The organism is Kitasatospora sp. NPDC040550 (assembly GCF_055594965.1).
Genome location: NZ_JBVIWC010000016.1, coordinates 54,818 through 112,488, shown reverse-complemented (window position 1 = coordinate 112,488; position 57,671 = coordinate 54,818). Strand labels below are relative to the sequence as shown.

Sequence of the window (57,671 nt, the reverse complement as noted above, 5' to 3'; positions counted from 1 at the left end):
CGGCATCGAGTCCCGGTGCCGGCTGGCCCTCATGCACTACCGGCCGCTCATCGGCACGCCCGGCGTCGAGATCCGCACGCACGGAACCACGCTCTACAACAGCCTCTACCAGGCTGACGACCAGTTGCTGGTGAACGCCCACGTATGGGGCGTGAACGCCTTCGGAGCGCCCGTTTGGCACCTTCGACGGGCAGGTGCAGGAACGCTGTTCGACACCTACGCTTCGAGCTTCGATGCGGTATGGAACACCGCCCGACCGGTAGAGGAGAGCTGATCCGTGGCACGGACCGAGTACTACGACGATCCCGACGCCCCCGAGCCGAACCGGCTGGTCGTGGCGGCATCCGCGGTGGTGACGGATCCCGAAGGGCGCATCCTGCTCCAGCGGCGCACCGACAACGGCCTGTACGCACTGCCGGGCGGAACCATGGATCTCGGCGAATCGCTGCCGGGTACGGCCGTCCGGGAGGTTCGCGAGGAGACCGGCCTCGACGTCGAGATCACCGGGCTCGTCGGCACGTACACCGACCCCCGGCACGTGATCGCGTACTCGGACGGCGAGGTCCGGCAGCAGTTCAACGTCTGCTTCACCGCGCGCATCACGGGTGGTGAGCTGCGGATCTCGGACGAGTCCACCGACCTTCGGTTCGTCGCCCCGAGCGACCTCGAGGGGTTGCCGATGCACCACACCCAGCGCCTCCGGCTTCAACACTTCCTGGAGCACAGGGCGATCCCCCACCTCGGCTGACAGCAGCACCCGCGAGGCCCTCGCCCCATCCCTGGGGGCGAGGGCCTTCGCGCGTTCAGTGCTGCTCGTCGCCGTCCTCGGGGGGTCGCATCCGGAGGGTGGCGAGGACACCGAGGGCGACGGTGGTGATGGCGAGGGCGAGGAGGGTGAGGAGGGTCGCGGCGACGAAGTACTTCACCGGTGCCAGGCCTGGTCGCGCTCCAGGTCGCGGAGGAGGTGGAGGAGGTTGAGGAGGGTGCTGACGGGGGCGTTGCCGAAGTCGATCAGGATGCGGCCGTCGAGGGTGGTGTCGCCGGGGGCGGCGGAGCCCCAGAGGAGGCCGTGTGGGAGGCCGCGGCGGTGCAACTCGCCGAGGAGGGTGGTGATCTGGGGTTCGGTGTAGTCGCGCATCCGGGGGTCGTCGGGGGCGACGGGGTCGCGGGTCACGAGGCGGCGTCCAGCTCGTACCAGGTGCTCTTGCCGTACTTCTGGGGGTCGACGCCCCAGCGGTGGGTGAGGCCCTCGACGAGCTGGAGGCCCCGGCCGGTCTCGGCGAGGCCGGTGGGGGTGCGGGGCTGGGGGAGGGCGTCGCTCTCGTCGGCGACGGAGACGTGGAGGGTGCGGCCGAGGAGGGAGAACCAGACGACGGGCGCGGCGGTGCCGCCGTGCCGCGAGGCGTTGGAGATGAGCTCGGCGAGGGCGAGTTCGGCGTCGTGGATGGCGTCGGCGTCCCAGCCGCTACGGGCCAGGGCGTCCCGCAGGGCCTGCCGGGCGAGCGCGAGCGAGGGGGTGTTACGGGTGCACACGGGAACCTCCGTGAGGCTGTGGTGTGGGGAGAGGAGGGGAGGGGACGACGGTCGTCGCCGTGAGCCAGGCCGGGGCGGCGGCTGCTCTGCGGCGCGCGGAGGGCAGCAGGCGCCTACTGCCCTGGATGCAGGCATTACTGACGATCAGTCGGATCGAGCTGTGAACGACGATAGCCCATCTACTCTTAAAGTTAAGCCGATCGCGAGAGCGTTCCCTCGATCGTGTACCGGCCCCGGTGGCAACCCGCCCGTGCCGCGCGGCAGACTGGCGCCTGCACCCACAGAGAGGACGCCATGGCCAACCGAACCCCGACCCTTCGTCAGCGTCGGCTCGGTGCCGAGCTGCGACGCATGCGCGAGCAGGCCGGCTTCGGCGGCAGCCACCTCGCCCACCTGCTCGGGGTGACGCCCGCTTTGGTGACACAGATGGAGAACGGTAAGTCGGCCGTCAGCGTGGCTCGCCTGCACGAGATCGCGGAAGCCTGCATGTGCGCCAACGCACCGCTGGTCGAAGCGCTCGCCGAGATGGCCAGGGAGCGGGACTCGGCCTGGTGGGATGAGTATCGAGCGGCACTCGCAGCGGCTCCGATCGATGTGGCGGAGATCGAAGGACGCGCGAAGAGGCTCAAGAGCTTCACCATCGGCATCATCCCGGGACTGCTCCAGACGAACTCGTACGCGACTGCGGTGTTCGCGACAGGGTTCACCCCTCTCCCCGAGCGGGAGGTCGATCGCAGAGTGAAGTTCCGGCTACGGAGGCAGCAGGTCATCCGGTCGGGCGAGACTCCGTACACGGCACTCGTCCACGAAGCGGCGTTGCGCATCCAGTACGGCGGGCCCGCGGTACTCAGGGAGCAGCTCGAATGCCTCATCCGGGACTCCGAACGGCCGGGCGTCTCACTGCGCGTCGTGCCCTTCGCGACGGCCGACTTCCCCGGCCCCAGTGAGAACCTGCTCTATGCGGAGGGGCCGGTGCCAGAGCTCGACACGGTCCAGGCCGACTCGTCGCACGGCTCCCACATCTTCGACTCACCAGCCCAGCTGGCGGGCTACCGCGCACTCCTGGAGCGCCTCGAAGCCGTCGCGCTCCCGGAGAGCGGGTCACGGGATCACATTCGCTCGATCATGAAGGAAATGAACGACAGGCATGAATAGCACCGAGTGGCAGAAGTCCAGTTTCAGTGAAGCGAACAACAACTGCGTGGAAGTGCGGGCGCTTGAAGAGGTGGTCGAACTCCGCGAGTCCGACGAGGGCAAGGTCATAGTCCGCACCACCCGCCTCGGATTCGCCGACTTCCTCCAGGGCGCCAAGGCCGGCGAGTTCGACCACCTCGCCACCCAGCCCTGAGCGAATCGTTCCGGCGGGCACCTGGGGTGGGTCCAGCCCCACCCCAGGTGTGGGGCCAGACCCGTGTCGCGTCTTCCGCCGTCTCCGTAGATTCGTTCTCACCACGACACGGAGGACAGAACAATGGCGACCACGGCGACCGCGAACCTCGGCAACTCCGGTACCGACGAGGCCTTTTCGACCGCGAAGAAGTGCCTCACGCTCTTCGGTGCGATCGGTGTGATCACCCTCGCGACCGTCGCCGTGATGGCGGCCACCGGGCACGCGAGCACCCCGTTCATGTGGATCCGCGGGATCATCTTCCCCGCCCTCGCCCCGGTGCTCCTGCGGATCACCGCCCGCGCGGCCGGCGGCGACTACAAGGCCTTCGACCGGATCCGGACCATCTCCACCGTGATGCCGATCGCCGTCATCGCCGTCGACCTCATCCCCGGCATCTGCCCGCCCTGGTACGCCGTCCTCCAGGGCCTCTCCGCCCTGGCGGTCCTGCCCATCGCCTTCCTCACCCGCACCAAGGCCATGGCCACCGCCTTCCCCAAGCCGTGACCCCCGAGCCCCGCGCGGGGACCTCACCACCCTGGGGCTGCCCTTCCTGCGCTGCTTCGGCTTCACCGCCGCCGGCCGCCTCACCGCCGGCGGCGACAAGTACGGCCGCTGGATCGACGCCGTCCTGATGCAACGCCCCGTCGGCTGACCCGCACCCGGGGCGTCAGAGCTCCGATCAGTGGTCAGCCATGCAGGGGCTCCGGTGGTCTCGCGACGCCACCCGCCGCCTTGCACTGGAAGTCGGCCCGGCCGAATTCCTGTGTCGACTCTTCGCTCGATGCTCGAACGCTTCGACCGCTGGGAAAGATCCTCAATTCCAGGTCGGGAATATCTGCGGTGCGGCGTGGACAGGGGTCGGCGGGCCGCCCTAGCGTCGTCGGCAGCAGATGGGGAAGTGCCCGACCTGAGAGGGGTCAGTATGGCCGAGCAACCGCAACTGACGAGGCTCACCGGCAAGTTCGACGGCCCGACCTGTGATGACGATGACTGCCCCAATGTGTACGCCACCGACCGTGAGACCTTCGTGGTCCAGGGCGACCACTTCGCGGGCCTGAAGGTTCCGGTCGGGGAGTCTGCCGTCGAGATCCCGCGGCAGGTCCTGGAGGAGGCCGTCCGTGCTCTTGGATGGTGAGCAGTGGCGGGCGCACTTCGACCGGTACCGGCGTGAAGCGTTCCGCCTCGAAGTACAGCCCACCTACACGATGCCCAAGGAGGCCGAGAGCCTCTCCCGCTTCCTCCGCGGGGAGCCGAAGCCGGTCGATCACAACACCGCGTGGCACCGACGCGTGCGCGGCTTCGTCTCTTCGGGGCGTGCGATCGGGCGGGTCCGGGTGGTCCGTCATCCCCTGACGGATTACCAGCGGTACCAGTTCGCTTGGGGGATCCCCGGGAACATCGAGGCGGGTGAGGACATTCGAATCCTGGATGCGACGGACCGGGATTTCGGGCTGCCGGACCGCGACTGGTGGCTGTTCGACGAATCCTCGGTGGTCCACCTCAATTTCCGTCCGGACGGGACCCAGATCAATCGGGAGCTGGTCACCGGCGACATGCGACCGTACCAGGCGTGGAAGGAAAACGCCCTCGAGCATTCCGTGTCCTTCGCCGAGTACCTGAGAGAGCATGGGTGATCCTCGAACCCGACCAGCTCGGCAGATCGAAGTCTGATCTGGCCGAAACCCTGAGAAGGCTCCGGCTGGAGGCCGGTCTCACCGGAGACCGGCTTTCGGTGCGTTGTGGCATGTCCCAGAGCAAGGTCAGCAAGATCGAGACCGGAAAGGTGACTCCGAGCCTGGTCGACGTGGAGCTCATCCTCAGGGCGCTCGACGTGCCTGCCGCCGTCCTCCAGGAGGTTTCCGCGCTGGCGCGTACCGCGAACACCGAGTGGCAGGGCAAGCGTGCTTCCTGGCGACGGGGCGTCGAGAAGCGTCAGTCCGAGCTGCTGTCGCTGGAGAGAGACGCGACGGAGCTGCGGTACTTCCTGCCGACGATGATCACCGGCTTGCTGGCGACGCCCGAGTACATCCGGGCGAGCCTGAGTCATTCTCCGGGCGACAAGGCGGTCGTCACGAGTCGGAAGCTGGAGCGCCAAATGACGCTCCATGACGAATCGAAGTCGTTCACTTTCCTGCTGACGGAACAGGCGGTGAACTGGGCTCTGATTCCACCCCTGGCAATGGCTGTTCAAATGGACCGTCTGGTGTCGCTTTCCCGTCTTCGGGCGGTTCGGATCGGCGTGATCCCGTCCGGAACACCCCTCGCCCGTGGCCCGATGAACACGTTCACGATGTACGACGACCGCCTCGTCACCATGGAGTCGTTCACTGGGCGGATGGTGTTCCGGGATTCGCGAGACCTACTGCACTATCGTGAGATCTTCGCGGCGTTCGAGGCCTGTGCGCTGTTCGGTGACCCCGCCCGGGTCCAGCTGCGCGAATGGGCGGGGCGTTGTCGGGGGGAATCCCGAGATCTTTAGTCAGTATCGGGAATATCGGTGAACGGCTGCCCGGAAGTCTCGTAACCTGCTCCTTGCCGGTCGGAGAGTTCATCCGCAGGAGGGAATGCAGATGGGAAAGCACGGCGGAGGATCGGGCGGGGACGGCCCGGGTAAGGCCGGTGGGGGCAGCGGCGGCGGGCACTCCGGCAAGCCGGACACCGCGCCGCACGACGGACAGCGGGACGCCCCGCCCAAGAATCTGCCCAAGCCGGCGAAGCCGTAGGGGGCGTCATGACGTGGGACGAACTGACCGACGCGCTCCGGGAGTCCGGAGCGCTGTCGGCGGCCTGGGAGAAGACGTTCCGCACCACCCCGCGTGAGCTGTTCACGCCGGACCGGGTGCTGCACGGGGGAGGGTGGGTCGATCGCGCGGAACAGCCCGATCAATGGGTTGAGTTGGTCGCCTCGGATCTGGCTCTCGTGACGCAGGTCTACGACGGGACGGACACTCCGTCGTCGTCCAGTTCCATGCCCACGGTGGTCGCGCAGATGCTCCGGCACCTGGACGTGGGCGAGGGCATGCGGGTCCTGGAGGTGGGCACCGGCACCGGCTGGACAGCGGGCCTGCTGTCCCGCCAGGTCGGCGCGGAGAACGTGACCAGCGTCGAGCTGGATCCGGACCTCGCACGCCGGGCCCGGCACCGGCTGCATGCCGCCGGCCTGCGGCTCACGGTGATCGCCGGTGACGGCACACTCGGCCATCCCGAGGGCGCCCCGTTCGACCGGGTGCACTTCACTGCGGCCGTCCAGCGGCTTCCGTCGGCGATCATCGACCAGACGGCCCCCGGCGGGGTCATCCTGGTGCCGTACGGCACGCCGTTCTGCAACGGCGCGTTGCTGCGGCTCACGGTGGCGGAGGACGGGCGGTCGGCCAGCGGCCGGTTCGTCGAGGACGTCTCGTTCATGTGGGTGCGCGACCAGCGCCCCGACAGCGGCGAGTTCGACATCGGGGACATCCGGCGCGGTGCATCCGGGATCGACCCGGCGGCCGTGGCCGAGCACACCCATGCCGCGTTCGCGATCGGGCTGCTGATGCCGGACCTGTTCCGCCAGGACGTATGGGCCGGCTACGACCGGTTCGGCACCGGCCGGGCAGAGGTCTGGGACGGCACCTCCTATGCCCACTGCCGCTTCGCCGACTGGGCCGGCCCGCACGCCGTGTCGCAGTCCGGCCCGCGGAGTATCTGGGACGAGGTCACGGCGGCGCACGGCTGGTGGGTCCGTCACGGCAAGCCCGACCTCACCCGGCTGGGCATGACCGTGACCGTGTCCGGCGAACACCACCCGTGGTTGGACGAGCCGGGCAACGTCCTGCACTGATCCCGATCGGGCGGGCCGACTGCTCACGAAGGGGTTCACGGGCCGGCCGCGCGCGCTGCGGCCGGCCCGCTGGATGAAGGGCGCGTGTGTGCAGAAGATCGCATCGAGGCTCTGTCGGGCCATCAGGGGCCGATGCCGTGGCGGATGCCCTGGTTCTGGCGCTCGAGTTCACGGTCGGCACGACCGGCATCGTCCGTCACGAGGACGGGCGGGCATGACGGACGACCGGGGTGCGGCCGCCTCCCCTGGCAGGGGGAGGGGGCCGGGCCGCCGGGACGATGCGGCGGCGGCCCGCGTGCCGGGACCGTGGGGGCATGAAGACGACCGTCCTCCGCCCCGCCGCCTACGCCGCCGCCGGCTGGGCCGCCGCGTTCTCCCTCGTCCACCTCTACTGGCTGTTCGGGGGTCGGATCGGCCTGCCGTCCGGGCTGTCGGTCACCGGGAACACCCCGTTGCTGGTCATCGACATCCTCGCGATCCCGGGGTGTGCCGTCGCGGCGGTGCCGGCGCTGGCGATCGTCCGGCCGTGGGGCGGGCGGCTGTCGGCCCGACTGCTCGGGGTCGCGCTGTGGGGCATCACGGCCGTCCTGCTGGTGCACTCGCTGCCGTCCGTGCCGGACTGGCTGGCGCTCGCCACCGGCTCCCGGACGACGGCCGACTTCGACGCGATGGGCCGGTTCGCGACGCTACTCTACGAGCCCTTCTTCCTGGCCGGCGGGCTGCTGTTCGGCCTCGCCGCGTTCGCCCGTCGCCGGGGCTGAGGGGTTGCGCCGGGTGCTCCGGGCCGATGGCGCGCAGGACCTCGGCGAGCCACACCAGGTGGTGGCCGACGGCGCGGTCCGGGTCGGCCAGCAGGGCCTGGAGCCGTTCCCAGGAGTCCGACACCTTTCCGATCGTCAGCTCGCCGGGCTCCGGGGCCATGTCGTCCCGGGTCCGCCGGCCGGGTGCCGCCGCCGGGGGACCACTCTTGGCCCCTTGGTTTCTGACGTAGGAAAAGCTACGTTGCGTTCATCCTTCTGCTCATGGTCTCGTAGCACGAGAATCCTATTTTCGCAGCTAGATTGCCGCAGGCCATCGCCATAGACCCGCCGGTGATGCAACGGGCCGGGCCGCCTTTCGTTGCAATGGATTGACGGTGGACGCTATCTTGGGCGGAGAGAGCGCAGAGACCACCGATCCCCCGAGGAGACCGCGATGCCGGGCGGCAGGCTCACCCAGCAGGAACGCCAGCAGATCGCGCTGGGACTGGCCGACGGCCTCGCCTACGCGGAGATCGCCAGGCGGCTCGACCGGCCGACCTCGACCGTCACCCGCGAGGTGATGCGCAACGGCGGCCCCGCCACCTACCGCGCCGACCTCGCCCACCGCGCCACCGGACACCGCGCCCAGCGCCGGCGGCAGCCCGCGCCCCAGGGGCCGAGCACCACCCCGCAGCCGCACGGCCGGGACGCCGAGGCCGTGCACGCGTACGAGGAGGTGTTCACCGCCGTCCTGATGCAGTCCGGCATGCCCCGGATGACGTCCCGGGTGCTGGCCTGCCTCTACATCACCGACGCGGGCAGCCTCACCGCCGCCGAGCTGGTCGAGCGCCTCCAGGTCAGCCCGGCGACCATCTCCAAGTCGATCGCCTTCCTGGAGAGCCAGGGCATGGTCACCCGGGAGCGCGACGAACGGCGCCGCGAGCGCTACTTCGTGGACGACGACATCTGGTACCGCTCGATGATGGTCAGCGCCCAGGCCACCGCCCAGCTCGTCGACACCGCCCGGGAGGGCGTCGGCATCCTCGGCGGCGGGACCCCGGCGGGCAACCGGCTGGAGAACATCGCCCGCTTCCTGGACTTCGTCTCCGAGTCGATCGCCCGCGCCGCCGAGCAGGGCCGGGAGGTGCTGCACGCGAAGCCGCTGGGCGGGGAAGCAGCAGAGGCCGCCGAGGCTGCGGAGGCCGCGGAGCACGCCGGGGAACGACAGGCGTGACGCGGGTCACTCCCCGGGGTGTCACACGGCGCCCGGCCGTCCGGTCCTAGAGGGCGACAACGGCACGAAGCACCGAACCCGAGGGAGCACACCGTGGAAGCCCGACTGAACGCCTTCGCCAACCCGGTCATGACCAAGGTCTACAAGCACCTGATCGCCGCGAACCAGCCGATCGCCGACTCGACGCTGCCGTACGCGACCCAGGAGCTGGTGCGGCTGCGGGCCAGCCAGATCAACGGCTGCGGGTTCTGCGTCGACATGCACTTCAAGGACGCCGTGCACGCGGGCGAGGAGGCGACCAGGCTGAACCTGGTGGCGGCCTGGCGCGAGGCCACCGTCTTCACCGACGCCGAGCGGGCCGCCCTGGAGCTGGCGGAGCAGGGCAGCCGGCTGGCCGACGGGGGCGGGGTGACGGACGAGGCGTGGGCGAACGCGGCGAAGCACTACGACGAGGAGCAGCTCGCGGCGCTGGTCTGCGTCATCGCGCTGATCAACGCCTTCAACCGGGGCAACGTCATGATCCGCCAGCCCGCCGGCGACTACCGGCCGGGCCAGTTCGCCCAGCACTGAGCGGGGACGGCGGCGGGCGGTCGGACGGCACTCCGTCCGGCCGCCCGCCGTCCTCCGGGGCCGCTGCGGGCGGGCGGGGGCGTGACCGGCCCGTACGCACACCACCGAGCCCCGCCCCGGGGGGCTTGTCGCCGTAAAACCGACCGTTAAGGTGTTAATCCAACATTCATCCATGCCGCGTAGCCTCCGGGGGCTAGCCTCATGCTGAACGTCATCGTCCGACCGGGAGGCGAAACCCCCGTGCAAGGCACTGTCACCACACCGGGCGGCCCCGCCGTGGCCGGGGGCCAGGGCGAGGCCTTCCTCCTCGTCGTGGACGACGAGCCGAACATCCGAGAACTGCTCGCGGCCTCGCTGCGCTTCTCCGGATTCCGGGTCGCCTCCGCCGCGAGCGGGACGGAAGCGCTGGAACTGATCGCCGTCGAACGTCCGGACCTGGTGGTCCTCGACGTGATGCTGCCCGACCTCGACGGCTTCACCGTCGTCGAGAAGCTGCGCGAGCGCACCAACCGGGGCCAGATAGCCGGGCCCGCGCACGGGCACCCCGGCGACCACCTGCCGGTGCTGTTCCTCACCGCCAAGGACGGCGTCGGCGACAAGGTGCAGGGCCTGGCCGCGGGCGCGGACGACTACGTCACCAAGCCGTTCAGCCTGGAGGAGCTGATCGCCCGGATCCGGGCGATCCTGCGCCGGGCCGGCGGCCCCGCCGAGGACGGGCGCCTGCTGGTGGCCGACCTCAGCCTCGACCCGGTCGCCCACGAGGTGACCAGGGCCGGCACCCCGGTCGCGCTCTCCCCGACCGAGTTCAAGCTGCTGCACTACCTGATGGCCAACGTCGGCCGGGTGGTGTCCAAGGCGCAGATCCTCGACCACGTCTGGGCCTACGACTTCGGCGGCGACCTCTCCATCGTCGAGTCGTACATCTCCTACCTGCGCCGCAAGCTCGACTCCGGCCCGGCGCACGGCCCCAAGCTGATCCACACCGTGCGCGGCATCGGCTACGCGCTGCGCCGCCCCCCGCAGGGCTGACCGGTCCCGCCCGTGTTCACCCGCTTCACCTCCCGGTTGTCGCTGCGCGCCCGGCTCCTGGTCCTCGCCCTCGTGCTGGTGACCACCGGGCTCGTGGTCAGCGACACCTTCGTGCTGGGCGCCGTCCGGGCCCAGCTGGTGGAGCAGCTGGACGAGCAACTCCAGCGCTACGGCGTGCCGTTGTCCCGCAAGGCGCCGATGCAGGTGAGCACCCCGGGCAGCAGCAAGCCGGTCGTCTCGGGGCGCCGGATCAGCCTGCCCAGCCAGTACCTGGTGCAGTGGCTGTCCCCGGACGGCAAGGTCCAGAACTCGCTCCGCCAGCCCGTCTCGGACAGCGACCCGGCTCCCCAACTCGGCGGCCTGGACCCGACCCAGACCGCCCCGGACTCCCCCTTCGACCTGCCCGACCAGCGCGGCCACCACAGCTGGCGGGTCCTGGTGCTGCCGATCCAGGCCCCGCGCACGCCGACCCCCGGGCCCGGCGTGTTCGCCTCCCCGGTCAGCACCCCGACCTACGTCATGGTCGCCGTCTCCCGCGAGGACGTCGACGCCACCACCGCCCGCCTCGGCACCTCCTTCCTGGCCATCGGCGGCGGCGTCCTGCTGCTCATCGCCGGGCTCGGCTTCTTCGCCGTCCGGGCCGGACTGCGGCCGCTGCGGCGGATCGAGGAGGGCGCCGCGCGGATCGCGGCCGGCGAACTCTCGCACCGGATGCCGGAACTCTCCCCCGGCACCGAGGTCGGACGGCTGTCCGTCGCGCTCAACGGCATGCTCACCCAGATCGAGGCGGCCTTCGCGGCCCGTGCCGAGTCCGAGGCCCGGATGCGGCGCTTCGTCGCCGACGCCTCGCACGAACTGCGCACCCCGCTGGCCGGCATCCGCGGCTTCGCCGAGCTGTACCGGATGGGCGCGCTGCCCACCGGGGCGGACGTCACCCGGACGATGAGCCGGATCGAGAGCGAGGCCGTCCGGATGGGGACCCTGGTCGAGGACCTGCTGGTGCTCGCCCGGCTCGACGAGGAACGCCCGCTCGACCTGGCCCCGATGGACCTGCGCACCCTCGCCGCCGACGCCCTGCACGACCTCACCGCGCTCGACCCCAGCCGCCCCGTCGCCCTCACCGGCCCGGCCGGCACCGGCGCGCCCGGCGCGGCCCCCGTCCTCGGCGACGAGGCGCGGCTGCGGCAGGTGGTCACCAACCTGGTCGGCAACGCCGTCAAGCACACCCCGCCCGGCACCCCGGTGCGGATCGGGGTCGGCGGCGGCGCCGACGGGGTCTGCCTGCTGGAGGTCGCCGACGCCGGGCCGGGCCTCACCGAGGAGCAGGCCCAGCGGGTCTTCGACCGCTTCTACCGGGTCGACGCCTCCCGCAGCCGCGACAACGGCGGCGGCGGCGGACTCGGCCTCGCCATCGCCACCGCCCTCACCCGCGCCCACGGCGGCACCCTCACCCTGGACACCGCCCCGGGCGCCGGCGCCACCTTCCGGGTCGAACTGCCCACCAACGGCGACCGCGTCTCCTGAGTCCTCGTCGACTCGTCGAGACCGGCTCCGACCCGGCCACCCCGTACCTCGCCCTCGGCGCGGCCACCGCCATCGGCCTCGGCGCCGCCGCCCTCCACGTCTCGCGCCGCAAGGGCACCCGCCCCACCTCCTGACCCACCCGGTTCGCGCCCGCTCGGGAGGAGGCCGCGAATCCGCCGCACCCCGAACCGCAGGGCAGGCCCCCTCCTCGGCCCGCCCTGCGGTTTCGCGTTTCCACACCCCAAACGCCCCGTTCGGGTGAACCGGAAGGCGTTCACCCGCTCGGCCCCCCGGTCGTGTGCGACCGTGCAGCCGTCGCTTGTGCGGGCTCGCACGGGCTGATCACACTGGACGGGAAAAGAGGTGTCTCGTGAGCGCGTCAGTTACCGAGGTGGCCGTCGTGAACCTGGACCAGGTGCTGTGGCAAGCGTGGAAGTCCATGGATGTGCCCGAGGGCTTCCGCGCGGAGGTCATCGAGGGGACGATCACCTTGTCACCCACTGGCGGAGCTCGTCATTTCACTGTCAACAGGCGGCTGGGCAGGGCTCTCCACGACTTTCTGAGCGGCACCGGCTACGGGCCGGCGCAGGACGGCAACGTGATTGCCGATCTGAAGGTGTTCATCCCGGACGTCTTCGTGGCGCCCGAGGACGTCGACGAGATCGAGCATCCGGAGGGCTTGGGGGTGCTGGCTTCGGGTGTGCCGATGGTGGTCGAGACCGTTTCGCCGGGCGCCGAGGCACGCAAGCGCGACCACGTCCTCAAACGTCGCGCGTACGCCCGTGCCGGTATTCCGGTGTACGTGATCATCGACGACTACGACGAGGGCGGCGTCGTGACCGTCCTGACCAGCCCTGACCCCGGCCGCCGGGAGTACGCCTCGTCGGTCCGTGTCCCGTACAGCAAGGAGGCCGTGATCCCGGAGGGCCCCGCCAAGGGCTTCGTGATCGGCCCCGACATCACCGGAGAGCCCCGTGGTTGACCAGACGTCCGTCTCCTTCAAGCGGGACCTCTCCGAGTGGCGGATCGCCCTCGTCGCCTGGCGGTTGCTGATCCTCCAGGCGGCGGACCCGGTGGTGGGGGCGGGGATGCACGAGCACTCGACCTACCGGGCGCACCCGTGGCGGCGGATCGAGCACACCCTGGGGAGCGGGCGGCGGCTGTTCTACCAGGACGCGGAGGCGCTGCGCCGGGAGGTCGCCCGGCTGAACCGGGCGCACAAGCGGATCCGCGGCGAGATGCCGGACGGCCGGGCGTACGACGCCCGGGACGCGGCGACCAGGGTGTGGGTGCTGCTGACGCTGTTCGAGTGCGTGGCCGCCATGCGGCGGCTCGGCGGCGACCCGTACGACGCCGACCAACTGGAGCTGGCCTATCGGGAGTTCGGGGAGGCGATCGCGGCCTTCGAGCTGCCGGCGGAGGAACTCCCGAAGACCGCGGCCGACTTGCCCGGCTACTTCGCCCGGTACGCCGCCGAGAAGCTGGAGTTCACCGAGGCGGCCCGCTACCTCCTGGAGGACGTCCTGCGCGAGGCGCCCCGCCCGCGCCGGCTGTGGTTCCTCGGGGACGCCGGGTGGCGGGTGCTGCGGGTCGTCGTCGCCGCGGCGATCCGCGAGCTCACGGTGGCCGACCTGCCGCCGGTCGTACGGGAGCGGCTCGGCCTGGTCCGGACCCGGCGGGGCGCCCTGCTGTCGGTGCTGCTGCACCGTGGCGCCGGGGCCGTCGTGCCGCGCCTCCCGGAGCGGATGCGCTACCGCTCCGCGGAGGAGCAGGCGGCCCCGCCGCGCCGGCTGCGGCCGCAGCGCCGGGACGCGCGGGGCTCCCGGGTGGACCGGTTCTTCCGCGAGGTGCTCGACCAGACCGGGGACGGCGTGATCACCGTGCACGACCTGCGGGCGATGGCCCACAACGTGTGCTGGCAGCTGGAGTTGGACGAGGCCGCGGAGGCCCGGGTGTACGCGGCCTTCGACGGGTGGTGGGAGCAGCTGCGGGCGGCGATGGACGCCGACGGGAACGGCGAGGTGAGCCGCGAGGAGTTCGTGGCGGCGACCCTGGCGGGCTGCGACCGGGATGACGCGTACCTGGAGCAGGGGCTGCTGCCCGCGCTGCGGGCGGTGTTCACGGCGGCCGACACCGACGGCAGCGGCTTCCTGGAGTTCGACGAGTACCGCGCGGTGTTCGGCGGCCCGCGGGTGCACCCGGCCGAGCTGTCGCACGGTTTCCGCCAGTTGGACACGGACGGGGACGGGCGGATCACGGTGGAGGAGTTCGTGGGGGGCTTCACCGAGTTCTTCACCGCCCGGGCCGACTCGACCTCGGGCGCCCAGCTCCTCGGCCGTCCGTAGCCGAGGGCCGGCCGTGACCGAGGGCCGGCCGTGACCGAGCAAGCGCTCAGCGCTTAGCACGCCCCGCTCGCCACCGCGAGCGGGGCGTGCGGCTGTCAAGCGCCGGTTCGGCCAAGAGCGACGCGCCGTCCGCCCGCTCGTTCGTTGCCCCGGCCCCGGTCGGTCCGCAGACTGTGCGCACCGTCTTCGCAAACCGTGACGCACCGCACACGGGTGTCAACCCCACCCCACCTGCGGTTCCCCCGTAAGGATGGTGGATACTGTGCTTGTGAACGTGTTCACGTTCACAAGCGGACAAGCTTGCACGGTTGTGCGACGGTCTACGGCTATAGATGAAGTTTGTCCGGAACACGCCCTGAAAAAGGGCCGGTTGGGAGAGAGGGCGACGTGGAACTGGCAATCGCTCACGAGACGATCGCGCGATGGCAATTCGGAGTCACCACCGTCTACCACTTCCTCTTCGTACCGCTCACCATCAGCCTGGCCGCGATCGTGGCCGGGCTGGAGACCGCCTGGGTGCGTACGAACAAGGAGAAGTACTTCCACGCGACCAAGTTCTGGGGAAAGCTCTTCCTCATCAACATCGCGATGGGCGTCGTCACCGGAATCGTCCAGGAATTCCAGTTCGGCATGAACTGGTCCGACTACTCCCGCTTCGTCGGTGACGTCTTCGGCGCCCCGCTCGCGATGGAGGCGCTGATCGCCTTCTTCTTCGAGTCCACCTTCATCGGCCTGTGGATCTTCGGCTGGGACAAGCTGCCGAAGAAGATCCACTGCGCCTGCATGTGGATGGTGGCCCTGGGCACCGTGCTCTCCGCCTACTTCATCCTGGCCGCCAACTCCTGGATGCAGCACCCGGTCGGCTACGCGATCGACCCGGCCACCGGCAAGGCGCAGCTCACCGACATCGCGGCGGTGCTGTTCCAGAACACCACCCTCACCGTCGTCTTCCACACCCTGACCGCCGCCTTCCTCACCGGCGCCGCGTTCATGGTCGGCATCTCCTCCTTCCACCTCTGGAAGGCCAAGCGGCTGCTCGCCAAGAGCGGAGGGGCCGAGGGCGTCGACCCCAAGAAGACCGCCGTGATGCGCACCTCGCTGCGGCTCGGCCTGGTCCTCGCCGTGGTCTTCGGCGCCGGCACCGCGCTCAGCGGCGACACCCTCGGCAAGGTCATGTTCGAGCAGCAGCCGATGAAGATGGCCGCCGCCGAGGCGCTCTGGGACACCCAGTCGCCCGCGCCGTTCTCGATCTTCGCGGTCGGCGACGTCAGCAAGGGCCACAACTCGGTCGAGCTGGAGATCCCCGGGATACTCTCCTTCCTCGCCCACAGCGATTTCAGCTCCTCGGTGCCCGGCATCAACGACACCGCGGCCGCCGAGGCCGCCGCGCACGGCGGCGACCCCAAGGACTACATCCCGAGCGTCTTCGTGACGTACTGGGGCTTCCGGTTCATGATCGGCTTCGGGATGACCTCCTTCGTCGCCGCCCTGATCGGCCTCTGGACCACCCGCCGGAGGTTCCTGCTGCGCCCCGAGTTCCGCACCGGCGACACCGAGGTGCCCCGGCTGATGCTCACCCCGTCCCGGGAGATGGGCCCGCTGCTCACCAAGTGGAGCTGGCGGATCGGCATCCTGACCATGGGCTTCCCGCTGATCGCCAACAGCTTCGGCTGGATCTTCACCGAGATGGGCCGCCAGCCCTGGGCCGTCTTCGGCCTGATGACCACCGCGAGCGCCGTCTCCCCGAACGTGGGCGTCGGCACCCAGATCGGCGCCCTGGCCACCTTCACCACGCTGTACGCGATCCTCGCCGTCGTCGAGGTCCGGCTGCTGGTCAAGTACGCCAAGGCCGGCCCGGTGGTGACCGAGCAGCCCCCGGCCAAGGACCCGACGCTGCGCGGCCCGTCCGCGGACGAGGACGCCGACAAGCCGCTCGCCTTCGCGTACTGACGCGCACCACAGGGGATTTGAGGATCTGACATGCAACTCCACGACGTCTGGTTCGTGCTGATCGCGGTCCTGTGGATCGGCTACTTCTTCCTGGAGGGCTTCGACTTCGGGATCGGCATCCTCACCAAGCCGCTCGCCCGCGACACCGCCGAGCGGCGGGTGCTGATCAACACCATCGGCCCGGTCTGGGACGGCAACGAGGTCTGGCTGCTGACCGCCGGCGGCGCCACCTTCGCCGCCTTTCCGGACTGGTACGCGACCCTGTTCAGCGGCTTCTACATCCCGCTGCTGGCCATCCTGGTCTGCCTGATCGTGCGCGGCGTGGCCTTCGAGTACCGGGCCAAGCGGGACGGCGCCCGGTGGCAGCGCAACTGGGAGGAGGCCATCTTCTGGACCTCCCTCCTCCCCGCCTTCCTGTGGGGCGTGGCCTTCGCCAACATCGTCCGCGGCGTGGACATCGACGCGCAGAAGAACTACGTCGGCGGCCTCGCCGACCTGCTCAACCCGTACGCGCTGCTCGGCGGGCTGGTGACGCTCACCCTGTTCACCTTCCACGGCGCGGTGTTCGCGGCGCTCAAGACCGTCGGCGAGATCCGCGAGCGGGCCCGCCGGGCCGCCCTGTTCGCGGGCCTGGCCGCCGCCGTCCTCGCCCTCGCCTTCCTGGTCTGGACCCAGGCGGACAGCGGCAACGGGCGCAGCCTGGTCGCCCTGGCCGTCGCCGCGGCGGCCCTGGTCGGCGCCCTGGCGGCCAACCAACTCGGCCGCGAGGGATGGGCGTTCGTCCTCTCCGGGGCGACCATCGTGGCCGCCGTGGCGATGCTCTTCCTGGCGCTCTTCCCGAACGTCATGCCGTCCACGCTCAACCCGGACTGGAGCCTGACCGTCAGCAACGCGGCCTCCTCGCCGTACACGCTCAAGCTGATGACCATCGTGGCCGCCGTGTTCACCCCGCTGGTGCTGCTCTACCAGGGCTGGACCTACTGGGTGTTCCGCAAGCGCATCGGGGTCCAGCACATCCCCGGCCACCAGGCCGGTCAGCAGCCCGCCGCCCCGGCCGACCGGGCCTGACGCCGTGCAGCCGGTCGACCCGCGCCTGCTCGCGCACGCCCGCACCACCCGTGCCTTCCTCGCCGGATCCGTGCTCCTCGGCGCGGCCGGCGCGGCCCTGGTGGTCGCCCAGGCGAGCCTGATCGCCGAGATCGTGGTCCGCGCCTTCCAGCGCGGGGCCGGACTCGGCGAACTGACCACCCCGCTGGTCCTGCTCGCCCTGACCGCCGTCGGCCGCGGGCTGGTCGGCTGGCTCACCGAACTCACCGCCCACCGGTCCGTCGCCCGGGTGAAGTCCACCCTGCGGCGCCGGCTGCTCGACCACGCCACCGCGCTCGGCCCGTCCTACCTGGCGGGCCGGCGCACCGGCGAACTCACCACCCTCGCCACCCGCGGCATCGACGCCCTCGACGACTACTTCGCCCGCTACCTGCCGCAGCTCGCGCTCGCCGTGGTCGTACCGGTGATCGTGCTGCTGCGGATCGTCGGCGCCGACCTCACCTCCGCCGCGATCATCGCCGGGACGCTGCCGCTCATCCCGCTGTTCATGGTGCTCATCGGGATGGCCACCCAGTCCCGGATGGACCGGCAGTGGAACACCCTGGCCCGGCTCTCCCACCACTTCCTGGACGTGGTCGCCGGCCTGCCCACCCTCAAGGTGTTCAACCGGGCCCGCGCCCAGGCCGCCACCATCGCCCGGATCACCGCCGACTACCGCAAGGCCACCCTGCGCACCCTGCGGATCGCCTTCATCTCCTCCTTCGCCCTGGAACTGCTCTCCACCCTGTCCGTCGCCCTGGTCGCGGTCACCGTCGGCTTCCGGCTGGTCGACGGCACCATGGACCTGGAGACCGGGCTGCTGATCCTGGTCCTCGCCCCCGAGGTGTACGTCCCGATCCGCCAGGTCGGCGCGCTCTACCACTCCAGCGTCGAGGGGCTCACCGCCGCCGACGAGATCTTCCGGGTGCTGGAGACCCCGCTGCCCGCCGCCGGCACCCGCCCCGCCCCCGACCTCACCGGCGCCGTGATCACCGCCGAGGGCCTGACCGTACGCCACCCCGGCCGCGCCCGGCCCGCCCTGGACGGCGCCGGACTCACCCTGCGCCCCGGCTCCAGCACCGCCCTCACCGGGCCCAGCGGGGCCGGCAAGTCCACCCTGCTGGCCGTCCTGCTCGGCCTCACCGCCCCCGAGGCCGGCCGGGTCCGGATCACCGCCGCCGACGGCAGCACCCACGACCTCGCCGAACTGGAACCGGACAGCTGGCGGCGGCAGATCGCCTGGGTGCCCCAGCGCCCCCACCTGTTCGCCGGGACGATCGCCGACAACCTGCGGCTGCACCGGCCCGAGGCCCCCGACGAGCAGCTGTGGACGGCGCTGCGGGCCGCCCACGCGCTCGACTTCGTCACCGACCTGGACGCCCGACTGGGGGAGGACGGCGCCGGGCTCTCGGCCGGCCAGCGCCAGCGCCTCGCCCTCGCCCGGGTGCTGCTCGCCGACGACCGGCCGCTGGTGCTCCTCGACGAGCCCACCGCCCACCTGGACGGCGACTCCGAGGCGGCCGTCGTGGCCGCCGTCCGGACCCTCGCCGAGGACCCGGCGCGCACCGTGCTGGTGGTCGCCCACCGGCCGGCGCTGCTGGCGGTCGCCGAGCAGCGGATCCGGCTGGCCGGGCCCGCCGCCGTCGAGGCCGAGCTCCCGGGCCCGGTCGTGCCGCTCACCCACACCGGCCGGCCCACCCCCGCCCCCGCCGCGCCCGAGGAGCCCGAGGCCGAGCCCGCCGCCCCCCGGCTGGCCCTGTCCGTGCTGCTCGGCGCGCTCGCCCTGGGCAGCGCCGTCGCCCTGATGGCCACCTCCGGCTACCTCATCTCCCGGGCCTCCCAGCTGCCCCCGGTGCTCTACCTGATGATGGCCGTCACCTCCGTCCGCGCCTTCGGCATCGGCCGCAGCGTCTTCCGCTACGCCGAACGGCTGGTCTCCCACGACGCGGTGCTGCGCACCCTCGGCACCCTGCGGGCCGCCGTCTACCGCCGGCTGACCGTGCTCGCCCCCGCCGGACTGCCCGCCTTCCGGCGCGGCGACCTGCTCTCCCGGCTGGTCGCCGACGTCGACGCGATCCAGGACCACCACCTGCGCTGGCGGCTGCCCGCCGCCGTCGCGGCCGTGGTCGCGCTCGCCTCGGCCGTCGCGATGGGCGCCTTCCTGCCCGCCGCCGGACTGGTGCTCGGCCTCGGACTGCTGCTCGCCGGGGTGCTGGTGCCCGCGCTGACCGCCCGCTGGTCGGCCGGCGCCGAGCGGCGCCAGGCCCCCGCCCGCGGCCGCCTGGCCACCGCCGTGGTGGACGGGCTCACCGGCACCGCCGAACTCACCGTGGCCGGCGCGCTGCCCGCCCGGCTGGCCGCCGTGCGCAGCGCCGACGCCGCCCTGACCGGCCTCGCCGCCCGCTCCGCCGCCACCACCGCGCTCGGCACCGGGCTGATCACCCTGCTCACCGGGCTGACCGTGGTCGCCGCGGCCGCCGTCGGCATCCAGGGGGTGCGCGACGGCGCGCTCGCCCCGGTCTGCCTGGCCGTCGTGGTGCTCACCCCGCTGGCCGCCTTCGAGGCCGTCACCGGGATGCCGCTCGCCGTCCAGGCGCGCCAGCGCAGCCGCGCCGCCCGGGCCCGGCTGGACGAGGTGCTCACCGCGCCGCCGGTGGTCGCGGAACCCGCCGACCCGGCCGCGCTGCCCGAGCGGCCGCTGCCCGTCGCGGTGCGCGGGCTGACCGTACGGCACCCCGGGCGGGCCGTGGACGCGCTCACCGGCGTCGACCTCGACCTCGCGCCCGGCCGCCGGATCGCCGTGGTCGGCCCCTCCGGCTCCGGCAAGACCACCCTCGCCCAGGCGCTGCTGCGCTTCCTGGAGCCCGACGCCGGGTCCGTCACCTTCGCCGCCGGTCGTCCACAGGCTGTGGACAGCCGCGCGCTCGCGGGCGAGGACGTCCGCCGGGTGATCGGCCTCTGCGCCCAGGACGCCCACGTCTTCGACAGCTCGCTGCGCGAGAACCTGCGGCTCGCCCGCCCCGACGCGGACGAGGCGGAGCTGCGCGCCGCCCTCGCCGCCGCCCGCCTGCTGGACTGGACCGAGGGCCTGCCGGACGGCCTGGACACCATGGTCGGCGAGCACGGCGCCCGCCTCTCCGGCGGCCAGCGCCAGCGCCTCGCGCTCGCCCGGGCGCTGCTCGCCGACTTCCCCGTGCTGGTCCTGGACGAGCCCGCCGAGCACCTCGACCTGCCCACCGCCGACGCCCTCACCGCCGACCTGCTGGCCGCCACCGCGGGCCGCACCACCGTGCTGATCACCCACCGGCTGGCCGGACTGGACGACACCACCGTGGACGAGGTGCTGGTGCTGGAGGCCGGCCGGGTGGCCGAACGCGGCCGCTGGTCCGAGCTGGTCGGCGATCCGGACGGGCGGCTGCACGCGCTGTGGCGCCGGGAGCGGGAGGCGGACGGGCTGCTGGAGGCGGTGGCGGCGCTGGAGCCGCTGGAGCCGGTGGGGCACTGATGGCCGCATCGTCCCTAAGCTGAAAACCGTACAAAAGTAGGCTTTCTTCATGGACCCCACGCCGGACCTCCCCGAGGCCGCCCCCGAGCCCACCCCCCACCGGGTGCCCGAGATCGCCTCGCTCGGGCTGGACACCCTGGTCACCGAGGTCGCGGAACGGCTGCAGTCCGCCGCCGCCGTCACCGACCGGATGCAGCGCCTGCTGGAGGCGGTGGTCTCCATCGGGGCCGGACTCGACCTGCACGCCACCCTGCACCGGATCGCCACCGGCGCCGCCGAACTCGTCGACGCCCGGTACGCGGCCCTCGGCGTGATCGCCCCCGGCGGGCACGGCCTGGCCGACTTCATCCACGTCGGCATCGACGACGGCACCGCCGCCGGGATCGGCGAACTGCCCGCCGGCCGCGGCATCCTCGGCGCGCTCATCGACCGCCCCGAACCGCTGCGGCTCGCCGACCTCGGCGCCGACCCGCGCTCCTCCGGCTTCCCGCCGCACCACCCGCAGATGAAGACCTTCCTGGGCGTGCCGATCCGGGTCCGCGAGGAGGTCTTCGGCAACCTCTACCTCACCGAGAAGAAGGGCGGCGGCGCCTTCACCCCCGAGGACGAACAGGTCGTGCACGCGCTCGCCGCGGCCGCCGGCGTCGCCATCGAGAACTCCCGGCTGTACGAGGAGGGCCGCCGCCGGGAACGCTGGATCGCCGGTGCCGCGGCCGTCACCACCGCGCTGCTCTCCACCGAGCAGGCCGAGGGCGCGCTCACCGTCGCCGCCGAGCAGGTACGGGAGTTGGCGGGCGCCGCGCTCGGCATGATCCTGCTGCCCACCGGTCCGGCCGGCCCGCCCGGAGGGTCCGGCTCGTCCGGCTCCTCGGCGGCGGGGGACGGGCAGATGCGGGTCGCCCACGCCTCCGGTGAGGCCGCCGAGTTCGTCCGCGGCGAACTGCTGCCCAAGGACAGCTTCGCCGCCCAGCTGCTGGAGGGCGACAGCGTCCACCTCGACGACATGTCCAGCGACCCCACCGTGGTGATGCGGCTCGCCCGCAGCTTCGGCCCGTCCCTGGCCGTGCCCATGGTCGCCGCCGGGCGGGTGCTCGGTGGACTCTGCGTCTGGCGCTCGCGCGGCGCCCTGCCCTTCACCGACTCCGAGAAGCAGCTCGCCGAGACCTTCGCCTCCCAGGCCGCGCTCGCCCTGCGGCTCGCCGAGGGCCAGCGCGACCAGCAGCGGCTGGCCGTCTTCCAGGACCGCGACCGGATCGCCCGCGACCTCCACGACCTCGTCATCCAGCGGCTGTTCGCCACCGGGATGATGCTGGAGAGCGCCGCCCGCCGGTCCGTCGTCCCCGAGGTCAAGGTGGGCATCGGCAAGGCGGTCGACGAACTGGACGCCACCATCCAGGAGGTCCGCACCACCATCTACGCGCTCCAGCACGACAACCACGGCGACGCCCCCGACACCCTGCGCACCCGCGTCCTGCGCGAGGCCAGCCAGGCCGCCTCCGCCCTCGGCTTCAAGCCCTCGGTGAGCTTCGTCGGCCCGGTCGAGAGCCTGGTCGGCGAGAACACCGGCCGCCAACTCCTCGCGGCTCTACGCGAGATGCTCTCCAACACGGCCCGGCACGCCCGCGCCTCCCGGGTCGGCGTCGAGATCGACGCGACCGTCCACCTGGACGACGCCGGACGGCCCGTCGGCGGCGACCCGGAGTCGTTGGACCGGGGCGGGCGGCCCGGCGTGCTGCTGACCGTCACCGACGACGGCGTCGGCATCCCCCAGGGCGGCCGGCGCAGCGGACTGCTCAACCTCACCCGGCGCGCCGAGGCTCTCGGCGGCGCCGCCTGGCACGAGCGAGGCCCCTACCGGAAGGGCGCCGTGGTCCGCTGGACGGCCCGGCTGTGACCGTTCCGGTACCGACAGATGAAAGCTGAACGAGGGAGAACTTCCCGACCAACGGCGCAAGTTGTGAACGTTCTGGGCTTTCGGCGGTTCCGTGTGCACACATAGCTTGGCTCCGTCCCGGAGGGGAAACCGGACGGAGGGGGCAGTGGACGGTTCCGGCCGCGGTCACACCGCAGCAGGGGCGAGCCGAGGGGGGTTCCGGACCGAGCGCGCACCGGACGGGCGCTACCGCTGGCAGTTGAAGGCGCCCAACGGCCGGGTGGTGGCGATCACCTCCGCGCTGTTCGAGACGCCCGGCGAAGCCGAGCGGGGCTTCGACGGACTGCGCGCCGGCGCCGACGGACTGACCGCGAGGATCACCCATGTCCGTGACGGGCTCGGCTGGATCTGGGTCGTCCCCGGCTCCCGCAGCCTGCCCGAGGTGCGCTCCAGCCGCGCGTACGAACGGTACGCGACGTGCCAGAACGCCTTCCGTCGCTTCGTCGTGCTGCTCGCCAAGCAGCCGCCGCGCGAGGCGGCGGTGCACGAGTCGCCCGTCCGCGAGGGGCCCGTCCGTGACGCGTCCGTTCGCGATGCCTCAGTTCGCGACGCGCCCTTGCGCGAGACGCCCGTCCGTGACCGGGCCGCGCGTGAACTCCCCAGGAGAGCAGTGTCGTTGAGACGCCCCGATGGCAGCTGAGCGGCGCGGACCGCGGCTGCTGATCGTGCCCGCGGCCGACCGCTGCGTGGGCTGGGCGCTGCGCGCCGCCAACGGGCGGCCGCTCGGCGTCGGCGTGCGGACGTACCGCAGCGAGGAGGAACTCGCCGACGCGGTGCGCGAACTGATCATCGAACGGGCCGCCCTGCGCTGCTCCACCGTCCAGGCCGAGGGCCGCCAGTGGGTGTGGTCCGCCCACCTGCCGGTGCGCACCACCCGGCCGGGCGCGGCCCCCGCCGTCCCGGTCGCCCGCAGCGCCCGCGGCTACCTGCGGCGCGACCAGTGCCAGGCGGGCGTCGAGGGCTTCCTGGCCGGACTCCAGTGGGTCGGGCAGGAGTGGCGGCGGTCCGGCCGCGACGGCCGCTGGCCGCTGTAGCGGCCGTACCGTTCGTGCCGTTCGGCTTCGTACGGTTCTGCTCCAGGCCGTTCCGCTTCGTGCTGTCCCGGTGAAGCGCAGGTTTCCGGCAACACCCCGAGCCGCCTCCTGGAGAAGAACGTCGACCGGGTTCGGAGCCCCTGTTCCGCCCCTGTCACATCCGGGTTGACCAGTGCCTAAACCTCGTCGAACCGATGAGTCGACATTCCCCGGCCGGCCCCGACGGCCCTTCCGACGGAACCTCCCGGCCGGACAGGATCGGCACTGCCGGAGCGGCCGCAGCAGACACGGCCCCCGGCCCCGGACTCCCCCCGGAGCACGGGTTCACGCGATGGACGTCTCTCCCTCGGAGGAAGAGGAACATGCGTAAGACCGCTGCCAAGCTGCTCACCGTCGCCGCCCTGGCGACCTCCCTGGTCACCGTCGTCAGCGGCTCGGCCCTGGCCGACCCGACCGTCACCCCGGCCGCCCAGGACATCGTCGGCGTCGGCTCCGACACCACCCAGGCCGTGCTGAACCAGTTCTCCACCGACTACAACGCCTCCCTGGGCGCCGGCTCCACCAAGCCGCACCTGTACAGCTGGGACGCGACCGGTTCCTCGCCGATCACCACCAAGACGGGCGCCACCTCGATCACCCGTCCGAACGGCTCCGGCGCCGGCATCTCGGCGCTGAACGGCAACACCAGCGCCACCGTGGACTTCGCCCGTTCCTCGCGGGACCCGCAGTCCTCGGACCCGAACACCTTCGACTTCGTCGCCTACGCGACGGACGCGGTGTCCTGGGCGGCCCAGAACGGCGGCCACGCGCCGGCCAACCTGACCACGCAGAACTTGAAGGACATCTTCAACTGCAACGTCACCGCCTGGAACCAGATCGACCCGAGCCTGTCGACCAACACCATCAAGCCCTTCCTGCCGCAGGCCAACTCCGGCACCCGCGCGTTCTTCCTGAAGACGCTCGGCATCACCACCATCAACTCCTGCGTCACCCAGGGCGTCCAGGAGAACCAGGGCAGCGCAAGCGTGCTGAACGACGCCGACGCGATCGTGCCCTACTCCGTCGCCCACTACATCGGCCAGGCCTACTACGGCAAGGGCAGCGGCAGCGACGTCCAGGGCCCGCTGACCGTCCGCAGCATCGACGGCGTCGCCCCGATCGACACCACCAACAAGGTGATCACCGACGACTTCGCGAACACCAACTACTCCCGCTCGGTCTACAACGTCCTGCGCCACTCCGAGTTCGTCGCCACCGACGCCCACGGCACCGCGCTGCAGGCCATCTTCGGCACCAACGGCTGGATCTGCACCAGCGCGACCGCGACCGCCGACCTCAAGAGCTTCGGCTTCCTGCCGCTGCCGTCCGGCGCCTGCGGCAGCACCATCCACTCCTGATCGACCCCGCACGACCCGGCGGCCACGGGCCTGGTGCCCGTGGCCGCCGGCCGTCGCAGGTGTGCTGGACCAGTTCTCGGCCGACCACGACGCGACCCTCCCGAGTTCGGACACGGCCACTGCCGACCCGGTCCCGCGGCAGCGCCCGCCACTCCTGACCATCTGCCACCACAGCACCACTCCACCTCTCCCAGGGAGTTCACCATGGCAAGAATCGGCGCCCGCCTCGCTGCCACCGGAGCAGCCGTGGTCCTCGGGGCCACCGGTTTCAGCAGCGTGGCCGTGGCCGACGGCACCGTCGCCACGACCACCGCGCCCACCGGCAGCGCGGTGATCACCGTCGACCAGCAGTTCCTGGCCAACACCGCGCTCAACGGCATCATCGTCGTCCCGCTGCCGTCGGCCACGGCGGACGACACCGACAACGTCCTCACCACGACCCTCCCGGTCACCGGTGGCGTCGCGAACATCCCGGCCTTCAACGGTCACGTGCAGTTCGGCGGCGGGCTGCTGTTCGTGAACCTGAACAACGGCAAGAACGTGGCCTTCAAGCAGCTCGACTTCGGCGTCCGGGCCTGGAACATCTCCGGCGTCCCGGTCGGCGGCACCGCGCCGGTCCCGCTGCTGGACCCGCGCGGCTTCACCCAGCGGGGCGTCACGGGCACGACCCAGACCCTGTCGGCCTCCAGCCTCCAGGTCGACGCCGCCGCGGCGCAGTACCTCGACACCGCGCTGAACACCACGTACTTCACGGGCGGCCAGTCGGTGGGCTCGCTCGCGCTGTCCTACACCCCCGGCAGCTGATCCGGCGCTCCGTACGGGACATCCGGTGATCGGCGGGCCCGCGCTTCGGCGCGGGCCCGCTCGCGTGCAAGGGGAGCACCCAACTCCGTTCCAGGGGCGCCGCGTTGTGTTCTCGTACATCCTGTCGACCGGATCCGGACACGTCCGGCTGGCCGAATGGTGGGTACTGGGGGTGCCCGGCCGTCGGCATGCCCGATCCCACCTTGCGCCGCGTGCTGGGCGGCGCGGATCCGCACGGAGGTGCCCGCCATGAGAGTCCGATTGCCCGACCGGAGGGATCCCGGGAGATGGCGCCGCCGCCTTCCGGCGGCTGCGCTGGTGTGGTCGGTGGTGGTGGCCCTCGGGGTGGTGCCGATCGGCCTGGGCGTCGGACCGCAGGCGGTGGCGGAGACCTCCACCGTGACCGTCCCGGGGCCGAACCTGTTCGATCCGAAGAACCCCGGAACGCCCGGCAAGCCCGGCAGCATCACCGTCTCCCAGACGAAGGACCTCACCAACCAGGTGGTCCAGGTCTCCTGGAGCGGCTTCACCCCGACCGTGGACGGCGTCGGGAACCCGAGGCCGACCGCGCACCGCTCGGACGCCACCACGTACTACGCCGTCCGCATCTACGAGTGCCGCGGCGAGAAGCCGAGCATCACCGACTGCTACGACAGCTCGCTGTACGGGGGGGACGCGGCGGCGGGCTTCCAGCAGGTGGCCCCCAAGGTGACGGCACCCGACTTCCCGAGCAACATGGTGATCGCACCGACCGGCCCGGACGGCTCCGGAGCCGCGGACGTCCAGCTGTACACCTCGGACCAGAGTCCGACGCTGGGCTGCGACGCCACCCACGCGTGCTCCCTGGTGGTGGAGGCCAACTACGGCGGGGACAGCCTCGGGGCGAGCAACGCCGCCCGCGCGGTCGACTGCGCGAACCACACCGTCGACAAGCAGCGCTCCCGGACCACCGCGGCCGACGCGGTGTTCAACCGCGTCGCCATGAACGGCATGTCGAGCGGCGAGCAGTGCGCCTGGCAGAACGCCAAGGTGATCCCGCTCTCGTTCGCGCCGACGCCCGCGGCCTGTGACTCGCAGGCGCCCGCGTTCGTGGCCGAGGGGCTGGAGATGGCCAACCGGGCGGTGCAGAAGTGGCGGGCCGGCCTGTGCATCGGGGCCTCGCCGCTCGCGTTCCAGTACCTCTCCGCCAGCGGTGAGCCGCAGGCCCGCAGCCGCTTCCTCGCCGGGACGACGGACGTGGCCCTGACGGCGCGTCCGGACCCGGCGACCCCGGCCCGGCCCTACGTCTACGCGCCGCTGGCGACCTCGGGGGTCTCGGTGGTGTTCCTGGTCGACGACCAGACCACCGGGCGGCAGATCCGGGACATGAAGCTCAACGCCCGACTGATGGCCAAGCTGCTCACCCAGTCCTACTCGCCGAAGGGTCTCGTCGACTCGGTGAAGGGCAACCCGACCTGCATCTTCGCGGACCCGGAGTTCCTGGCGCTGAACCCGCTGCCGGACTCCTCCGGACTCAAGTGGCCGAGGTTCTGCAACGTCAACGAGTTCGCCCCGACCGTCGTGGGCGGGACAACGGACCTCGTCCACCAGCTGACCTCGTGGATCGCCGCCGACCCGGACGCCGCACGCTTCCTGGACGGCGAGCCCGACCCGTGGGGAATGCACGTCGACACCTACTACCTGCGGCCGGCGTTCTCCGGGTACCCGGTCGACACCTTCATCCGGCAGGACTCCTCCGGGATCGACAAGCCCGAACCCACGAACGAGGAGAAGCACTGGCGCGAGTTCGAGTGGAACCCGGTCACCTCGGGACTCGGCGACGTGGTCCGCAAGACCCTGCAGAACAAGCCCAGTTGCATTCAGGCCAGCCTCAACGGGTCGGGTGGCCACGACGCGTGCGTGCCGATGGAGCCGGGCACCCGGACGCTCTTCTCGATCATGGACACCGGCCAGGCCAAGGCCTACTCCCTCCCCGAGGCCCAGCTGCTCAACCCGGCCGGCGCCTTCGTCTCCCCGGGGACCACCGGCTTCCAGGCCGCCGTCGCCGACATGACCGTCGACGCCTCGACGGGCGTGCAGTCGCTGCCGTACGGGACCGCCGACACGGCGTACTCCCGCGACCAGCGGGCCTACCCGCTGACCACCGTGCAGTACGCGATGGTGCCCACCCAGGGAGTCCCGGCCGACAAGGCCGCCGCGATCACCACCTTCCTGCGGACCACCACGACCAGCGGCCAGGTCTACGGCAACGAGCCGGGCCACCTGGCGCCGGGCTTCCTGGCGCTCACCAGCGCCCAGCGGGCCCAGGCGGCCGACGCCGCCACCCACGTGGAGGCGCAGGACGCCAAGCTGCCCGGCAACCAGGCCGCGCCGCCCAACCCGCCGGCCGTCACCCCCGGCGACGGGGGCACCGGCGGGGGAACCCCGGCGGAGGGCTCCGGCTCGGCGGGCGGCACCACCCCGGTCAGCGCCGGGACCGACAACGGCACGAGCGGTGGCGGCCCCGGCGCGGCCTCGACCGGCGGCCTCGGGGAGGGCACCGCGACCACCGGGGGCGCCGCCGCAGCCGCGGCCGCCGCCGGGGGCAAGACCCCGGGCGCCTCGCCGAGCACGCCCGGCAAGTCGCTGAGCGCCGCGCCCGTCGCGGCCGGGACCCCGGCCGCGGACCGCTCCGGCGCCGCCCGGCTGCTGCTGCCGATCGCGCTGATCGGCGGCCTGGTGCTGCTGGTCGGCGGGCCGGCGGCGCTGATCCTGGGCGGGACGCCGGCCGGGGAGCGGACGCTGGCGGGGCTGCGGAACGGGTGGTCGCGGTTGCGCCGTCGCCCCTGACGGCGGACGCGGGCTCCACCCGGCGGGGTTCCACCCGGTGGGGGCCACCCGTCGTCGCTCCACCCGTCGTCGCACCCCGCGTCCGACGGCTCGGCGAGGCCGCCGTCCCGGCCCGCCGAGCCGTCGGGCACCTGGCTCAACCTTCTGTTCAGAAAGCCGAGTTGACCGTCACCGCGTCGGATGGCCGGAAGGATCCGGCCACCCCGGCGCGGTCAACTCCGGCACCGAACTGGCTCGTTGGGGTCTCGTACACGTATCCGCCCCGGGGTGGACACCTCCGGATGGCCGAATGGGTGCGCACCGGAACCGCCGTCCGACCCCAACCGGCCTTCTCCACAGCGACTTCGCGCCGCCGAGCGCCCGCCGAGCGCCATCGGGGCAGCACAGCCACCACAGCCACCACAGCCACGTCGCGCCACCGTCCAGTCCGGGCGCCGCCCGGCCATCCGCACCCGAGCACGGAGAGCAGAGCATGACAGCCGCCGCCGAGCCCGCGGCCTCGTCCGCCGGGGCCCCGGGCAGACCGAACCGCGGAGCCGACACCGACGTCCCGCGCACCATCACCGCCCCCGCGACCCCCGGCGACCGGGTGTTCCGCGGGGTGCTGCGGGTGGCCGGGCTCTCGGTGTTCGCGATCATGGGCCTGATCGCGTTCTTCCTGCTGCTGCGCGGCTCGGACGCGCTGCGCGCCGTGGGCTGGTCCTTCCTGACCGAGCAGAAGTGGCAGACCGCCGCGCACACCTTCGGCATCGCCGCCGTCCTGCCGAACGGTCTGCTGATCGCCGTGATCGCGCTGGTCATCGCCGTCCCGGTGGCGCTCTCCACGGCGATCTTCATCTCCGAGTACGCGCCGGCCCGGCTGCGCGCCTCGCTGGTCTCGCTGATCGACCTGATGGCGGCGATCCCGAGCATCATCTACGGCCTGTGGGGGCTGTTCTTCCTCCAGCCGAGGATCATCGGTTTCAGCCGCTGGCTCTCCAACCACCTCGGGGACACGATCCCCTTCCTCAAGGTGCGCACCGGCGACATCGGGACCTCCTACACCTCCTCGACGTTCATCGCGGGCGTCGTCGTCTCGCTGATGATCATCCCGATCGTCACCTCGCTCAGCCGGGAGGTCTTCTCCCAGGCCCCGCAGGGCGAGCGGGAGGGCGCCTACGCGCTCGGCTCGACCCGGTGGGGGATGGTGCGCACGGTGGTGCTGCCGTTCGGCCGCGGCGGCGTGATCGGCGCGGTCATGCTGGGCTTCGGCCGGGCGATGGGCGAGACGATCGCGGTCGCGCTGATCATCTCCCCGAACTTCAAGGCCATCAGCCACATCCTGGAGAACGGCGCCAACTCGATCTCGGCGCTCATCGCGCTGCGCTTCGGCGAGTCGGACGCGCTCTCGCTCTCCGCGCTGATGGCGGCCGGACTGGTGCTGTTCGCGCTGACCCTGCTGGTCAACGTGGCGGCCGGCTTCGTGATCAACCGGTCCCGCTCCGGCGCCTCGACCGCCGACTGAGGCGGCGCACCGACATGACCGGTCCCGCTGAGACCCCTGCCGCACCGACCCCGGCGGCGACCCCCGCCGGGCCCCCGGCCGAGACCCTGTCGAAGGGAACGACCCGATGACCACGCTCGACCTGCCTCCGGCCGCCGCCGCCCAGGGGCCCGCCGTCCCCGGGGCCGCCGCGCCCGCGGCCGGCCCGGCGGAGCCGCGTCCGGAGAAGCGGGTGAAGCTCGGCGGCGCCACCCGCGAGGACGTGTTCACCGTGGCCGGTTCGTCGATCGGCTCGCTGGCCCTGAACTGGACGCTGTACGAGCGGGTGCTGCCGTTCAGTGGCGCCTTCGGCTTCCTGGTCTGCTGGTACCTGCTCTTCCTGGCCGCCTACTTCACGCTCGGCCGGCTCCAGTGGGGCCCGCTGCTGGTGCGCGAGCGCCTGGTCTCGGTCGTGGCGTGGAGCGCGGGCCTGCTGGTGCTGGCGCTCATCGTCGACCAGGTCGGCTACCTGGCGGTGCGCGGCTTCGAGGCCGCCCAGCACCTCAACTTCTTCACCGAGTCGATGGAGCGCACCGCCGCGCTCTCCCCGATCACCTCCGGCGGCGCGCTGAACGCGATCGTCGGCTCGCTCGAACAGGTCGGCCTGGCCACCCTGTTCGCGGTACCGCTGGGCATCGCCGCGGCGATCTTCATGTCCGAGGTCGGCGGCCGGATGGCCAAGCCGGTGCGGACCCTGGTGGAGGCGATGACGGCGCTGCCGTCGATCGTCGCCGGCCTGTTCGTGCTCGGCATCGTGATCCTGACGCTCGGCTTCGACAAGAGCGGCTTCGCGGCCTCGCTCGCCCTCACGGTGATGATGATGCCGATCGTCACCCGGGCCTCCGAGGTGGTCATCCGGCTGGTGCCCGGCACCCTGCGCGAGGCCTCGTACGCGCTGGGCGGGAGCCAGTGGCGGACGGTGTGGAACGTCGTCCTGCCGACCGCCCGGCCCGGCCTGGTCACGGCGGTCGTGCTCGGGGTGGCGCGCGGCATCGGGGAGACCTCGCCGGTACTGCTGACCTCGGGCTTCACCCCGCAGTTCAACGCCGACCCGTTCCACGAGCACCAGGTGTCGCTGCCCCTGTACATCTGGAACTACGTCAAGCAGCCCTACCCCGAGATGGTCGCCCGCGCCTTCGCGGCGGGGCTGACCCTGATGGCGCTGGTGCTGGTCCTCTTCGTCACCGCGCGGGTGCTCGGCGGCCGTCGCCCCGGCGAGCTGACCCGCGGTCAGCGGCGCCGGATCGACCGGGAGGCGCGGCGGGCCGAGAGCGCCGCCCGGGCCGCCCGGGCCGACGTCCACCCACCCGTCGGCCACCCGTCCGTCGCCCATCCGCCTGTCGTCCACCCGCCTGTCGTCCACCCGCCCGTCGCGCTGCCCGGGAACAGCTGATGAACCGTCCAACCACCCTCCGTACCAGAGGAGTTCTCATGTCATGGGAGGCCGCAAGGCGCTCCGTGGCCCGCGCCTTGGCGTGCCTGTCCGCGTTGCTGCTCACCGCGGGCACCCTGCTGTTCGGGCAGGCCGCACCGGCCTTCGCCGCCTCGGTCGCGCTCAGCGCCGACGGCTCCAGCTGGGCCGGCCCGGCCATCGACCAGTGGCGCCAGGACGTCGGGCCGCAGGGCATCCAGATCAGCTTCAACCCGGTGGGGTCGGCGGCCGGCCGGACCGCCTGGAGCAACGGGCAGGACGACTTCACCGCCTCGGACGTGCCGTTCCGCAGCACCGAGGACACCGGCCTCAACTCCGGTGCCCGCACCAGCGGCCAGGGCACCAGGGAGAACCCGGTCTACGGCTTCTCCTACGTGCCGATCACCGCGGGCGGCACGACCTTCATGTACAACCTGGTGGTCGGCGGCAAGCAGGTCCGCGACCTGCGGCTGTCCCCGCAGACCGTCGTGGACATCTTCACCAACAAGATCACCAACTGGAACGACCAGAAGATCACCGCCGACTACGGCAAGCAGCTGCCCAACCTGCCGATCACCCCGGTGGTCCGCTCGGACGGCTCCGGCGCCACCGCGCAGTTCACCCGCTGGATGGAGCACACCCACAAGGACCAGTGGGACGCCTACTGCTCCTCGGTCAATGGCACCACCTGCGGCGACTACACCGAGTTCTTCCCGCCGTCCGGCCGGATGGTCGCCCAGAACGGCTCCGACGTGGTCGCCGGCTACATCAAGGCCGCGGCCGGCCTGGGCACCATCGGCTACGACGAGTACGCCTTCGCCAAGCGCAGCAACTGGCCGGTCGTGAAGGTGCTCAACCAGGCCGGCTACTACTCGCTGCCGACCGCCTCCAACGTGGCCATCGCGCTCACCGCCGCCAAGATCCGCGGCGTGGACGACGACACCCCGGCGTCCGACCCGAACTACCTCCAGCAGAACCTCGACGGCGTCTACACCATGGACGACCCGCGCTCGTACCCGATCTCCAGCTACAGCTACGTGATCGTGCCGCGGGCCGGCGCCGCGCTGCCCCCGCCGGGCCGGTTCAACAACGACAAGGGCGCCGCGCTCAGCCGCTTCCTCGCCTACGTGCTCTGCGAGGGCCAGGGCGAGGCCGACGGCCTCGGCTACTCGCCGATCCCGCGCGGCCTGGTCAAGGGCGGGCTGCTGCAGACCAAGTCGATCCCCGGCAACGCCAGCCCGGTCAACCCGGACACCCTGGCCAACTGCGCCAACCCGACCTTCAACTCGGCCGGTGAGCTGACCGTCCTCAAGAACGCCCCGCAGCCGAGCCCCTGCGACAAGCAGGGCGCCCCGCTGGACTGCACCGTCCAGAACGGCCAGGCGGTCAAGACCGGTTCGGGCGGCTCCGGCGGCTCCGGCGCTTCCGGTGGCACCGGCGCGGCCGGCGGCTCCGGCGGAACGGGTGGCACCGGCCACGGCACCGGCGGGAACGGCAGCAGCGGGGGCAGCGGTGACGCGGCCGGCACCGGCGGCGCCGCAGCCGGTGGCGACCCGAACGCCGCCGCCGCGGCAGGCGACCCCGCCGCGGACGACGGCTCCGGCGACGTGGTCGACCCGCAGACCGGCCAGGTGGTCGCGCGCGGCCGGGGCGGCGCCACCGAGGTCGCGGCCAACGTGGTCGAGGTGAGCGGCCGGCCCGAGGACTGGACGCTGTCCTCGCTGACCGCCGTGGAGCTGCTCGCCGTCGTCCTCGTCCCACCGCTGCTCGGCCGCCGGCTGCTGCGCCGGCGCAAGGGTTCGGGCGGTGCCTCGTGACGGCACCGGTCCTGGAGAAGCCGCTCGTCCTGGCGCCGCCCGCGGCCGGGCCGCCCCCGGCCCGGCCCGCCGCCGTCACCCCCGCCCGGCGCCGCTTCCTCCAGGGCGCCTGGGCGGCCAGCCTGGCGGCCGCCCTGGTGCTGGGCTTCGTCGGCTTCCTGTTCACGCTCTCGCACGTCCAGGAGCGGCACTACCAGTCGACGGCGTACAAGACCTTCCGGGACCAGCTGGCCCGGGCCGTCGCCCCGACCGGAGCGGCCGCCGACGGCGACCCGGTGGCACTGGTGGACATCCCGGCGATCGGCCTGCACCAGGCCGTGGTGGTCGAGGGCACCACTGGCCGGGACCTGATGCGCGGCCCCGGCCACCGCCGGGACACCGCACTGCCCGGCCAGAGCGGGGTGGCGGTGCTGTTCGGCCGCGGCGCGACCTTCGGCGCGCCGTTCGCCCGGCTGTCCGGGCTGCGGGTCGGCGACCGGATCGAAACCACCACCGGGCAGGGCACGTTCACCTACGTGGTCAACGTGTACGGCGACGGCGACCACCCGATCACCGACCCGGCCCGCAACCGGCTGGTCCTGGTCACCGGTGACTCCGACTGGATCCCCGGCTCCACCGTGATGGTCGGCGCCCGGCTGGAGGGCGACCCGCAGCAGAACCCCGGCGGCCGCCCCGCCACCGTCGCCTACGACAAGGCGCTGGCCGCGGACAAGGGCGCGCTGGCCACGCTCCAGCTCTGGTCGCTCGCGCTGCTCTGCGCGGTGGCCGGGGCGCTGCTGCTGGCCCGGTACTGGCGCCGCTCGACCGCCTACCTGAGCGCCGCGCCGGTGGTCGGCGCCCTGCTCTGGGCGGTCTACGAGAACGCCGCCGCCCTGCTGCCCAACCTCTACTGACGCGCGCCCGGAGGACGTACCGATGACCGACACCGCCGACACCGCCGACACCACGCACCAGCCGCACGACGCGGCGGTCGACCCGGCCGCCGACACCCTCACCCTCCCGCCGGTCCCCGTCCCGGTCCCGGTCCCGGTCCCGCCGGTCACCCCGGCCTCCCCGCCTTCTCCCGCGCAGGGCCCCGACGGGGTGCTCGCCGGGCTGGAGACCCGGGACGTCTCCGCCTGGTTCGGCAGCCGCAAGGTGCTGGAGCGGGTCTCCCTGGGGATGCCGGCCGGCGAGGTCACCGCGCTGATCGGGCCGTCCGGCTGCGGCAAGTCCACCTACCTGCGGATCCTCAACCGGATGCACGAGATGGTGCGCGGCGCCGCCCTGGCCGGCGAGGTGCTGCTGGACGGGGACGACGTCTACCGGCCCGGCCGGCGCCCCGCCGAGGTGCGGCGCCGGATCGGCATGGTGTTCCAGCGGCCCAACCCGTTCCCGGCGATGTCCATCCAGGACAACGTCTCCAGCGGGCTCAAGCTGGCCGGGATCAAGGTCTCCAAGGAGGAGCGCCGTCACCTGGTGGAGACCAGCCTGCGCCGCGCCGGGCTGTGGGACGAGGTGGCCACCCGGCTGCACGCCCCCGGCGGCTCCCTCTCCGGCGGTCAGCAGCAACGCCTGTGCATCGCACGGTCGTTGGCCGTCTCACCGGACATCCTGCTGATGGACGAGCCGTGCTCGGCGCTCGACCCGACCTCCACCCGCCGGGTCGAGGAGACCATCGCCGAACTGCGCGGGCGGCTCACCATCGTGATCGTCACCCACAACATGCAGCAGGCCCAGCGGGTCTCCCAGCGCTGCGCGTTCTTCCTCGCCACCCACGACACCCCGGGCCGGATCGTCGAGGCCGGGCCGACCGAGCGGCTGTTCGGCAGCCCGCGCGACCAGCGGACCTCCGACTACGTCAACGGCCGCTTCGGCTGAGGGCGTTACCGGCCGGATTCGGCGATCAGCCGCTCCAGCACCGCCGCGACGCCGTCCTCCTCGTTGCTCACCGTGTGCAGCGGCACCGCCGCCAGCACCTGCGGGTGCGCGTTGGCGACGGCGTACGCGGTGCCGGCCCAGGCCAGCATCTCCAGGTCGTTCGGCATGTCGCCGAAGGCCACCACCTCGGCCCGGTCGATCCCGTGCTCGGCGCACCAACGGGCCAGCGTGCTGGCCTTGGTGACGCCGGGCGCGCTGATCTCCAGCAGGGCGATCGGCGCGGAGCGGGTGATCTCCGCCAGGTGCCCGGCGGCCGTCCGGGCCTCGGCGAGGAAGGTGTCCGGGTCGAGGTCCGGGTGCTTGGCCAGCAGCTTGAACAGGCCCCGCACCGGGCCGCTGTCCGCCAGCAGCTCCTCGGCCGGGCCGACCGCCCGCACCTCGTCGTCGCCCCACATCAGCACCTCGTACCCCGGCTCCCGGGCCCAGCCGTCCGCGTACTCGAAGGCGAAGGCGGTGCCGGGCAGCTTGGCCCGCAGCGCCTCGACCACGGCCAGCGAGGTCCGCGCCGACATCGGGAAGTACTCGATCAGCTCGCCGCCGCGCCGCACGTCCACGATCGCGCCGCCGTTGGAGCAGATCGCCACCCCGTGACCGCCGATGTGCGGGCTCACCTGCTGCATCCAGCGCGGCGGCCGGCCGGTCACGAACACCACCTGCACCCCGGCCGCCTCGGCCGCCGCCAGGGCCGCGGCGGTGCGATCGCTGACGGTGCCGCCGGAGCACAGCAGGGTGCCGTCCAGGTCGGTGGCGATGAGGCGGGGAGCGGTGCGGGGTTCGGTCACCGGTCCATCTTCGCCCATCGCCGCCGCCCGGTCACCGCCGCGGGCGGCGCGGGCGGGCCCGGCGGCGGGTGCGGCGGCAGCCTCGGCGGCGGGTGCGGCGGCGGGTTCGGCGGCGACCGACCGTAAGGACGGGTTCCGGCCCTTCCTGCGCCGCTTTCCGGCCGATCCGCCCCCGCCCGGGGTGTCGCGGCGGGCCGACGGGCAGGAACCCCCTGGTCACCCCGTCGGCAGGAAGAGCCATGCCCACTCGCCAGCTCCGTGACGAGCCGCCCCCGACCCTCCCTTCCCCGGATCCCCCCGCCGCCTCCCGCGAGCCGGTGCTGCTCGGCGAGGTGCTCTTCCACACCCTCGCCGAGCTCGCCCGCCGCACCCCGGACCAGGCCCCGGCCTTCCCGGCCCAACGCACCCGCCCACACCCCTGACGGCCTCCTGCCGTCGCTGACCTTCACGATGTAGCCGGTCCATGACGACCCGGCGACCATGCATCGCGACCCCCCTGGGGCCGTCGGAGAGCATCGCGGCGATCCGCCGTGAACTTCCTACGCCGCCGGACGCGGCCCAGCTCACCGGTCTGCTGGACAAGGCCGCGAGGGCTGAGTACCACGTCGGTCCGCCGGCGGTCTGGTGACCGCCGGCGGCCCAACGGCCTCTGCAGTACCGGCGTTGATCAAGCCAGCTGGGCGATGCCCTCGGTGGCGATCTTCTCGAAGACGGCGAGGTCGTTGGTGAAGATCGAGTCCGGGACGGGCCAGTGGATGACCAGCTCGGTGATCCCCAGCTCCTGGTACGTGCCCGCCCAGTCGACGAAGGCGTCCAGCGACTGGAGCGGCTTCTCCGCGGTCGAGCCCTGGAGCAGCATCTTCTCCAGCGTCGCGACGTTCCGGCCGGTCGCCTCGCAGGCGGCCGTGAGCTTCTCGATCTGCTGGGCGATCACGGCGGGCGCCTGCTCGACCGGCACGTCCGCCGGGCCCTTCGGGTCCCCGTACGTCACCCAGCCCTGCCCGTACTCGGCCGCCAGCCGCATCCCGCGCGGTCCGGCCGCCGCGACGTAGAACGGCACCCGCGGCGTCTGCACGCAGCCGGGGATGTTCCGGGCCTCGACCGCCGAGTAGTAGGTGCCCTCGCGGGTGGTGGCGTCCTCGCGCAGCAGCTCGTCCAGCAGCGGGAGGAACTCGCCGAACCGGTCCGCCCGCTCCTTCGGCGACCACGCCTCCTGCCCCATCGCCGTCGCGTCGAACCCGACTCCGCCGGCCCCGATCCCCAGCGTGACCCGCCCGCCGGACACGTCGTCCAGCGTGATCAGCTCCTTCGCCAGCGTCACAGGGTGGCGAAAGTTCGGCGAGGCCATTCCTCGTTCATACAATCCGTCCATGCGACGAAACGGGAAGCAGGAGCCGGTGATCACCCCGGGGGAGGCGGCGGCCGTCTACTGCCGGATCTCCCACGCCGATGACGACGACCAGACCGGCGTCGACCGGCAGGAGCGGATCTGCCGCGAGATCGCGGAGCGCCGGGGCCTGGTCATCGACCCCCGTCACATCTTCGTCGACAACAGCCGGTCCGCCTGGCGCCGCAACCGGAAGCGCCCCGGTTGGGACGAACTTCTCGCCGGCGCGGGCGAGCGGGAGTTCCGCCACATCATCGTCTACCACCCCGACCGGCTGATGCGGCAGCCCAGGGACCTCGAAGAACTGCTCACCATCTCCGACGAGCACCAGATCCTCCTCCACGGGGAGGCGAACCGGCGGAACCTCTCGGACCCGGACGACCGCTTCATCCTGCGCATCGAGGTGGCCCACGCCTGCCGGTCGTCGGACGACACCTCGCGGCGGCTGAAGGACACGCTCGCGGACCGGGCGAATGACGGCAAGCCACACACCGGCAAGCGCCGTTTCGGCTACGAGTCCGACGGCGTGACGATCGTGGATGAGGAGGCGGAGGTCGTCCGCGAGGTCTTCGATCGCTACCTCAAGGGCGAGAGCCCGGTCGCGATAGCCCTCAAGCTCCACAAGCGCGGCGAGAAGACGGTGTACGGGAAGGCATGGAGCCAAGGCACCGTCCGCGCGCTGCTCGACTCGCGGCACGTCGCCGCGATCCGGATACACCAGGGCGAGGAGCTCGGCCCTGGCACGTGGCCCGCCATCATCGACGCCGGCACGTGGGCGGAGGCTCGCGCCCGGCGCGAGTTCCGCTCACAGATCCACCAGACCAATCTGCAACTGCGGAGGTTCTACCTTCTGCGCGGCCTGGTCATGTGCGGCCGGTGCGGGACGCTCATGTCCGGTACCAAGATCGGCGCCGTGCCGTCCTACCTCTGCACGCGCAAGTCGCGTAACGACGACAAGAAGTGCGTCCGGCGGATCGCAGCCATCAAGCTGGAGGGCTTCGTTCGGGACGCCGCGATCGACCTGCTCGGCAAGCTCACGGTCTCGGGGCAGTTGGCCACGACCTCGCTCACGGACAGCGCTGCCTCAGCCGTCGAGGCCGACCAGCAGCAGCTCGAAGAGCTCAACGGGATGTGGACGGCGAAGGAGATCAGTACGGCCGAGTACCGAAAGATGAGGAAGGAGATCCAGGCACGTATCGCCAAGGCCCAACGGCGGGTGGCGGTAAGGCCGATGAAGCTCCTCGAAGGACTGACCGGGCCGGGTGCGCGAGACGCCTGGTTCGCCGAGGAGATGACCGACGAGCGAAGGAACGCGGTGCTGCGGTTCCTGTTCTCCGGCGTGATCATCGACGCCTCCACGAAGAAGCCCGGCGTCTTCGACTGGGATCGGATCGGCATCGAGCAGAACCAGCTCTGAGGGGAGGTCGAGCAGCGGCTGGCGCTACCACAAGATCGGCCGAACGTATTCGGCCGCGCGTGGGCAACCCTGGCCTCGGGGCCCGGAGCGGTCCGTCGTCCGAGGAGGCCGCCGTCGCCGTACCACAAGATCGGCTCGCTACAGCGAGCCGTGCGTGGGCGATTGTGGTCTCGCGGACCCGGTGCGGGCCGAGTAGATCCAGGCGAGGGAAAGGCGGGAGTCGCATTTCGAGGAGGAGATCCGACGTCGCGACCAGGAGCCTCCTGGAAGGACTTCACCCCAGGTCAGATGGGCTGCGGGAAATCTGGTAACGATTTCGCCGAAGTCCTTGCGCGGTGGATTTCGCCGAAGTCCTTGCATGGGAGATATTGCGGCTGCTTGAGTAATCGTATTCCCAGTCATTCCGCCTGCGATCTCTCTTGCCCCTACGACCTCTCCTCGGCGCGGTCGCGCGCCTTCTATCACCGGTTTCCGGCCGCACCAAACCGGTCCCTTCGTGGTCACTTGTGTGCGGCGACGGCCTTCGTGCCGCCGCCGGATGCCCCAGCCTGCCCTGAAACGAGGAGCTTCTGACATGACGTAGCCGCCGAGGAGCGTGCCGAGCGCCTGCCAGCGTCCGGCCCGCTGCCCGGCACGGTCCTGGTGTTGGAGCACCAGGACCGTGGCCGCCGCCTTCGTGACGACCGCCCACAACCCGCGCGACCCGGTGCTCCCGAGGGCCTGCCAGCCCGCACCTGGCGCGAGGAGGCTCAGTTGACCCTGCCCGCACACCCCCAGGCAGCGGCCCCCGACGTCGACGGGACCGTGATCGCCCTGCGCCCACAGTCGGCGGACGAGCGCGCACGAGCGTTGGAGAGGGTCTGCTCCGGTTTCCGGACGACGATCAGCCCGCGCAGCGCGGCCCGCCTGGCCGACCTGATGGGGACCGCCACGGCGGGTGCCGTGGCTCTCGCAGCCTGATCGCGTCCTTCCGGGGTCCGTGCACGGCGCGGATTTACCGGGTAAAGGGGTCGGCCCCTGGTGTTGGAGCACCAAGGGCCGAGACGAATCCCTGACGACCGCCCACAAATAACGATCAACACGGGTGCCGTCGGCCTGCCAGCCGTCCGGCTCCGCGCAAGGAGTTCCGTGTCCCAGCGTACGTTTCCCAGCTCCCGGATCGCACCCCTCTTCCAGGACGACGATCCCGTCTCGTCGGCCCTGGGCGGGCTGCCGGTGCCGCCGCACGACCTGGAGGCCGAGGCGATGGTGCTGGGCACCGGCATGTTCCAGGCGGAGGCGATCGACGTGATCCGCCCGATCCTTCAGCCAGGTGACTTCTACCGGCCCGCGCACGGCGACATCTGGCGCGCGCTGCTCGCGCTGCGCGACGAGGGCGCCCCGACCGACCCGACCGCCGTGGGCGCCCAGCTCGCCAAGGGCGGCAACCTCAGCCGCGTGGGCGGCCCGTCCTATCTGCACCGCCTGTTCACCGCAGCCGTCCCGGTCTCCGGCGCGGACTACCACGCGCAGATCGTGCGGGAGAAATCCGAACTGCGGCGCTGGCAGGCCGCCGCCGTCCGCCTGCTCCAGCAGACCGATGCCGAGGGCGCCGACCCGGAGCGGATTCGGGCCGCACTCGACGCCGAGCTGACCTCGGCGGCCGACCGGGGCTTGGGCGTGCGCGGGCAGCGGCTGACCAGGTTCGCGGTGGACGGCTGGTCGTTCGTCCAGGACCTCGGCGACCAGGTCGCCCCGATCTGGGGCAGCCGCGAGCAGACCGCCTGGGCGGACGGCGAGTCCCTGATGCTGGTCGGCCCGCCGGGGGTGGGCAAGACCACGATCGCTCACCAGATCGTCCTGGCCCGCCTCGGCCTGCTGTCGGCGGTGCTGGACATGCCGGTCGCCGAGGGCGAGCGCGTCCTGTACCTGGCGATGGACCGCCCGCCGCAGATCGCCCGCGCCTTCGCCCGCCGCGTCCTACCCGCTGACCGCCGCCACCTCGCGGAGCGGCTGGTCTTCTGGACCGGCCCGCTGCCCGCCGGCCTCGACCGGGAGCCGAACCTGCTGGCCGAGATGGCCGAGGCCCACCGGGCGGACACCGTGGTCATCGACAGCCTCAAGGACGTCGTCGGCAAGCTCACCGACGACGAGGCCGGCCTCGCCTACAACAATGCCCGCCAGCGGTTGCTTCGCTCCGGTACCCAGCTGCTGGAGCTGCACCACCAGCGCAAGTCGGGCGGTGACGCCAAGCGCGGCGAGCGGCCGGTGCTGGACCGGGTGTACGGGTCGGCGTGGTTCACCGCCGGGGCCGGCAGCGTGCTGTTCCTCGCCGGTGCGGCTGGGGATCCGATCGTGAAGCTGCACCAGCTCAAGACCGTCACGGGCGACGTCGGCCCGCTGTCGGTGGTCCACGACCACATCCGGGGTACCTCCACCGTTGAGGCGGCCCTCGACCCGGCCGCCATCCTCGCCGCTGCCCCGCAGGGCATGACTGCCCGTGAGCTGGCCTGCCGCCTGACCGGCGAGGCCGATCCCGACCGCTCCGACATCGAGAAGGCCCGCAGGCGCCTGGAGAGCCTGGTCAAGGCCAGCAGGGCCACCTGCCAGGACGGCACCGCGGGCGGGACCGGCGGCGGCCAGCAGACCCGCTACCGCTCCACCGTCCGCCACATCGCCGCCGTCTCCTGACCGGACCACCGCGCCGGAAGCCGTTGCGTCGGCGTGGTCCACGCGACCCGATCACGCCCCCACCCGCCCCGCCGGTCGCCACGCACCGCCCACTCCGCGCACGCCGACCGCCGAAACCGGCGCTCCCACAGCGCACGCGACCCTGCATGCCGTTCACGCCGCCCTCGCTGCACGCGGGTTCCCCTCCTTAAGAGGGAGAACGCGTGCGCGCCCACCGGGCCTGGCGCCCAAGACCTCGACCACCAAAGGGAAGAACACCACCCCCATGCCCGCCACCACCCCGACCTCAAGCCGCGTGACCGGCTGGGACTTCGCCGCGGTCGGCCTGCTCGCCGTTGCTGGCTTCGCGCTCTCCTACGACGCCCTGCGTCAGACAGCCATCGCGATCCACGTTCGTGGCCCGCTCACCTACGTGTTCCCGCTGATCATCGACGGGTTCATCGCCTACAGCGTCCGCGCGTTGTTGATCCTGCGCACCGCGCCACTGACGGCTCGCGCCTACGTGTGGCTGCTCTTCGGGGCTTCTACCACGGCGAGCATCTGGGCGAACGTCCTGCACGCGGTCCGCCTCAACCAGCAGACCCTCGCGGTCACCGGTCCGTTGCACCTGAGCGACACGTCGGTCGGCATCCTGTCCGCCGTCGCCCCGCTCGCCCTCGCCGGATCCGTCCACCTCGGCATCATCACCGCCCGCCACACCCACCCCGTCACCACCCGGACCGCCGAACCGTCCCCGGCCGAAGAGGACTTCCGAGCAGTGAGCGGAAACCCGGCCGCTCCGGGAGTCGCGGACCGCGACGACGCTTCCGCTCAGCCGAAAGCAGGCGAGCCACACGAGGGCGGAGTCGGGCGGCCGGCGCCGGAACAGTCCTCCGGCCGCCGCTGGTCCGCAGCGGTCGGCGACCTTCCTTGGGCCGTTCCGGGCAGCCCTGGGCACGTGCGGGCTGAGGACACCGTCCCCGGTGAACCTGCAGGCCGGAGGCCGAGCGGAAATACGGCTCAGCCCCCAACCGCTAGGCCCGCAGGCCGTCCCCCGGGCGCTTCCCTGGAGGAACTGGCCGCCATCGGCCAACAGGCCTGGACCGACGCCCAGAAGCTCAGCCGATCCGTGGTCCGCGACGCCGTCCGGGACCAGGGCCTCACGATCTCCGACCAGCGGCTCACCGAGGTCATGAAGATGCTCCGCCCCGACGACGAACCCCACCAGCAGGCCGCCGTCGACTGATCCGCGCACATCCGGGCACCTCGCCGACCATAGCGAGGTGAGGTGCCCGCCCGCCGCCTCCGGCCCAGCGCCGCGCCCACTCCCCGGCCGGGTGAAGCCCGGACCGCCGCCTTCTGCACCGCATCTCCGGCACCGCCCAACCGGTATCCGCCTGGACCATCACCTACAACCCCGCCGCCAGCCCACGGCTGTCCCGACAGAGAATCCGGAGACCCCGTGCCCGCCTCGCAGTACCCCCGCGACACCTCCCCCGCCCTTGCCGAGAGGGGCGCCAAGACCGGTAAGGTGATCGGTCGTCTGCTCCGGGCGTTCGGTAACTCGGCTCCTGGCGGAGCCAGTTGTACCCAGTCTCCGACACTTCGCGCGGGTCTGGGGTCCTCCGCCCCAGGGGTGGCGGAGGAGGCCCGGCACGAGGACGCGCCAGGCCAGGAGGTCCAGGCCGGGGGCGGCCTGGACCCGGAGAAGCTCGACGCGCTGCAGCGCGACATCCTCGCGCGCGTCCGCGCCGACCAGCAGAGCACCGAGACGCCCGTCGCCGTAGACGACGAGAGCGTTCGCGCCGCGCGCGCCGCGTTCCTGCACGAGAACACCGCCGCCCTCGACGTTCCGAAACTGAGCACTCCCGAAGGTGCCCAGCCGATGCCCCGGGGCAAGATCCGGTCGCACACCGGAACCCGCCGTACAGAGCGGGTCGGCCCGGTCGGCTTCACCGACGCGGAACTCGTCGAGCTGAAGGACGCCGCCGTGCGCCACGGCTACAAGGACACGATCTCTGGATACCTCGGTGACATCGCGCTCGCTTTCATCCGGGGCGAGTTCACCGTCGACCTACCCCTGCACAGCGACCGACTCGCCCTCCAGGAGTTCCGCGCCGAGGTCCGCCAGGAGATCAACGCCATCGGCAACAACATCAACCAGATGGTCCACGTGCTGCACCGCGACGACCGCGTCGAACCCGACATCGGTGAACGCCTGGAACGCCTCGAAGGGCTGCTGACCGACATCGCCCGAGCCCTGCTCGTACCCACGACCCCGACCCGCCTTGAAGAAGGCGGTGCCGGCGCGTGATCCCCTCCATCAAGGACCCCGGCGGCAACACCCGCGGCCTGCTCGCCTACCTCTACGGACCCGGCCGGCACGACGAGCACCTCGACCCGCACATCGTCGCCTCGTTCAGCCTGCTCGGCCTGCGCGATCCCGGCCGCGACCCGCACGCCACACTCACCCAGCTCTCCCGGATCCTCGACGAGCCGGTCAACCTGCGCAACAGCGGCTTCGGCAAGAAGGTCACCGACCACGTCTGGCACTGCCCCGTCCGCGCCGCACCCGGCGACCGCTACCTCTCCGACGCCGAATGGGGCGAGATCGCCCGCCGCATCGTGCACGCCGCCGGCATCGCCCCCGACCGCGATCCGCACGGCTGCCGCTGGATCGCCGTGCGCCATGCCGACGACCACATCCACATCCTCGCCACCACCGTCCGCGAGGACGGCCGCCGACCCAAGCTCCACAACAGCGGAAAGCGCGCCCAGGCCGAAGCCCGCAAGATCGAGAAGGAACTCGGCCTCCACCAGGTCCGGCCCGGCGACCGCACCGGCGAGCGCCGCCCCACCCAGGCCGAGATGCACAAGGCCGACCGCCTCGGCTGGCAGCAGACCAGCCGCCAGTGGCTGCAGGACCGCATCCGCGATGCCATCCCCCACGCCGGCAGCGTCGAAGAACTCCTCGCCTACCTCCAGGCAGACGGCATCGAGGTCAAGCCCCGCCGCCTGCCCTCCGGAGACCTCCAGGGCTACGCGGTCGGTCGGCCCGGCGACACCAACGCCAAGGGCGAGCAGATCTACATCCCCGGCGGCAAGATCGCCCCCGACCTCTCCCTGCCCAAGCTCCAGGCCCGCCTCGCCACCGGCACCCCGGAAGAACACCCCACCGCCCGCCGCAGCCGGCCCACCACCAGTTGGCAGCGCACCACCGACACCCTCGACCACGTCCATCAGCACCTCACCGAGGACACCACCGGGGCAACGGGCGGCGAGGACGGCGGCGCGCTCGCGCAGGCCCAGATCACCGCGCTGGGCGACATCATCAACGCCACCGCCCAGACTGCCCCGCACGAACTGCGGGCCGAACTGCGAGCCGCCACGCGGGCGTTCGCCCGCGCCCAGCGCTCCCAGGTCCGCGCCGACCACCAGGGCGCCGCCGACCTGCGCCGAGCCGCCCGCGACATCATCCACGCCGGCGACGGCCCCGACGGCAACGCCCTCACCGCCATGATCGCTGCCCTCGTGTGGGCGGCGATCCTCACCAACCGCTGGCACCGGGCCCGAGGCCACGCCCAGCAGACTCAAGCCGCCCAGCAGGCCGTCCAGCACCTCCGGGCCGCCTACGACCAGGCCGCCATCGACCAGCTCACCGCCCTCACCCACCGCCAGCCCACGATGGAGATCACCAACACTCTCGCCGGAGACGTCCGCTCCTCCGTCCCCGACCACGCGAACCGCATCCTCGCCGACCCCAACTGGCCAGCCCTGGCCACCGTCCTCGCCGACGCCAAGGCCCTCGGCCACCAACCCCGGCACCTCCTCCAGGAGGCCGCCGCCCGCCGCGAACTCACCACCGCCCGCCAGCCCGCCAAGGTCCTCCTCGGCCGCATCCAGCACACCAGCCGCAACCCCAGCGACAACCCCGCCGCCGAAGCCGCCCGCGTACGCGCCGCCACCGCGGTCTCTCCCGGCCAGCGGCCCGCTCCCACCGACTCGGCCAGCCCGGCCACCCCGCTTACTGCATCGGCCACCGCATCTCAGCGCCGAACCCGTTGAGTCCTCTCCTGCCCTGGCATCCACTTGACCGACACACAGGCGGGGGTGCCGGCCCGGCACCCCCGGCGGGGGCATGAGGGATGAGGACCGTGCCGAGTGCGAAAGCCTCATGTGCGTCATCGCGCCCGAGCCCGGAGAGATCTTTGCCCGCGGCGAGGACTGAACTCCGGCACACCCTTGGCCGGGCAACGACGTGGTCAGGATGTCGATGTGATGTCCTCCTCGGCGGTCGGGAACTTCCCGACCGCTGCACGCCTTGTGGTCCCTTGCATCGCGTCACCGCACTGGAAGGACCGCATGACCGACTACGATCCCGACTTTCACACCCCCCGTCCCCGAGCCTCACCGTGTCGCCATCCGCGCCGTCCCCCACCCTGGCGAGCTCCACGCCCGCGGCATCCCCGTCACCTGCCCCAACTGCCACGCCCGCCGCGACTGGCTGCTGCTCAACGTGCGCCACCAGGTCTTCGTCCGTTGCCGCTGCGCCACCGAATGGCACGAACCCGACCTCACTCGCGACTACTTCGACCAGCACTACACCGAGCCCGAGCACGAGTGGGACGACTTCGACACCGCCATGCGGGCCCTCGCGTTCGATGGGCTACTGGCCGGCGCCACCTGGGACTGAAGATCAATTCGCGCGCGGTGTGACGCCTGAATTCCGGATTGCACAGCTCCGAAAAACCGAACTTTTGGACTATCGGCCGAATTCCAACACATGGGCCAGCTCATCAGCGTGCCACACTCCACCAGTGACGTTATATCGGTGGATCCTGTCTCCATTGACGAGCTGGTACGCCCTGCGACTGGTGCGCGCTTGCGACGGCCTGCTTGAGCCGGATGTGGCCTGGAGAATGGCCCGCATGCGTCTCAATCCCGACGAGTTGCCGTTCCTCCTGCACGGACACGGAGTGGGCGACATCCCGCCTGGCGAGTGACTGGCTCGCGTTCGAAGGTCTCAGTGCGATCGAAAATTTGACCGAGGAGTCTGAAGAAATCGAAAGATCGCCGTCCGCTTCCGCAGTGAGGATTCGGCCATCATCTTCATTTGCGGTGCGCCGCCAACCTTTCGGGATGTATGAATGGCTGTCCGGCGATCAGCCAGCACCTTTTCGGGGGATCCGATGTCCGACGTTCTCAGTCTCTCTGCCGTGGCCGCTTCGGCTCTCCAGCCGACTTTCACCTTCCTCTACGGGCGCCTTGACGCACTCCTCAAACGCCACGAGGGGCGCGACGCCATCGACGAACTCACCACGTCCGACGTGCCGCCGTCGCTCGTAGGGACCGTCGCCCTGCCGCTCGTGGCCGACGACCAGCGCCTGCGTGAGCACGCCGCGCAGCTGCGCATGGCCAGGACCGTGCTCACGCGCTACCAGCAGGACCCGACTCTGGTGGTGCCGGGTGACTCGATCTTGACCGATGTCCTCGGCCAGCTCCGCGTGGCACTCGAAGAGATCTACTCGCACCGTTTCACCTTCACCGGCGAGAACCGCGAGAGCTCCGCCCCATTGGTCGTGCAGCGCATCGACAACGTGGCCGGCGACGTGACCGGCATGCGAGCGGATGAGGTGATCGTCACCGGCACTGTCGAGCAGGACTTCAGGACCGTTAGTAGCGGCTCCACGGTGATCGGGATGTCCGCCCCCGTTATTGGCGGTGAGGCATGAAGGGCTGATCTCCCAGGCTCGCGAGCGCTCCCCGGCACTCAACTCGCCTACGACCAGGAGAAGCCCGTCATGAACTCGCCCTTCCGTTTCATGGGCCATGGCCCGGCCGACGACCAGCCTCCGGTTAAGCCGCCTGCGCCTCCTGCGTCTCACGCAGATGGGGCTCCGATGGCTAGCGCCGAGGACACGCTCGGCACCGAGAGCGCTCACCCTCTGGCCTCCGACTCGCACTTGCCGCCGATGGCGACCGTGGTCTCGGAGCCTCGCGACCGTGACGGTGAGCACGGAGCCGCGGATCACAGCTCCATGAACCGGCAGCCTGTAGCCGGCAACCTGGCGGAGCATGTAGGACCTGCGCCAGCACCCAGCACTGCTGGCCCGGCGGACCATGTTGATTCGGACCAGGTTCCGACCCAGCACGATCACGACCTGCGAGTGGAACCTGGCTCGCAAGAACGGGACGCTCTCCAGCAATTGCTCGAGGACGTCGGGCCGCAGAATTCGCACGCGCCGTCCACGGTCACTGAATCGATCGAGCGGACGGCGCCCGGCGACACCAACGAGGAAGCCACGGCTCTTTCGCCATCATCCGGGTTGCCCGACACACCCCGGCCGTCGGTGCAGCAGAGCTTTGGTACGAACAACGGCGTCGCAATCGGCATGCAGTTCCAGAACATCATCAATGGAATGCGCACTGTCGAGCTGCGCGACGACTGGGTCGACCAGCAGCTCGCCGTCTACGTACCGCCCAGGAACGAGAAGGAGGCGGCCGATAAGCTTCGTGAGAAGCACGTCGTCGTACTCCTTGGCGAGAACGGTGCGGGCCGTGAAGCCACTGGTCTCGACCTCCTACGGCGGCTCAACAAGGGACTTACCCTCAAGCGCTTCCACCGGGAACCTGGGGATCCGTTCTCCCTCACTGACCTGACCGGCCAGCAGAACGTCGGCTGGATTCTCGACCTCAGGGCCGAGGGCGACACGGTGTCGGGTGGCTTGGGCTACTCGCTTCAGGACACCACCGCGCTAAAGACCGCGACGTCATACCTTGTGGTGCTGGCCAGCCCGCAGGTGTGGGCGAGCATCAGCGACGGCAGCGACAAGGTCGATGTCCGGCTCCAGGCACCGGAGGCGCCTGATGTCCTACGGGCCCATCTGAGGGCAGCCAAGTGCCGAAACCCCGAACAGTGGATCGCAAATGCTCGGATCGCTCAGGCCATCGCCGACAAGTTGCCGGGCACGGTGAAGCGATGGGCTAACGCCATCATGGCTGAGGAGGCGCGGCCGGTCGACGCATCGGCTGCCGCTGCAACCGATGAGCAGACACAGTTCAACGAGCGGGTCGAACGTGCCATCGAGGCTATGGCCGACTGGCGCAACCAGCTGCGCACATGGCACATCGAACATCCTGACAGCGATCACCGCAACTTCCTCCTCGCGGCTGCATCCATGGATGGCACCCCGGTCGAACTGATCTACCGCGCTTCGGAGAGCCTTGCCACCACCCTCGGGGAGACGCCCGCACCGAGGCCGGGACAGCAGGGACCGGGCATCATTGAGCTGACCTACATGATCGGCGCTGAGCTCTCTGCCGATGGCACGGTCACCCTGCCCAGCGAGGGCTACGCCGAGGCCGTTGTCGAGTACTTTCTGATGGACCGAGCCCATCTCGTCGATAGCTTCACTGAGTGGACCGCAAAACAGGCCGCCAGCCTCCAGGGCGACCTCGGGACACAACTCGCGGACCGCGTGGCAGTGTGGGTGATTCGCCACACCCAGAAGAGCCGCTCCGTCGATGTCCTGAGGTCGGTTGCCATCCAGTGGTCCACCGGCAAGCTTCTCAGGGAACACGCCAGGGACCTCTTGTCGGTCGCAGCCGTCGACAGCGAGATCGGTCGCCTCGTACGGGACAAGATCCTCACCTGGGCCCGTGACGGCAAGGAGCCTGAGAACCTCCGGGCCACCCTCGCCGGCGTGTGCCAGCAGGTGAGCCAGGTCTACCCGAAGGAAGCATTGCTGCGACTGGGTGCACTGGCTGCCAGCGACAACTCCACAATCACCGCTGCGGTAGGTGAGGCGATCAACGCCATGTGGGAGCACCCTGACCAGCGACAAAGGGCCCGGAAGGTGCTGCGTAAGTGGGCCAGGAGTTCCACAGAATCGCTCCGCCGCTCCAGCAGCCACGCATTCCTGTATCTCGCGAGCCGCGTGGAGGAGAACGACACACCGTCGCTGTTGGTCGCAGGAAACGACTACGAGAACGATCTCCCTTGGATCATTCAGAGTTGGCGCACCGCCCTGGAGTACGACCCCGCTCCCGAGACCGCGATCGATGCGTTCAAGGTGTGGATGGAAGCTGCTGCCGCCGTGCCGGACGTGCGCGACACCGTGTTCGACATTCTCGCCCGGGCAGTCCACGACGCTCCTGAGGACAACAGCGCCGTTCGCTTCCTGAGCCTGAACCGGCTCGCTAGCCACTGGGAGCCGTCCGAGCCAAGGAAGCAACTGACCGACCGGGCCCGCTTCCGTGACTCGCTGGTCAACTGGGTCAGGGCCGCGGACCCCACCACCAATCCGGGAACTGACTCAAGTGTTCCGAAGCCGTAGTTCCAAGGTGCGCGACGGGCTTCTGCACTTCGCCGGCACGGTGCCGAGCTCGGCTGAATGCTATCGGTTCCACTTCGAGGCCACGGGCCGTTGGTGCGACTCGCCCGGACCCGACCGCCATCATGACCCCGAGGCCGCTGCCACTAACCACGTCCTTACCGTTATCCGGGAGATCGCAGCATCCCATGCGTTACCCGACGCGCTGACCGTGGAGAAGCGCATCAATGCTCACCTCGGCATGCCGATCCCAGTACCTGGCATGCCGGTATCGCTCAGCTGGGCATCCGTTCAGCTGTGGGGGACATCCGATGATGTTGTTTCTGCCGCAGAGTCCCTGCAACGCGTCCATGAGCACAACCTGAAGGAGGAACAACACCGGCGAGAGATCGAGCTCAGCGAGTCGTTCCGGGACGCGCTGCGCAAGGACCCGAGCTTGGCGCTTGCCCATCTCGCCCTTCGGAACCCGCAGGGCCTGTCGGCAGAAGCCGTCGATCGAATCGACCAACTCATCGTCAAGATTGCCTCCTGCGACCCTGACACCTCCTGGGTCGCAACAGCCAAGCTCCTCCAGGAGCTCATCCGCGGCATGAAAGCGGACACTACAGCCCATCTCCTCGAAGAGCTTGCGTCTCTCGCCGCCCGGTTCGGCCAACCGAAGGCCGCCGACAGCCTGCGAAGTCATCGTCGGCAGGTCGAGCCGGAGCAGAAGGATCGCGACTGACCTGGAAGGTTGTCCAAGTCAAGGTCTTGCCGGAGTGCCGTGATCGTCAAGATGCCTCAGGGCGCTTGGCGATCACGGCACTACTCGTCCAAGAGTTGGTGCTCAGGCTGCCATCGCAGGCAGAGCCCGAAGCCGTTCGCGGAACTCGGCGACAGCGGGCTCGGCGGCGTACGGCTTGAGGTAGCCGTCGAACTTGGTTAGGCGGCTGACGGCACGCACGGAGTGGACTTGGGTTTCGAGAAGCCCGAGGCCGCGGTTGGCGGCGTCGAGGGCGCCGTCGAGGTCCTTGCCGGCGAGGCGGGCCGTGGCGAGGCGTCCGGCACGGACGGCCTGGTCACGGGGGACGGCGTGGTCGATGGAGGAGGCGAGGGCGCTGGTTGCCCGGTCGACCTGGCCGGCCCGGAGCATGATCTTGCCCTCGGTGGAGCTGAGCTGGGCGTCGCCGTACCAGGAGAGCCAGGTCGGGAGCTGGTCGCCCGCGTTCCTGGACCACAGGTCGTGGGCGCGGTTGAGGGCGGAGCCTGCCTTCTGGTGCTGGCCGTCGCGGGACAGGCTCTCGGCGTGGTGGAGTTCGAGGTAGCTGCGGACGCCGGGCTGAATCGTGGCGGGGGTGTTGGCAAGAGCGGTCTCGACCTGGGCGACGCGCTCGGCGGGGTTGCCGGCGTCGGAGAGGTGGACGCCCATCTCGGCGAGCAGGAAGCCCCCGAGGGCGTCGTCGCCGATGGTCTTGGCGGCGCGCAGAGCGCCGAGGTAGTACTGCTGGCCGGCTGAGCGCAGGCCGCTGTCATAGGCCATCCACCCGGCGATGTAGTTGACCTGGGCGGCTAGCCCGAGCAGGCGGGCTTCGACGGCTTCGGTATGGCGGCCCTGCCTGAGCAGGGTCGTGATGATCGCGAGGTCGCCGCGGGCCTGCTCGATGAGGCGGGCGCCGCCCATCTGCGCGTCCAGGGTCTGGAGGGTGGCGACGCGGGTTTCGAGGGTGTCGACCATGGAGTCGGTCACCTGGTCGCCGTTGAGAGCGGAGGCGAAAGCGGGCGAGGCCGAGGCCCAGCTCGCGGCGACGGTGGCCATGGCGGCCCCGGTGATGGTGAGAAAGCCCCGCCGATCCATACGACCACTCCTGACCAGTTCCACCAGTACGTCCACGGTACCGGTCTTCGTCCACGGCGCCGTGATGCCGGTCACCTCCCAGACAGGAAGCCACCGCGGCCACGGATTGGCAACCAGCGTACGGGGATTGACGCCCAGGAGGTCAGCCAGAACGTACTGGGCGTCCGGCTCGGGTTCCTGGCCCTGCTCCCACTTCCAGACCAGGGTCCGGTTCGTCGCAAGGTGGATCTTCAGTGCGGCGCCGCGGTTGCGCATCATGCCCGCGAACTGGTTCTTTCCCCATCCGTGTGACTGCAGCAGGTAGGTGAGCGGGTGGACCGCCAGCGTGCCTTCGATCATCTCAACCCCCGGCTTTTCAAGCCCTGTTGGTGAGCGTACTGCTACCCATCGCGGCAGGGGCGATCTCGGAGAGAAACCCCCTGGAAACGTTCCGCAACGCTCTGTCGCGCCGCGAACCTGGACCGGCCGCCATCCAGGGAGAGCGGAGGGGAACGGGCCGTGGAGACAACCGGGAACCCGCAGCGAGGCCGTCACCGTGGCGCGCACCGAGACCCGCTGGGGACCGCGCTCACCGTGCTGTGGGGGCTCGGCCACATCGCCACGCTCGCGTTGCTCGGGACCGCGACCCAGCACCAGCTCGGTACCGAGCACCAGTTCGCGGCACCGCCGGTACGCACTCTCCCGGATCGGGAGCCGACTGCCTGAGGAGCCACGGCTCCGTGCTCGGCCTGCCACCCGTCTACGAGTTGGAGGAGAGGTATCGTGTCTCGCCCGCAAGCACTACCGCCGGCCACGGCAGTGACCAGCGCCTTCGTCCATCGCACCGCCGTCGTCACCGGGGCCGCCGGTTTCATCGGCTCACACTTGTGCGAGCGCCTGCTGGACCTGGGCGCGGAGGTGGTCGGCGTCGACAACCTGTTGACCGGCCGCCTCGACAACCTGTCCGGTCTGCGCTCGGCCGGGAGGTTCAGCTTCCAGACCGACGACGTGACCCGGCCGTTCGCCGTGGCCGGGCCGGTGGACTTCGTCTTCCACCTGGCCTCGCCCGCGTCGCCGCTCGACTACGCCCGTCACCCGCTGGCCACTCTGAAGGTCGGTGCGATGGGCACGCTCAACGCCCTGGAGCTGGCCGAGGCCAAGCGGGCCCGGTTCCTGCTCGCGTCGACCTCCGAGGTGTACGGCGACCCGCTCGTGCACCCGCAGCCGGAGCAGTACTGGGGCAACGTGAACCCGGTGGGCCCTCGGAGCGTGTACGACGAGGCCAAGCGGTACGCCGAGGCTCTGACCTCGTGCTTCCAGCGCTCCGGCAACGCCCGGACCCGAATCGTGCGGATCTTCAACACCTATGGGCCGAGGATGCGCGCCGACGACGGCCGCGCGGTGCCCGCCTTCATCCAGCAGGCGCTGGCAGGCGAGCCGATCACCGTGGCCGGCGACGGCAGCCAGACCCGCTCCCTGTGCTTCGTGGCCGACACCGTCGAGGGACTCCTCGCCGCCGCCACGGCGGAACACACCGACCCGGTGAACCTGGGTAACCCGCACGAGATCACCATGCTCCAGCTCGCCGAGGAGATCCGGGCACTGGCTGGCTCCTCGTCCGCGATCACCTTCGTCCCGCTGCCCGCCGACGACCCGAAGCGCCGCTGCCCCGACATCGCCTCGGCCCGCGCCCACCTCGGCTGGGAGCCCGCCACCCACCTGCGCGACGGCCTGCGCCGGACCCTCGACTGGGCCGAGAAGCACTTCCCCCACCAGGCCACCGCCACTACAGGAAGGAGCGCCTCGTGACCACCGCTTCCCACCCGCTGCCCGCGCTCGTCTGCGGGATCGACGACGGATACGCCCGCCCGCTGCGGACGCTGATGCACTCGATCGCCGCCGCCCACCCGGGCAGCGTCGACGAGCTCCGACTGATCGTCCTCGACCAGCAGATCAGCGACGCCAATCGCCAGGCGATCCTGCGGGACGCCGACCGCATGGGCCTGCGGACCGAGCTGCGGCCGGCGCCCATGACCGACCCGCGCTACCCCGTTTCCGACTGGGTCAGCGGCGCGGTGTACGTGCGCCTGGCCATCCCGGAGGTCATCCCCGACGAACGCCGGGTGCTCTACCTGGACGCCGACACCCTGGTGCTCGGGGACCTGCGCCCGCTGCTGCGGCAGTCCCTCGGCGGGCGCCCGATCGGCGCGGTGCGAGACCCGCAGAACCCGGTCATCGGCCGCGGCATCCAGCTGCCCGGCTGGGAGAAGCTCGGCGTCCCGTACGGCAGGGCTTACTTCAACAGCGGCGTCATGCTCATCGACCTCGACCGCTGCCAGCGGCTCGGCGTCTTCGACCGGTCGCGGCAGTTCCTGTCCGAGCACCCGGACAAGGTCCGGTTCTGGGACCAGGACGCGCTGAACTGGGCCGTCGACGACAACTGGCACCGGCTGGACAGGCGTTGGAACACCTTCGCCATGTCCCCGCAGGCCGCCCAGCCCGGGTTCATCCACTACGCCGAGGCGGACAGCCCGCTCGCCCGGCTCCTGAACGACGAGGCGACCGCCGCCCTGGTGCACTTCGCCGGCCCTGACAAGCCGTGGCAGGACAGCTACCCGGAAGGCCAGCTCCGGGACACCTACCGGCTGTTCCACGACTACGTCGGCTCGGGAAGCGCCGAGTGAACGGCCGGAAGCCGTTCTGGCGGCGGCCGTCCTGGTGGGTCGCCGCGGCCGTGGCCGCGCGCAACATGAACGGGCTGCGGCAGGTCCGCCAGACGCTGGCCCGGGTCGACCAGCCGGCCCCGCTCTCGGCGGTGGAGCCGATGGTGCTGCACGTCGTCATCCCCGTGCTGCGCGAGCAGCAGCACATCGCCGGTGCGGTGGCGTGGTTCGTGCCGCTCCTGCACGACATCCCGGGTTCGACGCTGACCCTGGTGTCCACGGCGCGCGAGGAGCACGAACGCGCACACCTCGTCGGCCGGCTCGCCGGGGCGACGGCGACCGACCTCACGGTGCAGCGCTTTCCACAGCTGACCGACGACGAGCTGACCGCCCTCGCTGAAGCCCTGGCCAAGACCGGCGAACGCACGCTCACCCTGACGGCAGCCGCCGAGACCTTGTCGGCCTTCCCCACGACGGCGGACGTCATCGCGAGCGAGATCGCGCGCCTTCGGGAGCCGGTGGTCCGGCACGTCCACTACGAGGGCGACGGGCGGAAAGCCGCGCAGGTCAATGCCGTCGTCGAACAGCTCGCGGCCGACTCCGCCGAGGAGTACGTCGCCGTCTACGACGTGGACTCCCGCCCCAGCCGTGAGCTGCTGCAACGCACCACCAAGTTCCTGGCCCGCCGACGAGCGGAGGACGGCGAACTGCCTCGCGTCGTCCAGCAGTCCGCCCGCTTCACCGCTCAGAGCGCCGCCGACGCCGGGTGGGAGCGAGCCCTGTGCCGAGGCGCCGCCCGAGCCCAGACCCTGTGGACTCTCCGCCGCGAGATCCCCAACCTCCGCCGGTACGCCGACTCCGCCCGCCGAACAAGGGGCGGGCGCGGCCTCGCCCAGACCGTCGGCCACGGCCTGCTCATCCGCACCGACGTCTTCCGGCAGATCGGCGGGCTGCCCACCTTCACCGTCCTCGACGACGTCGCGTTCGGCTACCGGCTCACCCTGGACGGCATCCCGGTCGACAGCCTCCCCTTCACCACTGCGGTGCCGGCGGCCGAGTACCTGCCGGAGCTGCTGTCCCAGAGCGAGCGCTGGTTCCAGAGCTACCTCGACTACCCGCAGTGCGCCGCCCGTTGGTATGCCCAGGGCCATGGCAGCCGCCTCGACCACGCAGCGGCGCTCGCCATCAGTGCCTACCGGGGGATGGCCTGGCTGCTGGTCTCGCCCGCGACGGCCGCGTGCCTGACCCTGGCGCTCGGGCCGCGCACGCGCCTCCCCGTCCGGGCAACGGCCACGGTCGCGCTCTGGGCGGCCACCGTCACACCGGTCCGCCTGCTCGCCGAGGCCGAAGGCCGTCCGCTGACCGTACGGGAGACCGCCACGCAGAGCGTGGAAACCCTGGCCGGGCTGCTGCTCAAGAGCATCGGCCCGATGACCGCCCTCGGCCGCTGGGCCGCGACCGGCACCAGGCACTCGGCGCTCGCCCCCAAGAGCAACCGTCGTACCAAGGACAGGGAGACACCGTGATCCTCGGCATCGAGGGGGTCAGCTGCGTCGGCAAGACCACGCTGGCCGCCATGCTCGCCCCTCACCTCGACCAGCCCGCCGTCATTCCCTGCTACTTCCACGCCAGCCCCGCCCCCACCCGGCTGCCGGCCCCGGAGCCCTTCACCGCGGACCACCAACTGGCCAATATCGCCCAGTTCCTGGAAGTCGAGGACCTCCGGCTCACCCAGGCCAGGCAGGCCCTCGCGGACGGCCGGGACGTGATCCTCGACCGCACCGTGGACACCCTCCTCGCCCACGCGCACGCCGTCGGCTGGATGAACGGCTTCGACTGCGACGACCAGGCCCAACACTCCGTCACCAGCAGGGCCGTGGCGATGCCCGACCTGACGGTCCTGCTCACCGCCGACCCGGACGTGCTCGCCCGCCGAGCCCGCCTGCGCAAGGACATGCCGACGATCTTCTACGACCGCCACTTCAGCGAGCACTTCAACGCCTACTTCGACCACCCGCTCGCCCCGGCCGTCGTCCGACTCGGCACCACCACCGGCTCACCCGAGGATCTCGCCGCACGCGCCCTCGACCACATCCGCCGCCACCAGGCCGGCGAGCGCCCACTCCAGGAGGCATCGTGGAGGCCGCACTGATCGGTTGCGGTGCCATCGCCAGCCGCTGGGTCCGCTCACTACTCGCGGACGGCCGCATCGAGATCGCCGCCCTCGCCGACCCCGACCAGCAGGCGGCGCGGACTCTCGCCGACCGATACGAGCTGACCCCGGCCTTCGCCACGACGCTCGACGAGGCGCTCGCGCTGGCCCAGCTCGACGTAGTCGTCAACCTCACCCCGCCCGACCACCACTACCGCGTCAGCCGCGAAGCCCTCGCCCACGGCCTCCACGTCCTGACCGAGAAACCCCTGGCCCTGAACCTGCCCGACGCCCTCGACCTCGTCCACCTCGCCCGCGAGCGCGGCCTACTGCTGGCCGTCATGCAGAACCGCGGCGCCGACCCCGGCTTCCTCGCCTTCCGCGACACGGTCCGCCTCGGAGGCCAGTCGCCCTTCGCCGTCGCCGCCGACACCCTCGTCACCCTGCCCGGCCCGGGCTTCCGCAGCAGCCAGCACCTGCCCGTCACCACCGACCTCGCGGTACACGCCTTCGACCAGGTCCGCACCCTGATCACCGCACCACCGACCGAGGTCACCTGCACCGAGACACCGACCGGCTTCCTCGCACCGCACACCTCGATCGCCACAATGACCGTGCGGTTCGCCGACGGCTCCCTGTTCACCTACCGGGGCGGCTACATCGTCGACCCGATCATGCGAACCGACGCCAACGGCAGCTGGCGCGTGGAGGCCCGAGGCTTCGCCGCGCGCTGGGCCCCGGACCCCGCCGACAGGCACAAGACCACCCAGGCCGGGCCGCCGGCCTACCAGCGGTGCATCACCGCCATGGTGAACGCCCTCCACCAGCCCGGCACCGTGCCCGTCCCCGCCGCCGGCAACCTCGGCTCCATCGCCCTCCTGGACGCCGCCCTCCAGTCTGCCGCCAGCGGCCGCTCCGTCCCGGTGCCGGAGGTGCCCGATGTCCGCCCGTGACGCCGTGATCGACCGCCCGCACCCGCTGCTGCTCGACGCGCTCACCGCGGCCGGCTTCGACGCCACCGACGCGCGCTTCACGCCCCTGCGGTCCGGAACGGACAGCCTCCCCTTCGCCGCCACCACTCG

The 57,671-nt window shown here is 71.4% G+C and carries 54 protein-coding genes and 1 pseudogene (2 of these 55 running past the window's edge); 49 read left to right on the top strand and 6 right to left on the bottom strand.

Annotated elements, in window-relative coordinates; translation table 11 throughout:
- Together ACZ58X_RS23670 and ACZ58X_RS23665 are read left to right on the top strand one after the other, a co-directional pair.
- On the top strand, nt 1–274 hold the final stretch of the coding sequence (locus tag ACZ58X_RS23670) for a helix-turn-helix domain-containing protein (protein WP_470335600.1). The gene continues 470 nt to the left of window position 1, outside the view; the window shows 274 of its 744 coding nt (coding positions 471–744); its start codon lies off the left edge, out of view; its stop codon occupies nt 272–274.
- Nucleotides 275–277: 3 nt separating this feature from the next.
- Nucleotides 278–748: an NUDIX domain-containing protein gene (locus ACZ58X_RS23665; RefSeq protein ID WP_470335599.1), complete on the top strand. Its 471-nt coding sequence runs from the start codon at nt 278–280 to the stop codon at nt 746–748.
- 55 nt (nt 749–803) lie between these two features.
- On the opposite strand, the gene ACZ58X_RS23660 is transcribed toward ACZ58X_RS23665, so the two are convergent.
- Genes ACZ58X_RS23660 through ACZ58X_RS23650 form a run of 3 tightly spaced genes read right to left on the bottom strand, consistent with a single transcriptional unit; the run spans nt 804 to nt 1,533 of the window.
- Nucleotides 804–926, bottom strand: a complete 123-nt coding sequence (locus tag ACZ58X_RS23660) for a hypothetical protein (RefSeq protein WP_470335598.1) — start codon at nt 924–926, stop codon at nt 804–806.
- Nucleotides 923–1,174 (bottom strand): hypothetical protein, encoded by a 252-nt coding sequence (locus tag ACZ58X_RS23655; RefSeq protein ID WP_470335597.1) that lies wholly within the window; start codon nt 1,172–1,174, stop codon nt 923–925. Before ACZ58X_RS23655 ends, ACZ58X_RS23660 begins: the two co-directional genes overlap by 4 nt.
- A complete protein-coding gene (locus tag ACZ58X_RS23650) occupies nt 1,171–1,533 on the bottom strand; it encodes an ATP-binding protein (protein ID WP_470335596.1) in 363 nt (120 codons plus the stop codon). Before ACZ58X_RS23650 ends, ACZ58X_RS23655 begins: the two co-directional genes overlap by 4 nt.
- 294 nt (nt 1,534–1,827) lie before the next feature.
- Between ACZ58X_RS23650 and ACZ58X_RS23645 the strand changes: the two genes are divergently transcribed.
- The 30 genes from ACZ58X_RS23645 to ACZ58X_RS23500 all read left to right on the top strand — a co-directional run bounded on the left by ACZ58X_RS23645 (nt 1,828) and on the right by ACZ58X_RS23500 (nt 35,333).
- Nucleotides 1,828–2,688, top strand: coding sequence for a helix-turn-helix domain-containing protein (locus tag ACZ58X_RS23645; protein WP_470335595.1), 861 nt, complete (start codon nt 1,828–1,830; stop codon nt 2,686–2,688).
- Nucleotides 2,681–2,881 (top strand): DUF397 domain-containing protein, encoded by a 201-nt coding sequence (locus ACZ58X_RS23640; RefSeq protein ID WP_470335594.1) that lies wholly within the window; start codon nt 2,681–2,683, stop codon nt 2,879–2,881. Before ACZ58X_RS23645 ends, ACZ58X_RS23640 begins: the two co-directional genes overlap by 8 nt.
- Nucleotides 2,882–3,004: 123 nt before the next feature.
- Nucleotides 3,005–3,427 (top strand): hypothetical protein, encoded by a 423-nt coding sequence (locus ACZ58X_RS23635; RefSeq protein WP_470335593.1) that lies wholly within the window; start codon nt 3,005–3,007, stop codon nt 3,425–3,427.
- 277 nt (nt 3,428–3,704) lie between these two features.
- Complete coding sequence (locus ACZ58X_RS23630) at nt 3,705–4,058, top strand: hypothetical protein (protein WP_470335592.1); 354 nt, start codon at nt 3,705–3,707, stop codon at nt 4,056–4,058.
- Complete coding sequence (locus tag ACZ58X_RS23625) at nt 4,042–4,557, top strand: DUF6879 family protein (protein ID WP_470335591.1); 516 nt, start codon at nt 4,042–4,044, stop codon at nt 4,555–4,557. The genes ACZ58X_RS23630 and ACZ58X_RS23625 overlap by 17 nt, the downstream gene beginning before the upstream one ends.
- A complete protein-coding gene (locus tag ACZ58X_RS23620) occupies nt 4,554–5,402 on the top strand; it encodes a Scr1 family TA system antitoxin-like transcriptional regulator (RefSeq protein ID WP_470335590.1) in 849 nt (282 codons plus the stop codon). Before ACZ58X_RS23625 ends, ACZ58X_RS23620 begins: the two co-directional genes overlap by 4 nt.
- Nucleotides 5,403–5,493: 91 nt before the next feature.
- Entirely contained in the window at nt 5,494–5,646 is a 153-nt protein-coding gene (locus ACZ58X_RS23615) for a hypothetical protein (protein ID WP_470335589.1), read from the top strand.
- A gap of 8 nt (nt 5,647–5,654) precedes the next feature.
- On the top strand, nt 5,655–6,743 hold the full coding sequence (locus ACZ58X_RS23610; RefSeq protein ID WP_470335588.1) for a protein-L-isoaspartate O-methyltransferase family protein: 1,089 nt from the start codon (nt 5,655–5,657) through the stop codon (nt 6,741–6,743).
- Between the two features lie 314 nt (nt 6,744–7,057).
- Entirely contained in the window at nt 7,058–7,504 is a 447-nt protein-coding gene (locus ACZ58X_RS23605; RefSeq protein ID WP_470335587.1) for a DUF3995 domain-containing protein, read from the top strand.
- A 433-nt stretch (nt 7,505–7,937) separates the two neighbouring features.
- Nucleotides 7,938–8,717 carry a GbsR/MarR family transcriptional regulator gene (locus tag ACZ58X_RS23600; protein WP_470335586.1) on the top strand — a complete coding sequence of 260 codons (780 nt, stop codon included), beginning with the start codon at nt 7,938–7,940 and terminating at the stop codon, nt 8,715–8,717.
- 93 nt (nt 8,718–8,810) lie between these two features.
- Nucleotides 8,811–9,287 carry a carboxymuconolactone decarboxylase family protein gene (locus ACZ58X_RS23595; RefSeq protein ID WP_470335585.1) on the top strand — a complete coding sequence of 159 codons (477 nt, stop codon included), beginning with the start codon at nt 8,811–8,813 and terminating at the stop codon, nt 9,285–9,287.
- Nucleotides 9,288–9,527: 240 nt separating this feature from the next.
- A complete protein-coding gene (locus ACZ58X_RS23590; protein ID WP_375895337.1) occupies nt 9,528–10,316 on the top strand; it encodes a response regulator transcription factor in 789 nt (262 codons plus the stop codon).
- Nucleotides 10,317–10,328: 12 nt separating this feature from the next.
- The gene (locus tag ACZ58X_RS23585; protein WP_470335584.1) at nt 10,329–11,840 is read left to right on the top strand and encodes a sensor histidine kinase; all 1,512 of its coding nucleotides are present in this window, start codon (nt 10,329–10,331) and stop codon (nt 11,838–11,840) included.
- Entirely contained in the window at nt 11,837–11,974 is a 138-nt protein-coding gene (locus ACZ58X_RS23580; RefSeq protein WP_470335668.1) for an LAETG motif-containing sortase-dependent surface protein, read from the top strand. Before ACZ58X_RS23585 ends, ACZ58X_RS23580 begins: the two co-directional genes overlap by 4 nt.
- A gap of 266 nt (nt 11,975–12,240) precedes the next feature.
- Nucleotides 12,241–12,822, top strand: a complete 582-nt coding sequence (locus ACZ58X_RS23575) for a Uma2 family endonuclease (RefSeq protein WP_470335583.1) — start codon at nt 12,241–12,243, stop codon at nt 12,820–12,822.
- Entirely contained in the window at nt 12,815–14,185 is a 1,371-nt protein-coding gene (locus ACZ58X_RS23570; RefSeq protein WP_470335582.1) for an oxygenase MpaB family protein, read from the top strand. The genes ACZ58X_RS23575 and ACZ58X_RS23570 overlap by 8 nt, the downstream gene beginning before the upstream one ends.
- A 387-nt stretch (nt 14,186–14,572) precedes the next feature.
- Entirely contained in the window at nt 14,573–16,135 is a 1,563-nt protein-coding gene (locus ACZ58X_RS23565) for a cytochrome ubiquinol oxidase subunit I (RefSeq protein WP_470335581.1), read from the top strand.
- Between the two features lie 30 nt (nt 16,136–16,165).
- A complete protein-coding gene (gene cydB / locus ACZ58X_RS23560; protein WP_470335580.1) occupies nt 16,166–17,203 on the top strand; it encodes a cytochrome d ubiquinol oxidase subunit II in 1,038 nt (345 codons plus the stop codon).
- 4 nt (nt 17,204–17,207) lie between these two features.
- Nucleotides 17,208–20,726, top strand: a complete 3,519-nt coding sequence (gene cydD, locus ACZ58X_RS23555) for a thiol reductant ABC exporter subunit CydD (RefSeq protein WP_470335579.1) — start codon at nt 17,208–17,210, stop codon at nt 20,724–20,726.
- Nucleotides 20,727–20,775: 49 nt separating this feature from the next.
- On the top strand, nt 20,776–22,620 hold the full coding sequence (locus ACZ58X_RS23550) for a sensor histidine kinase (RefSeq protein ID WP_470335578.1): 1,845 nt from the start codon (nt 20,776–20,778) through the stop codon (nt 22,618–22,620).
- A 145-nt stretch (nt 22,621–22,765) separates the two neighbouring features.
- On the top strand, nt 22,766–23,299 hold the full coding sequence (locus ACZ58X_RS23545; protein ID WP_470335577.1) for a YegP family protein: 534 nt from the start codon (nt 22,766–22,768) through the stop codon (nt 23,297–23,299).
- The gene (locus tag ACZ58X_RS23540; protein WP_402481845.1) at nt 23,289–23,693 is read left to right on the top strand and encodes a hypothetical protein; all 405 of its coding nucleotides are present in this window, start codon (nt 23,289–23,291) and stop codon (nt 23,691–23,693) included. The genes ACZ58X_RS23545 and ACZ58X_RS23540 overlap by 11 nt, the downstream gene beginning before the upstream one ends.
- 362 nt (nt 23,694–24,055) lie before the next feature.
- Nucleotides 24,056–25,090: a PstS family phosphate ABC transporter substrate-binding protein gene (locus ACZ58X_RS23535; protein ID WP_470335576.1), complete on the top strand. Its 1,035-nt coding sequence runs from the start codon at nt 24,056–24,058 to the stop codon at nt 25,088–25,090.
- 204 nt (nt 25,091–25,294) lie between these two features.
- Entirely contained in the window at nt 25,295–25,894 is a 600-nt protein-coding gene (locus ACZ58X_RS23530; protein ID WP_470335575.1) for a hypothetical protein, read from the top strand.
- A gap of 327 nt (nt 25,895–26,221) precedes the next feature.
- Nucleotides 26,222–28,723 (top strand): hypothetical protein, encoded by a 2,502-nt coding sequence (locus tag ACZ58X_RS23525; RefSeq protein ID WP_470335574.1) that lies wholly within the window; start codon nt 26,222–26,224, stop codon nt 28,721–28,723.
- Between the two features lie 472 nt (nt 28,724–29,195).
- Nucleotides 29,196–30,227, top strand: a complete 1,032-nt coding sequence (gene pstC / locus ACZ58X_RS23520; protein ID WP_470335573.1) for a phosphate ABC transporter permease subunit PstC — start codon at nt 29,196–29,198, stop codon at nt 30,225–30,227.
- 106 nt (nt 30,228–30,333) lie between these two features.
- Nucleotides 30,334–31,638 carry a phosphate ABC transporter permease PstA gene (pstA, locus tag ACZ58X_RS23515; RefSeq protein WP_470335572.1) on the top strand — a complete coding sequence of 435 codons (1,305 nt, stop codon included), beginning with the start codon at nt 30,334–30,336 and terminating at the stop codon, nt 31,636–31,638.
- Between the two features lie 38 nt (nt 31,639–31,676).
- Nucleotides 31,677–33,473, top strand: a complete 1,797-nt coding sequence (locus tag ACZ58X_RS23510) for a substrate-binding domain-containing protein (RefSeq protein ID WP_470335571.1) — start codon at nt 31,677–31,679, stop codon at nt 33,471–33,473.
- Entirely contained in the window at nt 33,470–34,366 is an 897-nt protein-coding gene (locus ACZ58X_RS23505) for a sortase (protein WP_470335570.1), read from the top strand. Before ACZ58X_RS23510 ends, ACZ58X_RS23505 begins: the two co-directional genes overlap by 4 nt.
- Before the next feature lie 190 nt (nt 34,367–34,556).
- Complete coding sequence (locus ACZ58X_RS23500) at nt 34,557–35,333, top strand: phosphate ABC transporter ATP-binding protein (RefSeq protein ID WP_470335667.1); 777 nt, start codon at nt 34,557–34,559, stop codon at nt 35,331–35,333.
- A 5-nt stretch (nt 35,334–35,338) separates the two neighbouring features.
- Here ACZ58X_RS23500 and ACZ58X_RS23495 read toward each other — a convergent pair whose 3' ends face one another.
- Nucleotides 35,339–36,193, bottom strand: coding sequence for an HAD family hydrolase (locus ACZ58X_RS23495; protein WP_470335569.1), 855 nt, complete (start codon nt 36,191–36,193; stop codon nt 35,339–35,341).
- A 221-nt stretch (nt 36,194–36,414) separates the two neighbouring features.
- Here ACZ58X_RS23495 and ACZ58X_RS23490 point away from each other — a divergent pair, with 221 nt between their 5' ends.
- Complete coding sequence (locus tag ACZ58X_RS23490; RefSeq protein ID WP_360239464.1) at nt 36,415–36,597, top strand: hypothetical protein; 183 nt, start codon at nt 36,415–36,417, stop codon at nt 36,595–36,597.
- A 245-nt stretch (nt 36,598–36,842) separates the two neighbouring features.
- Here the strand turns inward: ACZ58X_RS23490 and ACZ58X_RS23485 are convergent.
- Nucleotides 36,843–37,523 (bottom strand): annotated as a pseudogene (locus ACZ58X_RS23485) (LLM class flavin-dependent oxidoreductase); the annotation flags it as partial.
- A 22-nt stretch (nt 37,524–37,545) separates the two neighbouring features.
- On the opposite strand from ACZ58X_RS23485, the gene ACZ58X_RS23480 reads away from it, so the two are divergent.
- From ACZ58X_RS23480 to ACZ58X_RS23435, 10 genes are all read left to right on the top strand, one after another.
- Nucleotides 37,546–38,979 carry a recombinase family protein gene (locus tag ACZ58X_RS23480; RefSeq protein ID WP_470335568.1) on the top strand — a complete coding sequence of 478 codons (1,434 nt, stop codon included), beginning with the start codon at nt 37,546–37,548 and terminating at the stop codon, nt 38,977–38,979.
- A gap of 753 nt (nt 38,980–39,732) precedes the next feature.
- Nucleotides 39,733–39,939 carry a hypothetical protein gene (locus ACZ58X_RS23475; protein WP_470335567.1) on the top strand — a complete coding sequence of 69 codons (207 nt, stop codon included), beginning with the start codon at nt 39,733–39,735 and terminating at the stop codon, nt 39,937–39,939.
- A gap of 168 nt (nt 39,940–40,107) precedes the next feature.
- Complete coding sequence (locus ACZ58X_RS23470; protein ID WP_470335566.1) at nt 40,108–41,649, top strand: DnaB-like helicase N-terminal domain-containing protein; 1,542 nt, start codon at nt 40,108–40,110, stop codon at nt 41,647–41,649.
- Between the two features lie 265 nt (nt 41,650–41,914).
- Nucleotides 41,915–42,874, top strand: a complete 960-nt coding sequence (locus ACZ58X_RS23465; protein ID WP_470335565.1) for a DUF2637 domain-containing protein — start codon at nt 41,915–41,917, stop codon at nt 42,872–42,874.
- 390 nt (nt 42,875–43,264) lie between these two features.
- Nucleotides 43,265–43,942 carry a MobC domain-containing protein gene (locus ACZ58X_RS23460; protein ID WP_470335564.1) on the top strand — a complete coding sequence of 226 codons (678 nt, stop codon included), beginning with the start codon at nt 43,265–43,267 and terminating at the stop codon, nt 43,940–43,942.
- Nucleotides 43,939–45,693, top strand: a complete 1,755-nt coding sequence (locus ACZ58X_RS23455) for a relaxase/mobilization nuclease domain-containing protein (protein ID WP_470335563.1) — start codon at nt 43,939–43,941, stop codon at nt 45,691–45,693. The genes ACZ58X_RS23460 and ACZ58X_RS23455 overlap by 4 nt, the downstream gene beginning before the upstream one ends.
- A 451-nt stretch (nt 45,694–46,144) precedes the next feature.
- Nucleotides 46,145–46,321: a hypothetical protein gene (locus ACZ58X_RS23450; protein WP_470335562.1), complete on the top strand. Its 177-nt coding sequence runs from the start codon at nt 46,145–46,147 to the stop codon at nt 46,319–46,321.
- Between the two features lie 496 nt (nt 46,322–46,817).
- A complete protein-coding gene (locus ACZ58X_RS23445; protein ID WP_470335561.1) occupies nt 46,818–47,360 on the top strand; it encodes a hypothetical protein in 543 nt (180 codons plus the stop codon).
- Nucleotides 47,361–47,834: 474 nt separating this feature from the next.
- On the top strand, nt 47,835–49,964 hold the full coding sequence (locus tag ACZ58X_RS23440; RefSeq protein WP_470335560.1) for a hypothetical protein: 2,130 nt from the start codon (nt 47,835–47,837) through the stop codon (nt 49,962–49,964).
- Between the two features lie 7 nt (nt 49,965–49,971).
- Nucleotides 49,972–50,685, top strand: a complete 714-nt coding sequence (locus ACZ58X_RS23435; protein ID WP_470335559.1) for a hypothetical protein — start codon at nt 49,972–49,974, stop codon at nt 50,683–50,685.
- A 102-nt stretch (nt 50,686–50,787) separates the two neighbouring features.
- On the opposite strand, the gene ACZ58X_RS23430 is transcribed toward ACZ58X_RS23435, so the two are convergent.
- Entirely contained in the window at nt 50,788–52,134 is a 1,347-nt protein-coding gene (locus ACZ58X_RS23430; protein ID WP_470335558.1) for a transcriptional regulator, read from the bottom strand.
- Between the two features lie 420 nt (nt 52,135–52,554).
- On the opposite strand from ACZ58X_RS23430, the gene ACZ58X_RS23425 reads away from it, so the two are divergent.
- The 6 genes in view from ACZ58X_RS23425 to ACZ58X_RS23400 are tightly spaced (each overlapping or abutting the next) and all read left to right on the top strand, a layout consistent with a single transcriptional unit that may run on beyond the window.
- Nucleotides 52,555–53,583 (top strand): UDP-glucuronic acid decarboxylase family protein, encoded by a 1,029-nt coding sequence (locus ACZ58X_RS23425; RefSeq protein WP_470335666.1) that lies wholly within the window; start codon nt 52,555–52,557, stop codon nt 53,581–53,583.
- The gene (locus ACZ58X_RS23420; RefSeq protein ID WP_470335557.1) at nt 53,580–54,458 is read left to right on the top strand and encodes a glycosyltransferase family 8 protein; all 879 of its coding nucleotides are present in this window, start codon (nt 53,580–53,582) and stop codon (nt 54,456–54,458) included. Before ACZ58X_RS23425 ends, ACZ58X_RS23420 begins: the two co-directional genes overlap by 4 nt.
- A complete protein-coding gene (locus ACZ58X_RS23415; RefSeq protein ID WP_470335556.1) occupies nt 54,455–55,963 on the top strand; it encodes a glycosyltransferase family protein in 1,509 nt (502 codons plus the stop codon). Before ACZ58X_RS23420 ends, ACZ58X_RS23415 begins: the two co-directional genes overlap by 4 nt.
- Nucleotides 55,960–56,589 carry a hypothetical protein gene (locus ACZ58X_RS23410; RefSeq protein ID WP_470335555.1) on the top strand — a complete coding sequence of 210 codons (630 nt, stop codon included), beginning with the start codon at nt 55,960–55,962 and terminating at the stop codon, nt 56,587–56,589. The genes ACZ58X_RS23415 and ACZ58X_RS23410 overlap by 4 nt, the downstream gene beginning before the upstream one ends.
- A complete protein-coding gene (locus tag ACZ58X_RS23405; RefSeq protein WP_470335554.1) occupies nt 56,574–57,542 on the top strand; it encodes a Gfo/Idh/MocA family protein in 969 nt (322 codons plus the stop codon). The genes ACZ58X_RS23410 and ACZ58X_RS23405 overlap by 16 nt, the downstream gene beginning before the upstream one ends.
- Nucleotides 57,529–57,671: the beginning of a phosphotransferase family protein gene (locus ACZ58X_RS23400; protein WP_470335553.1), read on the top strand. It continues 826 nt past the right edge of the window; only the first 143 of its 969 coding nucleotides appear in the window; its start codon is at nt 57,529–57,531; its stop codon lies beyond the right edge, outside the window. The genes ACZ58X_RS23405 and ACZ58X_RS23400 overlap by 14 nt, the downstream gene beginning before the upstream one ends.

Excerpts from the sequence above, each read along its gene's own strand:
- ACZ58X_RS23630 (WP_470335592.1), top strand. The coding sequence starts at position 3,705 with ATGCTCGAACGCTTCGACCGCTGGGAAAGATCCTCAATTCCAGGTCGG.
- ACZ58X_RS23530 (WP_470335575.1), top strand. The coding sequence starts at position 25,295 with ATGGCAAGAATCGGCGCCCGCCTCGCTGCCACCGGAGCAGCCGTGGTC.
- ACZ58X_RS23510 (WP_470335571.1), top strand. The coding sequence starts at position 31,677 with ATGTCATGGGAGGCCGCAAGGCGCTCCGTGGCCCGCGCCTTGGCGTGC.
- ACZ58X_RS23645 (WP_470335595.1), top strand. The coding sequence starts at position 1,828 with ATGGCCAACCGAACCCCGACCCTTCGTCAGCGTCGGCTCGGTGCCGAG.
- pstC (WP_470335573.1), top strand. The coding sequence starts at position 29,196 with ATGACAGCCGCCGCCGAGCCCGCGGCCTCGTCCGCCGGGGCCCCGGGC.
- ACZ58X_RS23635 (WP_470335593.1), top strand. The coding sequence starts at position 3,005 with ATGGCGACCACGGCGACCGCGAACCTCGGCAACTCCGGTACCGACGAG.
- ACZ58X_RS23640 (WP_470335594.1), top strand. The coding sequence starts at position 2,681 with ATGAATAGCACCGAGTGGCAGAAGTCCAGTTTCAGTGAAGCGAACAAC.
- ACZ58X_RS23610 (WP_470335588.1), top strand. The coding sequence starts at position 5,655 with ATGACGTGGGACGAACTGACCGACGCGCTCCGGGAGTCCGGAGCGCTG.
- ACZ58X_RS23615 (WP_470335589.1), top strand. The coding sequence starts at position 5,494 with ATGGGAAAGCACGGCGGAGGATCGGGCGGGGACGGCCCGGGTAAGGCC.
- ACZ58X_RS23550 (WP_470335578.1), top strand. The coding sequence starts at position 20,776 with ATGGACCCCACGCCGGACCTCCCCGAGGCCGCCCCCGAGCCCACCCCC.
- ACZ58X_RS23540 (WP_402481845.1), top strand. The coding sequence starts at position 23,289 with ATGGCAGCTGAGCGGCGCGGACCGCGGCTGCTGATCGTGCCCGCGGCC.
- pstA (WP_470335572.1), top strand. The coding sequence starts at position 30,334 with ATGACCACGCTCGACCTGCCTCCGGCCGCCGCCGCCCAGGGGCCCGCC.
- cydB (WP_470335580.1), top strand. The coding sequence starts at position 16,166 with ATGCAACTCCACGACGTCTGGTTCGTGCTGATCGCGGTCCTGTGGATC.
- ACZ58X_RS23535 (WP_470335576.1), top strand. The coding sequence starts at position 24,056 with ATGCGTAAGACCGCTGCCAAGCTGCTCACCGTCGCCGCCCTGGCGACC.
- ACZ58X_RS23605 (WP_470335587.1), top strand. The coding sequence starts at position 7,058 with ATGAAGACGACCGTCCTCCGCCCCGCCGCCTACGCCGCCGCCGGCTGG.
- ACZ58X_RS23445 (WP_470335561.1), top strand. The coding sequence starts at position 46,818 with ATGTCCGACGTTCTCAGTCTCTCTGCCGTGGCCGCTTCGGCTCTCCAG.
- ACZ58X_RS23490 (WP_360239464.1), top strand. The coding sequence starts at position 36,415 with ATGCCCACTCGCCAGCTCCGTGACGAGCCGCCCCCGACCCTCCCTTCC.
- ACZ58X_RS23430 (WP_470335558.1), bottom strand. The coding sequence starts at position 52,134 with ATGATCGAAGGCACGCTGGCGGTCCACCCGCTCACCTACCTGCTGCAG.
- ACZ58X_RS23465 (WP_470335565.1), top strand. The coding sequence starts at position 41,915 with ATGCCCGCCACCACCCCGACCTCAAGCCGCGTGACCGGCTGGGACTTC.
- ACZ58X_RS23600 (WP_470335586.1), top strand. The coding sequence starts at position 7,938 with ATGCCGGGCGGCAGGCTCACCCAGCAGGAACGCCAGCAGATCGCGCTG.
- ACZ58X_RS23480 (WP_470335568.1), top strand. The coding sequence starts at position 37,546 with ATGCGACGAAACGGGAAGCAGGAGCCGGTGATCACCCCGGGGGAGGCG.
- ACZ58X_RS23495 (WP_470335569.1), bottom strand. The coding sequence starts at position 36,193 with ATGGGCGAAGATGGACCGGTGACCGAACCCCGCACCGCTCCCCGCCTC.